The sequence below is a fragment of the Nonomuraea sp. B19D2 genome (assembly GCF_040137845.1).
Lineage (GTDB): Bacteria > Actinomycetota > Actinomycetes > Streptosporangiales > Streptosporangiaceae > Nonomuraea.
The window spans coordinates 112350-167391 of record NZ_JBEFAK010000002.1 but is presented as its reverse complement, the minus strand read 5'-3'; the positions used below and the strand labels follow the sequence as shown (position 1 = coordinate 167391).

Genomic DNA, 55042 nt, shown 5'->3' with positions numbered 1-55042 from the left:
CGCAGGCCGCATGCCGGGCGTCGGCGCCCTCGTCGAAGGCCGCGGGCGGCCCGGCGAGCACGGCGATCACCACGAGCAGCGGCGTGCGCGCGTCCGGCGCGAGGCCGTGGGCCTGCGCCGCCGCCAGCTCCCTGCCCCGCGTCGGCACGCAGCCCGCCAGCAGCGTCTCCAGCAGGTCACGGCTCTCGCGTACCGCCTCGGCGGCCGCGTACTGCTGGAACTCCATGTACGCGTTCGCCGTGTGCGTGCTGGCGAAGTCCGAGTACCGCATCAGCGGCGCCACCAGCGACAGGGCCGCCTCGCGACCGGCGTACGTGTGCCCGGCCCGCTCGACCACCGCCTCCCAGAAGACCCGCTGCCCGACCCTGAACGCGTTGATGTAGTCGGCCAGCGGCACCCCCGCCCTGGCCCGGCGCATGGCCGGCCGGCGGGTGAACGAGATGTCCCCGTGTGTGACCGTGCGCTCTTCCAGCAGCACGGCCAGCTTGGCGCGGTAGTGCCTGACCACGTGCTCCCGCACGTCGGCGTGGAAGTCCGGCCCCTGCGCCGAGTAGACCGGGATCTCCCGCAGTATCGCGGCGAGCGCGGCATCGGCCAGTGCGTCGACGTCGGTGAGCAGCTCGGAGAGAATCCGCGCGCGTTCCACGCGGACGGCTTCCACGGTGTACGAACCAGTGGACATGCCCGGGATGATCCATGGCCATAGCCGGGAGGTCAACGGGTCGTGACCGGTCCGAGACCCACCCTGTGCTCAGCGGACAACTCGCCTGGAACATCTTGGGTCACCGTGCCCAATGCGGCCTGTGACCGGCCGATCCTACGCTGAGCCCACCTTCAGAACATTGTTCTCCAGGAGGCCGGATGCTGGAGGTAGACGATCTTACCGTCCGCTTCGGCGGCATCACGGCGCTGGACGGCGTGGGCTTCGAGGTGGCGCGCGGGGAGATGGTGGGACTCATCGGGCCGAACGGAGCCGGCAAGACCACCCTGTTCAACTGCCTCACCCGGCGGTACGAGGCCGACTCGGGGACGATCGTGTACGAGGGCAGGGACCTGACGGCCGTGGCGCCGTACGCGATCGCGGAGTTGGGCATCGCCAGGACGTTCCAGAACCTGGGCCTCTTCCCCCGGCTGCCGGTACGCGACAACGTGCTGGTCGGCGCGCACCACAGGGGCCGCGCCGGCTTCCTCACCGCGGGACTGCGGCTGCCCGGCGTGCGCCGCGAGGAGCGCGCGCTGCGCGCGGACGCCGACGCCGTGATCGAGCGCCTGGGCCTGACCGGCGTGGCCGACCATCCGGCGACCGGACTGCCGTTCGGGACGCTCAAACGGGTCGAGCTGGCCCGCGCGCTCGTCGGGCGGCCCCGGCTGCTGCTGCTTGACGAGCCGGTGAACGGGCTGAACGCGGCGGAGGTCGAGGAGTTCGCGGGCACGCTGGGCGCGATCCGGTCCGAGTACGACCTGACGGTGATCGTGGTCGAGCACCACATGGGCTTCGTCATGGGGATCTGCGAGCGGATCGTGTGCCTCGACTTCGGCCGCAAGATCGCCGAAGGGCCGCCTGGCGAGGTGCAGCGCGACCCCGGCGTCATCGAGGCGTACCTGGGGACGGCGGTATGACACTCGTCGTCGAGGACCTGGTGGCCGGGTACGGGGACGCCCGCGTGCTGCACGGCGTGAGCCTGACCGTCCGCGAGGGGGAGATCTGCGCGATTCTCGGGCCGAACGGCGCGGGCAAGACGACGCTGCTGCGTGCCCTGTCCGGCATGGTGCGGGCACGCGGCCGGGTCTCGCTCGACGGCACGGACCTGGCGGGCCGCTCGCCCGACGCGCTCGCCCGGCAGGGCGTGGCCCACGTGCCGGAGGGGCGGGGCACGTTCATGCCGCTGACCGTCGAGGAGAACCTCCGGCTCGGCGCCTTCGTCCGGCGCGGCCGTGCCGAAGTGGAAGAGGACCTCGAACGAGTCCACACGTACTTCCCGGTGCTGAAGAGCCGGCTCAAGCAGGCCGCCGGCAGCCTCAGCGGCGGCGAGCAGCAGATGCTGGCCATCGGCCGGGCCCTCATGCTGCGGCCCCGGCTGCTCCTGCTCGACGAGCCGTCGCTCGGCCTGGCCCCGCTCGTCACCCGGGAGCTGTTCCGCATCGTCCAGGCCGTCAACGCAGAGGAGCGCACCACCGTGGTCGTCGTCGAGCAGAACGCCCATCTCGCGCTCGGCATCGCCCAGCAGGCGCACGTGCTGGAGACCGGGCGGATCGTCCTGTCGGGCACGGCCGAGCAGATCAGGGCCGATGAGCAGGTCGCGCAGTCGTACCTGGGATACCGGGTGTAGCCGATGGGCGGATTCCTGCAGCAGCTCGTCGAGGGGCTCGGCGCGGGCGCCATCTACGCCAGCCTGGCGCTGGCCCTCGTGCTGATCTACCAGTTCACCGGCATCGTGAACTTCGCCCAGGGCGAGCTGGCCATGTTCGCCACGTACGTCGCCTGGCAGTGCGTGGCCGCCGGGCTGCCGTTCTGGCTGGCGCTGGTGCTCACGCTGGTGGTGTCGTTCGCGGGCGGGATGCTCATCGAACGGGTGATCATCCGTCCGGTCGAGGGCGCCCCCGAGCTGACGCTGGTCATCGTCACCGTCGGGCTGTTCATCTTCGTCAACGCCGCCGCCGGGTGGATCTGGACGTTCCTGATCAAGGACTTCCCCAACCCGTTCCCCGGCGGCGGGCTGGAGGCGGCCGGGATCAGCGTGAGCTTCTCGACGCTCGGGGTGCTCGCCGTGGTGGCGGTCGTCATGGGTCTCCTGTACCTGCTCTTCCAGCACACCAAGATCGGGCTGGGGATGCGGGCGGTGGCGAGCAACCCCGAGTCGGCGCGGCTGGTCGGGATCCGGGTGGGCTGGACGCTCGCGCTCGGCTGGGGACTGGCGGCCACCGTGGGCGCGGTGTCAGGGGTGCTGGTGGCGCCGCTGCTGTTCCTGGAGCCGAACATGATGGGCGGCGTCCTCATCTACGCGTTCGCGGCGGCCACCCTCGGCGGCTTCGACAGCCCGGTGGGCGCCGTCGTGGGCGGGCTGATCGTCGGAGTGGCGGAGACGCTGGCCGGTGCCTACGTCGGGTTCATCGGGTCCGACCTCAAGGTGGGGGTGCCGCTGGTGATCATCCTGGGTGTGCTCCTGCTGCGGCCCCGGGGCCTGTTCGGGCGAGCGGTGGTGGAGCGGTCATGACGCCCACCGCGATCTCCAAAGGCGCACCCGGCACGGCGCTGCGTACGACGCGCCTGCGGTGGGCGGGTGCGGCGGTGCTCCTGGTGGCAGCCTGCTACGCGCCGTTCCAGCTCGCCCCCTTCCACGTCTTCCAGCTCACGATGGTGCTGGTCTACGCGGTGGCGCTGCTCGGGCTGAACCTCCTCGTCGGCCACGCGGGCCAGATCTCGCTCGGGCACGGCGCGTTCTTCGCCGTCGGCGCGTACGCGACCGCGATCCTCCTCGACCGCTGGGCGCTCCCGTACCCGCTGACCCTCCCCGTCGCGGCCGGGGCGGCGTTCGTGTTGGGCCTGGCGTTCGGCCTGCCGGCCATGCGGCTGCGCGGCCTCTACCTGGCGCTCGTCACGCTCGCCGTGGCCATCTTCCTGGTGCCGCTGCTCAAGCGCTTCGAGGCGGTCACCGGCGGCTCCATGGGGCTGACGCTGGCCAAGCCCGCGCCGCCCGGCTGGAGCGGCCTGGCCGAGGACCAGTGGCTGTACTTCCTCACCCTGCTCGTCGCCGTCGCGGCGTTCCTGGTGGCGGGCAGCCTGCTGCGCTCGCGGGTGGGCCGGGCGCTGCACGCCGTCAGGGACGACGAGGCCGCGGCCGAGGTCATGGGCGTGCGGCTGTCGTCCTACAAGACCCTCGCGTTCGCGTGGAGCGCGATGTTCGCCGGCGCGGCGGGCTGCCTCTACACGTGGGTGATCGGGTTCGTGTCGCCGGACTCGTTCACCGTCAACCTGTCGATCACCCTGCTGGCCGGACTGGTCGTCGGCGGGCTCGGCTCGCTGTCCGGCCCCGTGCTGGGCGGGCTGTTCGTGATGTTCGTGCCGGGCATCGCGCAGGACATCAACGACGCCGCTCCCGGCGTCGTCTTCGGCCTGCTGATCATCGCGGTGATGTACGTGGCCCCGACGGGTCTCGCCGGGCTGGCCGGGCGCTTGGTCAAGAAAGTTCCCCGGAAGGAGTAAGAGCGATGCGTGTATCTGCGATCGGGGCTGCTGCGGTGCTTCTCCTGGTCGCCGCCTGCGGGGGGCGGGACAGCGGCGGCGGCGCGGGCACTGCGGCGTCGGGCGAGTGCCAGGGACAGCAGACGACCGGCATCACCGACAAGACCATCAAGCTGGGCGGCATCTACCCGCTGTCCGGCCCCGCCTCCGCCTACGGGGACATCCCCAAGGGCATCAAGGCGTACTTCGACTACATCAACGCGGAGAAGGGCGGCATCGGCGGGCGCAAGGTCGAGTTCGTCGTGCGCGACGACGGCTACCAGCCGCCCAAGGCCGTCGAGGAGGCGCGCAGGCTGGTGGAGCAGGAGCAGGTGTTCGCCCTGTTCCAGACGCTCGGCACGCCCTCGACCACCGCCACCTGGGACTACACGAACCAGCGCAAGGTCCCGCAGATCTTCGTCGCCACCGGCGCCTCCAAGTGGGGCACCGACACCGCGCACCCGTGGACGATCGGCTGGCAGCCCAACTACGTCTCCGAGGCCCGCGTCTACGCCCAGTACCTCAAGAAGGAGAAGCCCCAGGCCAAGGTCGCCGTCCTCTACCAGAACGACGACTTCGGCAAGGACCTGCTCGGCGGGTTCAAGCGGGCCGTCGAGGGCACCGGCATCACGATCGTGGCCGAGCAGAGCTACGAGGTGACCGACCCCAGCATCGACCCCCAGATGCGCAACCTCGCCGAGTCGAAGGCCGAGGTGTTCCTCGACATCACCACGCCCAAGTTCGGCTCGCAGGCGCTGGCCGCCGACGCCAGGAACACGGCCTGGAACCCGCTGCACATCGTCAACAACGTCTCCGCCTCGATCACCGTGCTCAAGCCGGTCGGCTTCGCGAACGTGCAGGGCGTCGTCTCGGCCACGTACTACAAGGACCCCAACGACCCGACCTGGCAGAACGACCAGGAGATGACGCTTTACCGGCAGAAGATGCAGCAGTATGCGCCCGGCGCCGACCCGAACATCCCCTACCACGCCTTCGGCTGGGCGGTGGCGAGCAGCTTCCACAAGGCCATGGAGGCGGCCAAGTGCCCGACCCGCGAGGGGCTGCGCGACTCCGTACGCGACCTCAAAGGCGTCAAGATCGACATGCTGCTGCCCGGCGTGACACTCGACACCGGCCAGGCGGACGGCTTCCCGATCGAGTCGATGCAGCTCATGACGTTCAAGGGCGAGCGCTGGGAGCTCTTCGGCGACGTCATCGACACGCGGAAGGAGTTCGGCCCCCTCACGGGGTGATGGGCCTCACCGCGTGACGGTGCCCGCCCTGAGCAGCCAGTCGACCGCCTCCGAGATGGCCTCGAGCGGCGCGTATCGGGGCCGGTGCCCCAGGAGCCGCTCGGCCTTCTCCATGCTGCAGTGGGGGCTGTAGGCGATGTGGTCGTACGTGATCTGCGCGTCCTCCTCCGACACCGTCTCCCGCCACCGCTCGAACGGCAGGAAGGTCAGCCGCGCCTCCCGCCCGAACCAGCCCGCCACCGCCTCGGCGTAGCCGCGCAGCGTCAGGGCGGTGGTGGCGACGGAGTGGAAGCTCTCGCCCACGGCGACGGACGGGTTGACCATGGCGTCCACGAACAGCCGGGCCACGTCGTCGGCGTGCACGTGCTGGACGGTCTCCATGCCGAAGTTCGGCAGCGCCAGCTCGGCGCCGTCGGCCAGCGTCTGGAACACGGCGGGGTTGACGTTGCCCGCCGGGTTGACCGGCACCCAGCCAGGCCCGGTGATGTGTCCCGGGTGGATGATCGTGGCGGGGAATCCGTCGCGATGCGCGCGTTCGAGGAGGTGGGCCTCGATGGCGGCCTTCTGCTTGCCGTACTCGCCGATCGGGCGCTTGGGCATGTCCTCGGTCGTCGGCACCCGGGCGCTGGGCCCGTGCGTCCAGATCGTCCCGCAGTGCAGGAAGTGCCGGACCCGCCCGGTCAGCGCCGCCGCCAGGTCGCGGGCGCTGGACTCCGTGAAGCAGATGAGATCGATGACGACGTCCGCCTCCAGGTCGGCGATCCGCCGCCCGAACGTGCCGTCGGCGTCCTCCGCCTCGCGGTCGGCGGTGATGGCGGTGACCCGCTGCCAGGCCCCGTGCGGGCTGTAGGGCTCCCGCTTGCCCCTGCTCACGGCGACGACGTCGTGTCCGGCGTCGACCAGCCGGGGGATTAGATATGTGCCGATATGACCGCTGGCGCCAATCACCGCTACTCGCATGCGCCCAGCTTGACGTGCTCCTCCATATAAGTAAATGTGGAGGGTTCCTGTGCTGCTTACGCAGCAGCTCGCGGCGCGGGTGCGGGCGAGGCTGTGGGACAGGATGCTTGACGCTTCACAGGCCCCGGTATCCCGGAGTCTCCACGTCCTGTGACCGCCCGTCCGGCGGCAGAGTTGTACCGATGAAGCTGGTTTCGGGCGGCGTTGGTATCGGCGTTGCCGGTCCATCCGCACGCCAGGTTCTTGCACGCGAACCGCGATTGCGTTTCGCGTGATCCTGCAGTGGTGGTGTGGCAGCGGTGGCACTCTTGGCTGGTGCCGTGCGGGCGGACCTTGGCGAGCAGACCGCCATGGTCGGCGTTCTTGTAGGTCAGCAACTCGACCGTCCGGCCCCACGCCTGGTCCGCGATCGAGCGGTTCAGGCCCCGCTTTTGGGCGACGTTGATCCCCGGCTCCTGCACGGTCCCGCGCACCGAGGCCATCATGGCGGTGATGTTCAGGTCTTCGACCACGATCGCGCTGAATCGCCGCGCGAGGTCGGTCGTGCTCTGATGCTGCCAGTCGACGGCTCGGCGCTTGGCTGTCGCGCGGAGCCGGGCGATCTGGTCGTAGGTGCGGCGTTCCCGGTTGGATACCGGGTCGCCTTTCTTGCGGGTGGCACGCTGACGGGCGCTTTTGCGCTCCAGACGCAACAGCCGCTCGTTCTCCCCCTCGGTGAGCCACGGGCCGTGCCGAAGGTGTTGACCGTTGGACAGGGCCAGGGGGACCGTGATGCCCCGGTCGATGCCGACCTTCGGCCCGGTGTGCGGGACGGGGGCGGATACGAGCAGCTCGGTGCGGAAGACGATGGTCCACCCGTGGGCGTCTTTCACCAGGCGAGCCCCGGTGATTCTGCCGGATGGTCCGCCCTTGGTGAGGCCGGGCAGGTCTTTTGTCCACCGGAACTTCACCCGCCCGACCTTGGGCAGGTTCACCGCGCCCCATCTGCGGTTGATCCGGCTGATCTGCAGGTCGCGGGCCTGGGGGACGTCCACGGCCATCCGGGATCGGACCCGGCTTTTGAACGTCGGGCGTTTGGCCGGGTGGCCGGGGTTGAAGAAGTTCGCCCACGCCTGCCGGTAGGTCTTCAGCACGGCTTGCGCGGCCTGAGCGGCCAACTGCCCCATCCACTGGATCTCGTGGCGGGCCGCTCGGATCGCCGCGTCGCATTCCTTTGGTGACGGGAACCGGCCCTGCCGGAAGGCGAAGTACTCGTGCAGCAGGTTCCACAGGGCGCGCGCGGTGTGAGCTTGACCGTCCAAAGCGGCCGCCTGGGCCGGGCTGAGGGCGAGTCGCGCCACGTGCGCACGAGCCCGTTTCACCTTCTCCACACGCTGATCATATCTTTTGGTTTATGTCACCGCGATGGAATCCGGACCCCGATGTGAGAAGGGGACGATATGTCGTCTCTAACCTCCATGCCCATTTGGTGTTCGTGACAAAGTACCGGCGTGGGGCCTTGACCGACGAAATGCTGGTCCGCTGTGAGGAAGTCATGCGCGGGGTGTGCGCCGACTTCGAGGTCGAGCTGCGCGAGTTCAACGGCGAGCATGACCACGTCCACCTGTTGGTCCACTACCCGCCCAAGGTCGCGCTGTCCAAACTCGTCAACTCGCTGAAGGGGGTCTCGGCTCGGATGCTTCGTAAGGAATACAGCACATACGTCCGCAAATACCTCTGCGGCGGACATTTCTGGTCTGGTTCCTACTTCGCCGGGTCGGTCGGCGGGGAGCCGCTCACCGTGCTCAAGCAGTACATCGAGCAGCAGAAACGACCCGTGTGAGTGAAGCTGCCGACGAATCCGAAAGATCAGGGCATGCGCACGCCCTAGCAGGCACTCCCACGCGGGCATTCACCCCCGGTGTGAACGCCGGAGCACAAGCCCACATTCTGGTAGACCCGCCGCTTTGCCGGTCAACCATCCCGATACGCTGCTGAACGTCCCATTTCGGAGGTTGGTCAGTGTCGGGGGTTGTCGCGGCGTTCGCCGCCCTGGTGTCCGTTGCCGTGACCGGCTACCTGATCGGGATGGGGGGCCTGCTGCGGGCCAGCGACGAGCTGGTGCTGTCACGCCTGGCCTTCTTCGTGGCCACCCCGGCGCTGATGTTCGCCACTGTGTCGAAGGCGGACCTCCACATCCTCTTCTCGTCGGTGCTGCTGACCGAGGTGGTCGCGGTGGTGTGTGTCCAGCTCGTCTACGTGCTGGTGGCGCGGCTGGTCTGGCGGCGCGACCGCCGCGAGGCGACCATCGGCGCGCTCGCCTCGTCATACGTCAACGCGGGCAACCTCGGCGTGCCCATCTCGATCTACGTGCTGGGCAACGGCGCGCTGGTCGCCCCGATCCTGCTCTTCCAGCTGCTCGTCCTCACCCCGGTCTCCTTCCTCATCCTCGACAAGGGGGCACGGTCGGCGCGGGCGGCCCTGCTCCTCCCGTTCCGCAACCCGCTCACGGTCGCCTCGCTCCTCGGGCTCGCGTTCGCGATCAGCGGCATCTCCCTGCCCGCCCCGGTCATGCGCCCGGTCGAGCTGCTCGGCGGCGCGGCCGTGCCCGTGGCGCTGCTGGCGTACGGCCTCAGCCTGTACGGCTCCCAGCGCACCCCCACGACCCCCGAGACGAACGGCGTCGGCAAGGACATCTTCCTCGCGGTCGCGTTGAAGGCCTTCGTCCAGCCGGCCATCGCCTACCTGGCCGCCCGGCTCGCCCTCGGCCTCGACGGCAGCGACCTCCTGGCCGCCACCCTGTTCGCCGCCCTGCCGACGGCGCAGAACATCTACGTGTACGCGGTGAACTACGACACGGGCCGCCGCCTGGCCCGCAGCGCGGTGCTGCTGACCACGGGCCTGTCCATCCCGATCATGACCACGATCGGCGCGGTCCTCGGGTGATTACCATGAGGGTGTGTTTCGTTCCGTGTGGGACGAGCCCCGTCCCCCCGACCCTCCGTAACGCGTCTGGCGGGACTGGGCGCTCGTAGGGGTGCTCGTGCCGGTCGCGGTGCTCGAAGGGGTCCTGCGGCCGGAGCTGCCGTGGCGGGCCGTCGCGGTGGCCATGACGGTCGGGCTGGTGCCCACGCTGCTGTGGCGCCGCACCAGGCCGCTGCTGATGCTCGCGACCGCCTTCGTCACCACGAGCCTGGCTCCGCTGCTCACGGGCGGCGTGCGGCCGGAGACGTACACGATGGTGTTCCTGCTGCTCGTGGTGTGCGCGCTGTTCAGGTGGGGGTCGGGACGCGAGGCCGCGACCGGGCTGGCGATCATGCTGGTCTCGGTCGGCATCTCGGTCGCCTGCTACGGGCTCGCCCGCGCCGACGCCGTCGCCGCGTTCGCCGTCATGTTCTCGGCCATCGCCCTGGGCCTCGCGGTCCGGTACCGGGCCAGGGCGCGGATGCGCGAGCTCGAGCAGGTCAAGCTGCTCGAGCGCGAGCAGCTGGCCCGCGACCTGCACGACACCGTGGCTCACCACGTGTCGGCCATGGCGATCCGCGCGCAGGCGGGCCTGGCGACGGCGGCCTCGCAACCGGAGGCCGCCACCGACGCGCTCCGCGTGATCGAGGCGGAGGCGTCGCGTACGCTCGCCGAGATGCGCGCCATGGTCCGCCTCCTGCGCCGTGACGAGCCGGCGGAGCTGTCGCCGGGGCGGCAGCTCGCCGATCTGCAACAGCTCGCCGGTCACGCCCGCGTCGGCCCCTCCGTCGACGTGGAGCTCTTCGGCGACCTCGACGGCCTGCCGCCGTCGGTCGGGGCCGCGATCTTCCGCATCGCGCAGGAGTCGGTCACCAACGCCCGGCGGCACGCCCGCCACGCCACCCGCATCGCGATCCAGGTCGCCGCCGACGACACGTCGGTGCGCCTGCGCGTGAGCGACGACGGCGAGGCCAGCTCCGTACGCTCGATATCGTCGCCCGGCTACGGGCTCATCGGCATGATCGAACGCGCGGGCCTGCTCGGCGGCACCTGCGAGGCAGGACCGAACCCCGACGGGGGCTGGACCGTGACCGCCGTGCTGCCCCGCACCGGGACGGCGACATGACCGCCGGGGGCGAGGGCATCAGGGTGATCGTCGCCGACGACCAGGAGATCGCCCGCACCGGGCTCAGGATGATCCTCGACGCGCAGCCCGGCATCGAGGTCGTCGGCGAGGCCGCCGACGGGCGGCGCGCCGTGGAGCTGGCGCGGCGCCTGCGGCCTGACGTGTGCCTGTTCGACATCCGCATGCCCGGCCTCGACGGCATCGAGGCCACCCGCCGCCTGGCCGGTCCCGGCGTCGCCGAACCCCTCGCCGTCGTCGTCATCACCACCTTCGACCTCGACGAGTACGTCTACGCCGCGCTCAGAGCGGGCGCCCGGGGCTTCCTGCTCAAGGACGCCGGCCCCGACCTGCTCTCCCAGGCCGTCCGCGCCGCCGCCAACGGCGACGCCCTCATCGCCCCGAACATCACGGCCCGGCTGCTGCAGACCTTCGCCTACTCCGGGCGCGCCACGCCGCCGGCGCAGCCCCGCGAGGCGCTGACCGGCCGGGAGGAGGAGATCCTGGCCACCGTGGCGCGCGGGCGGACCAACAACGAGATCGCCGACGAGCTGCACATCTCCCTCAGCACCGTCAAGAGCCACATCGCGAGCCTCATGCTCAAGCTCGGCGTCCGCAACCGCGTCGAGATCGCCATGTGGGCGTACGAGACCAAGCGGGTCAAGCTCTGATCGGGCCGATCGGCCAGGGACGACGTCGTACTTTCGGCTGTAGAGGACGCGTGGCGGGCTTGGCGACACTGGTCGCGAGTCCCCCCACAAGGAGAAAGCGATGAAGGCGTTCGTCCTACCCTCGTACGGCTCACCCCTCGTCCTGACGGACCTCGACCAGCCAGTTCCCGGCGACGACGAAGTGCTGGTCCGGGTGCGCGCCACCTCCGTTCAGCCCTACGACTGGCACTTCCTCCGCGGTGAGCCGTACATCGCCCGCCTGATGGGCGGCGGCCCGGGGCTGCGGCTGCCGCGGTTCCGCGTCCTGGGCGCCGACGTGGCCGGGCACGTGGAGGCGGTCGGCAAGGACGTGACCGAGTTCCGCCCCGGCGACGAGGTGTACGCGATGCCCAAGCAGGGCGGCTTCGCCGAGTACGTGTGCGTGCCGGAGAGCGAGCTGGCGCCCAAGCCGAAGAACGTGTCGTTCGAGGAGGCGGCGGCGGTGCCGATGGCGGCCTGCACCGCCCTGCTGGCCCTGCGCGACGACGGCCGCGTCCAGCCGGGAGACCGCGTCCTCGTCAACGGGGCCTCCGGAGGCGTGGGCACGTTCGCCGTGCAGCTCGCCAGGGCGTTCGGCGCGCACGTCACCGGCGTGTGCAGCGCCAGGAACGTGGGCCTGGTCCGGTCGCTCGGCGCGGACGAGGTCATCGACTACACCAAAGAGGACTTCACCCGAAACGGGCGGCGCTACGAGCTGCTGCTGGACATCGCGGGCAGCCGCTCCGGCTCCGCCTGCCGCCGGGTGCTGACCCGCAAGGCGACCCACGTCCTCGTCGGCGGCCCGCCCGGCCGCTGGTTCCAGCCTGCGAGCCACGTCTTCGCCACGCTCGCGGCAGGGTCGTTCGTGTCCCAGCGGATGGTCGTGACGCAGGTGGTGCACTGCACGGAGACCAGGCGGAACCTCATGACGCTGACCGAGCTGATCGAGGGCGGCGAGATCCACCCGGTGATCGACCGGATCTACCCGTTCGCCGATCTTCCGGCGGCCGTCGGCTACCAGGAGGAGGGCCACGCATCGGGGAAGGTCGTGATCTCCATCTGAAACCATGCCCGAATGGACACATCACGTCTCACGGCCTACAGCGACGTCGCCACCTCCCTGGCCCTTCGCGGTGACGTCGAGCTGGGCGAGCTGGTCGAGCAGGCCGACCCGCTGGGCTCCGGCATCGGCGGCCGGTCCGCGCTGTTGGCGGTGGCCGGGACGCGGGTGTTCGTGAAACGGGTGCCCCTCACGGACCGGGAGCTCCTGCCGGAGAACGTCAGGTCCACCGCCAATGTCTTCGGCCTCCCGGCCTTCTTCAACTACGGCATCGGCAGTCCTGGCTTCGGGGCGTGGCGGGAGCTGGCGACGCACATCATGACCACGAACTGGGTGATCGCCGGGCAGTACCCCGGCTTCCCCCTGATGTACCACTGGCGGGTCCTGCCCGACACCCCGCCGTCCCTGCCCGAGATCATGTCCGATGTCGAGCAGACCATTGCCTACTGGGGAGGAGGCCAGGAGGTACGCGAACGCATCGAGGCGCTCCAGCGGTCCTCGGCGAGCCTCGTGCTGTTCCTGGAGTACTTCCCGCACAATCTGAGCGATTGGCTGGGAACGCAGCTGCGGGCCGGCGACGAGGCCGCGAACGCCGCCTGCGAGCTGGTGGAGCGGGAGCTGGAGGCGGGCGTCTCCTTCATGAACGCCAACGACCTGCTGCACTTCGACGCGCACTTCCTCAACCTCCTCACCGACGGACGGCGCATCTACTTCGCCGACTTCGGGCTCGCGATCTCGTCCCGCTTCGACCTGTCGCCGGATCAGGCCGACTTCTTCCACCGGCACCGCACGTACGACCGCTGCCACACGCGCACGCACTTCGTGCACTGGCTGGCGTCCGCCCTGTACGGCCGCAAGTGGGGCGATCACGACGACCTGGTGCGCGCATGGGCCGGGGGAGAGCCGCCAGCCGGAGTGCCGGAGGCGGCCGCGGCGATCCTGACCCGTCACAGCGCGCTCGCCCTGGTGATGGACAATTTCTACCGCAGGCTCCAGAAGGAGAGCAGACGGACGCCGTATCCGCAGGAGGAGATCGATCGACTCCCCGCCTGAGCCTCAGGCCGGGCAGACCGCTTGTGGCGGGTCACTGGAGACCGACCTCCCCGATTGTTACCGTTGTCGCCTCAACGACGATCATCAAGGGGTAGCCATGACCGAGTCCTCGGTGATGCCGCCGCACATGCGGCGGGTGGGGTTCGACCCGGCACCTGAGCTGGCGGCGGTCCGGGACGAGGCGGGGATCGTGCGCATCACGAGTGCGTTCGGCCTGGACGCCTGGCTCGTGACCCGGTACGCGGACGTACGCGAGGTCCTGGGCGACGCCGAGCGGTTCAAGATCGCAGAGCAGACGGTCGCGCGGCTGCCGGGAGCGCCGGAGATGACCCCGGAGCAGCTCGCCAAGGCGCAGGCGGGCAACCTGCTCGGCGCGGACCCGCCCAAGCACACACGCCTGCGCAAGATGCTGACCCCCGAGTTCACCATCCGCAGGATGCAGCGGCTGGAGCCGCGGATCAGGCGCATCGTGGACGACCACCTGGACGCCATGGAGGCCGCCGGGGCGCCCGCCGACCTGGTGCAGTCGTTCGCGCTGCCGATCCCGTCGCTGGTCATCTGCGAGCTGCTCGGCGTTCCGTACGAGGACCGCGCGGGTTTCCAGCACCGCACCAGCAGGATGCTCGACATGTCGGTGCCGGGCGAGGAGCGGCTGGCGCTGCAGTTCGAGTCGCGGGCGTACATGGAGGACCTGGTCCGCCGCATCCAGCAGGACCCGGGCGACGAGCTGCTCGGCATGCTGGTACGCGAGCACGGCGACGACCTGACCACGGACGAGCTCGTCGGGATCGGCGCCCTGCTGCTGTTCGCCGGTCACGAGACCACCTCCAACATGCTCGCCCTCGGCACCCTGGCTCTCCTCCGCCACCCCGAACAGCTCGAACTCCTCAGGAAGGAGCCCGAGCGCATCGACGCCGCGGTGGAGGAGCTGCTGCGCTGGCTGAGCATCGTCAACTCGGGCACGACCAAGGTCACGACCACGGAGGTCCAGCTCGGCGGCCGTACCATCCCGCCCGGCGAGCTGATCGTCTGCGCCCTGCCCGCGGCCAACCGCGACCCGGCGCTGCTGCCCGACGCGGACACGTTCGACGTCTCCCGCGGCGCTCCCGGCCACGTCGCCTTCGGCCACGGCATCCACCACTGCCTGGGCGCCCCGCTGGCCCGCATGGAGCTGCGCATCGCCTTCCCCGCGCTGCTCCAGCGCTTCCCGGGGCTGCGCGAGGCCGGCGCCGCGGACTTCCGCTCCTCCCACATCGTCTACGGCCTGAGCTCCCTGGAGGTCGCCTGGTAGCCGTTGATGGGAATTGTCGGTCCCGGCGGATAGCGTGCAAGGGTCATGCCTATCGACGTCGCGGCACACGAGCTGATCGGCAGGGAGCATCCCGCCGCGCTGATGCGTGCCGAGATCGACCGGGTGATCGGCAGCCACGGCGGCCTGGTGCTGGTCACCGGCGAGGCGGGCATCGGCAAGACCACGCTGGTCACGAGCGCGGCGGGTGCGGCCAGGCGGCAGGGCGCGCTGGTGGTCGGGGGCGCGTGCTGGGATTCGGACAATGCCCCCGGCTTCTGGCCGTGGGTCCAGGTCATCCGGGCTCTGCGGCGCGCCGCGGAGCCCGGGGAGTGGGCCGCGGCGGAGGAGTCGGCCGACGGCAGGCTGGCCGCCCTGCTCGGCGAGGGCAGGAGCCGCGCGGCGGCCCTCGACGCCTTCCGGGTCTACGACGCGGTCACCTCCGCTCTGGTCTCGCTGTCGCAGCGGCGCCCGGTGGTGGTCGTCATCGACGACCTCCACGAGGCCGACCCGGCCTCGCTCCGGCTGCTGGAGTTCGCGGCGCAGCAGACCTGGTTCGAGCGGCTGCTGCTGATCGGCACCTATCGCGACGCCGAGGTGGAGTCCGTCGACCACCCGCTGCGCGATCTCCTGTCGCCGCTCGTCGCGCGGGCCACCACCATCACGCTCACCGGGCTCGACCAGGCGGGCGTCGGCGCGCTCATGACCCGCACGGCCGGCCACGAGCCGCCGCCCGAGCTGGTCGCGGAGGTCCATCTGCGCACGGGCGGAAACCCGTTCTTCGTCGAGCAGACCGCCAGGTTGTGGCGCAGCGGCGGCTCGGCCGGCGCCATCGCGCCGGGCGTGCGCGACGCGCTGCTGCGCCGGTTGTCGCTGCTGCCGCGGCAGGTGTCCGAGCTGCTGCCCGCCGCGGCGGTGCTCGGGCGGGAGTTCCACCGGCAGGTGCTCGCCGCGATCGTCGCGGCGCCCGTCGCGCACGTCGACCGGCTGCTGGACGTGGCCGTGGCGGCCAAGCTCGTGGTGGCCAAGGGCGGCGGCGTGTTCGCATTCGCCCACGACCTGGTGCGCGAGACCCTCTACGACTCGCTGGACGACCCGCTCGAGCTGCACGGCGCCATCGTCCGCGCCCTCGACCGCTCGCCCGGCCTGGCGGGCAAGGTGCTGCCTGGCGACCTGGCCGGGCACGCCTACCTCGCCCGCGACCGCCTGGACCCTGATCGGGTGATCGACCTCCTGCTGGCCGCCTCCCGCGACGCGAAGGGCCGGCTGGCGGACGAGGAGCAGCTGGGCCACCTGCGCAGGGCGTGCGACCTGAGCGGCGGCGTCGACCGGCGCAGGCAGGCCGTGATCGCTCTCGACCTGGGCAGGGACCTGCACCACGTCGGCGAGCAGGACGCGGCGAGGGAGGCGTTCGAGCTGGCCGCCGCCATCGCCGGCGAGCTCGACGACCCCGAGCTGCCCGCCCGTGTCGCGCTGACGTTCCACTCCTACTACGGCCTCGACGAGGCCCTCGACCGGTTGCGACAGGCCCACGGCAGGCTGGTCGGCGGCTCGGCGCCCGACGAGCGGCTGGCGCTCGAGCTCGTGCTCCACCTCGCCAACCTGGCCAGGCGGGGAGGTGACGACGACGCGCTGGCGTTCAGCCTGTGGACGCACCACGAGATCATCTGGGGGCCTGGCACGGCGGAGGAGCGGTTGGCGCTGACCGGCGAGCTGCTCGACGTGGCCAGGCGCACGTCCGACTGGGAGCTCGCCCACTTCGCCGCCGCGCTGCGCTGGGTCGCCATGATCGAGCAGGGCGACGCCCGCTACTTCGACGCCTTCCACGACTACGCCGCCAGGGGGCGGCGCAGCGGCCGGCGCCACCTCGACCTGTCAACGTCGGTGGATGTGAGCATCATCGCCGCACTCACCGGCCGCTTCGCCGAGGCGGAGTCGGCGCTGTCGGGCATCCACGTGGACTCGGTGCACGATCATTTCCTGTTCATGATCACGCACCATCGGTGGGCGATGATGTCGCTGCAGGGCAGGATCGAGGCGGCCGAAGAGCTGCTCCGCGAGCTCAGGGAGACCACCCACCCGTGCGTGCCGGTGCTGGAGGCGCTCACCGCCCTGCAGGTCGGCGACCTCGACACCGCACTACGCCATTTCGCCGCCGGGGAGCCGCGCGAGCGCATGGCACAGCCGCTGTGGCTGCGGTTCCAGGCGGAGGTGGCGGCGGCCACGCAGGACCCGGAGCTGTGTGCGCGGGCCCGCGCCGCGCTGGCCCCGCATCGGGGCCGGTGGGTGGTGTCGTTCTACGGCTGGGACATCAGCGGACCTTATGATCTCTGGCTCGCCCTGCTCGACGCCGCCGAGGGGCGCTGGGCGCAGGCCGTCGAGGGGTTCACGGCCGCCTACCGCTCCGCCGACCTGATGCGGGCGCGGCCGTGGTCGGTGATCGCCCGCACGCACCTGGCCGAGACGCTGCTCTCCCGTGGCGGGCCGGGCGACGCCGAGGCGGGGGAGGGGCTGCTCGCCGGTGTGCGCAGGGAGGCGGGCGAGCTGGGCATGCGCCACGTCCTGGAGTCCGTACGCCCGGCGCGTCCCGAGCCGGTCGCCCCCCGGACGGGCAGAGGCGGCACCGCGGAGTTCAGGAGGGACGGGAAGGTCTGGTCGCTGGCGTTCGCGGGCCGCACCGCGCACATGCCCGACGCCAAGGGCCTGCGCGACCTCCACACGTTGCTGAGCCGTCCCGGTGACGACGTGCCCGCCGTGCTCCTGCTCGACCCCGAGGGCGGCGAGGTCGTGGTCGCGGCCCGGCGGATGGGCGGCGACGACGTGCTCGACGAGGAGGCCAAGAGCCGCTACCGGCGCCGGCTGGCCCGGCTCGACGACGAGATCGACCGGGCCGCCGAGCTGGGGGACGATCGGCGGGCGGCCGAGTTCGACCGGGAGCGGGCGGCGTTGCTGGAGGAGCTGCGGGCCGCGGCGGGGCTCGGCGGGCGCACCCGCCGCCTGGGCGACGAGGCGGAGCGCGCCCGCAAGACCGTCACGGCCAGGATCCGCGACGTGCTGGGCAAGCTCGACCGAGCCCATCCCGAGCTGGCCGCCCATCTCCGCGCCGCCGTCTCCACCGGCTCCACCTGCCGCTACCAACCTGACCGCCCCGTCACCTGGCGCCTTTGAGCAGACATGATCGCCGAGTTGCGGGTCCGCTGCGGGGATACGGAACTCTCGCATGTGCGCCAGCGTATGAGCATGTCACTGTGGGTACATGGCCCACTCACGCTAGGGGAGGAGGACACGTCGGCATGATCCCTGGATGCGGCAATTGCGACTGCAACGACGTCATGTACGAAGGAACGCCGTCGCACTGGACGGCGTTGCGCGTCGAGTGACCGAAGGCCCCAGCAGCCCCGCTCTCTGCATCTCGGAGGGCGGGGCTGTGCCGCATGGACTCCGGGACAACTGGGCTACTTCCGGTTGTACAGGCGCATGGTGAGGGTGCCGAACACGACGATCAGCACCAGCGCCGACCCCAGCACCCACATGAGCTCCGCGCCGTCAGGCGCGCCCGCCATGAGCGACCGCACGGAAGCCACCAGGTGCGTGATCGGGTTGGCGTTCACGAAGATCTGCAGCCACCCCGGCATGGTCGAGGGATCCACATAGACGTTGCTCAGGAAGGTCAACGGGAACAGCACCAGCATGCTGAACCCCATCACCGACTTCTCGCTCCGCAGCAGCAGCCCGAACATCGTCCACACCCACGAGAACGCGAACGAGAACCCCAGCAGCACCAGGATCCCGGCCACCGCACCGGCGACCCCGCCCTGCGGCCGGAAGCCCAGCACCAGACCGACCGCCAGGATGACCGTCGAGGCCAGCGTGTACCGCAGGACGTCGCCGAGCAGGTAGCCGACCATGGTCGAAGGACGCCAGATGGGCAGGGTGCGGAAGCGGTCGAAGACGCCCTTCTCGATGTCCTTGTTGACCTCCACGCCGGTGTACATCGTGATCATCACGACGCTCGTCACCATGATGCCCGGCAGCAGGAACTGCAGGTACTCGGTCGGCGACCCCGCCAGCGCGCCGCCGAAGAGGTACGTGAACATCAGCGTCATCATCAGCGGGAACGCCGTCACGTCGAACAGCTGCTCCGGCACGTGCTTGATCTTCAACATGGCCCGCCAGCCGAACGTGACCGACGCCGACCAGGCGCTGGGCCGTGGCGGCTTGACCCCCGGAGCGAGCACCGTGCCGAGCATCTCGGCCGCCGGCGCGTACGTGGTCTCAGTGGTGGTGCTCATGCTGCCTCCTCGGTCGCGGGGCGGTCGGTCAGTGCCAGGAAGACCTCGTCCAGGCTTGGCTGGCCGAGTGAGAAGTCGTCGACGACGATGCCGGCCTCGGCCAGCCGCCCGAGGGCGCGGGCGGCCTGCGCCGCCTCCCCGCCGTCGCCGGTGACGCGGGCCGTGAGCGCCACCGGGTCCGCCTCCAGGTAGACGGGCGCGTCCAGCGTCTCGGCGAGCAGGCGCTCGGCCTCGCCGCGGGTGGCCGGGTCGCGCAGCCGTACGTGGACGGAACCGGAGCCGATTGACGACTTCAGCTCGCCAGGAGTGCCCTCGGCGATGACCTTGCCGTGGTCGATGACCGCGATGCGGCTCGCGAGCCGGTCGGCCTCCTCCAGGTATTGCGTGGTCAGCAGCACCGTCGTGCCGTGGGCCACGACGACGCGCACGATGTCCCAGACCTGGTTGCGGCTGCGCGGGTCGAGGCCGGTCGTGGGCTCGTCGAGGAAGAGCAGGTCGGGCGTGTTGAGGATGCTGGCCGCGATGTCGAGCCGCCGGCGCATCCCGCCCGAGTACGTCTTGACCTGCCGCCCCGCGGCCTCCGTCAGCCCGAACGCCTCCAGCAGCTCCGCCGCCCGCTCCTTCGCGGCCGGCTTGCGGTGGCCGAGGAGGCGGCCGAGCAGGATCAGGTTCTCGGCGCCGGTCATCTCCTCGTCCACGGAGGCGTACTGGCCGGTCAGGCTGACCCGGCTGCGTACGGTGTCCGCCTCGCGCACGACGTCGTGCCCGAACACGGTCGCCTCGCCTCCGTCGGGCCGCAGCAGTGTGGCCAGCATCCGTACGGCGGTGGTCTTGCCCGCGCCGTTGGGGCCGAGCACGCCGTACACGGCGCCGGTCGGGACGGCGAGGTCGAGGCCGTCCACGGCACGGGTATCGCCGAAGACCTTGACCAGGCCTGAGGTCTGTATCGCTAGATCTGGCATTGCGGTCCTTTCATGAGACGTACGGCTGCGCGTGCCGGGCGGCGCGCAGCGCCCGGCCCCACCAGGTGAGCTGGTCGAGCATGGCCCCGACGGCCCGCAGGCGGTCGTCGGTGTCGCGCGGCCGCCCGCGCTCGTCGACGTCCTCGCCGAGCAGGTCGAGCCCGACCCAGTCACGCATGGTCACGGAGTGCAGGGCGCAGAAGACGGTACGGAGCTGCTCGACCGCGTACATGCCGGCCGATCCCGACCCGTACGCCACGAACCCGATGGGTTTGGCCTGCCACTCGTCGTAGGCGAAGTCGATCGCCTGCTTGAGTGAGGCGGGGAAGCTGCGGTTGTACTCGGGGGTGACCACGACGAACGCCTCCGCGCCGCCGACGGATCCGGCGAAGCTGCACATGTCCGGCGTCGCCTCATCCGGGTAGCACCGGGGGAAGGCGTAGCCGGCCAGGTCGAGCACCTCGATCGCGAGGTCGCGGCGGCGGCGGGCCCGCTCGGCGAACCACGCGCCCACCGAGTCGCCGACGCGGCCGACCCGGGTGCTGCCGATGATCAGCGCGACCCGCAACGGATCCATGGTGCGCCCCCTTCCTGCGCCGTCACCTTTCAGGCGCTAGAAGGGCTGCTAGATCGGATCTAGCAACGCTCCCATGAGGGTCATCCGGCGGGTCTGATCGTGTAGCCGACGCCGCGCACGGTGTGGATCATCGGCTCGCGCTGCGCGTCGATCTTGCGCCGGAGGTACGAGATGTACAGCTCGACCACGTTGCTCTGACCGCCGAAGTCGTACGCCCACACCCGGTCGAGTATCTGTGCCTTGCTCAGCACCCGCCCCGGATTGTGCATGAGGAACCGGAGCAGCTCGAACTCCGTGGGTGTGAGCCTGATGTCCTTGCCGGCCCGCCGTACCTGGCGGGTCTCCTGGTCCAGCGTGAGGTCCCCGACCACCAGCCCGGCGTCGGGCCGCTGCTGCGCCGCGCCCGAGCGGCGCAGCAGGCCGCGCAGCCTGAGGACGACCTCCTCCAGGCTGAACGGCTTCGTGACGTAGTCGTCGGCGCCCGCCCGCAGGCCGACGAGCCGGTCCTGGAGCGAGTCCAGGGCCGCTAGGAACAGGATCGGCACCCCCGGCAGCACCGCGCGCAGCCTGGGCAGGAGCCGGATCCCGTCCATGTCGGGCAGCATGACGTCCAGGACGATCGCGTCGGGGCGGAACCCACGGGCCGCGCGGATGGCCTCGGAGCCGTTGAGCGCACTGCGGACGTCCCAGGACTCCTGGCGCATGACCATGGAAAGGAGCTCGGTCAGCGACGGCTCGTCATCCACCACGAGGATGTTGACCGGGCTGGTCGGGTACATGTTCGTGACGATGACGTGCGTTTATGAAAGTTTGATGATTTCTGCTTGTGAATCGCCTGTGAGCTCAGCTCGAGCCCGCTGCCTCCGCTTATCCAATACACAAGTGGCTTAAAGGCGTTTCTCAGATTGAGTCGGCAGGTTGTTCGGCGTGGGGGCTGACCTCCGCGGCTGAATTCAAAAGTTCGGCCGGGTCGTCCCGGATTGGATTATTGACTGATGCGTTTCGCCAAGCCTTTCGTCGTGACCCTTGCCAGCGCCGCCGTGCTCGCCCTGCCCCTGTCGGGCGCCGCCCTCGCTGACGCCAGGCAGCCGCAGCCCGCGGCGACGGCCGAGGCCCCGCAGCCGACGTACTCGAACCCCGCCGTGCCCCAGGACCAGCTGGCCATGGGACGCGATGCTGTTCGTGCGGCCTCGCTCAAGGTGTCCGTTGACCCGGGCCGTGTGCGCGCCGGTGGCTCCTACGAGGTGACGATCGCCGCGAAGGGCCTGCACTCGCGCACGGCCATCGTGATCAGCCCTGAGGGCAGGAGATACCGCGTCGCGCTCTCCGGCGGCAGCGCCACCAAGACCCTGACCGTGCCGCCGAAGGCCAGGCCCGGCAGCGAGACGGTGACCGTCAAGGTCGGCAACAAGGTCGCCACCGCCGCGTTCGAGGTGGTCGGCGCCAGGAAGCACCAGCGCGACGACCGCCGCCACGAGGCGAAGTAGCAGGTGGGGCGGGACCCCCTACGGCGTCGAGGATTCACATCGGCAAAAGCCCTCAAATACGTCATATGCGACATAAAGCCGCCGGCAGTTCTTCGATTTCCGTGGCTGGTCATTCTTTTCCAGGGGAATTAGGATTACTCCCGGGGTTGATGCTGGGTGATGGACAGTGAAGGGCGGATCGCCCGCGAACTGTGTGCGGCGCTCGGTCCCGCCGGTAGCCCGGCCGAGGTCGGTGCGGCGATTTCGCGGATCGTCGGACGCCGGGTGGCGCACGACGCGCTCCGGCTGGTCGGCCTGAATCCGGCGATCGGCATCGGCCTGGGAGCGTTCAGCTTCTGGCACGAATACCAGCCCACGCTGATCAGCGCCCTGGTGCTCAACCGATATCTGCACGGCGACCCATGCCCGCTGCCGGTCCTCGCCCGGCAGAGCGTGCCGGTGTGCGTCGTGGGAGCGGGTGCCGGAGACGGCCGGCGCAACGCGCTGGTTCGGCGGGTGCTGGCCGCCCACGGAGCGGGCAGCGAACTGCGCCTGCTGATTCGGGACCGCCATGGGGTGTGGGGTCTGCTCGGCCTGCTCCGTGCCGAGGGCGGCAGGCCCTTCGGCGAGAATGACATCCACCGGGCCCAGCAGCTCGCCCCTGCGCTGCTGGCGGCGTTGCGCGGATATGTGACGGCCGGCCCGCTGACCCCCACCGTTCCGGCGCTGCCGACCGGAGTCATCACGATCGCCCCTGATCACACGGTCCGGTCGATCTCGCCCCAGGCGCGGGAGTGGACGCGGCAAATGTGGCCGGCTGCCGGGAGCGGGGTGCCGGACTGGATCGCCAACGCGTTCTGGGTCGGTCTGTCCTTGCAGGTGCGGGCACATACTCGCGATCCGCACGCCTGGACGCCGCTGATCTGCGCGCCGGCGGCGAACTTCGGGCGCTGGGTGTTGATCCACGGCCAGCCGCTGGATGAGAGCGGCGAGAGTGACGTCGCCATTCTCATCCAGGCGGCCGGCGGCAAACTGCTGCTGCCGTCATTTTCTGATTGGTACGGCATCACCGCCGGCGAACGCCGAGTCATCGAGTGCCTGTATGCCGGGGCGGCGGCGAAACAGATTGCCCGAGACCTGGACCTCTCCCTCTACACCGTCAACGACCACTTGAAATCGGTGTACCGGAAGACCCGGGCGCAGAGCCGGGACGAACTCATCGCGGCGATCGCCGGCTGACCGGCCTTTCTCGCCCTACCAGCCGGCGAGCTGTTCCAGGAGCCAGTCGACCAGCACCTGGGAGACGCCGCCGTGCGCGGAGTTGCCCGTGTCGCAGCAGAAGACGTCCAGGAACGTCTCGTCCTTCCGCAGGTCGCGCAGGTCCTTGTAGAGGTCGGCCTGCCACCGCAACGGGTCCCTGGCCAGGGCGATCGCGCTGATCGCCGGGACGAAGCAGCTCCTGCGGAACCGCTCCTGGATCGGCAGCCCGATCTCGTCGGCCACCCTGCCCCAGAAGTCCAGCGTGCCGCCCGGCGCCCCGTCGAACGCGGGCACGCGCGACGTGGCGCTCGACCACACGGGCACGCCGAACTTGATCGTGCCGACGTTCTGCAGCTCGCCCAGGTCCGGCTGGATCCAGGCCGTGAGCTGCAGCGGGTCATGGTGCAGGTCGAACACCGGCGTGCCCGGCGGCAGGTCGGGCCCCATGCCGTCGCCGGCCCCGTTGGCCAGACCCAGCTTGTACGGCCGCATCGGGAACCAGCCGACCCTGCGCAGGTCGTCCAGGAAGTCCGTACGCAGCCGGCTGGCGGTGGTCACCGGACCCGAGTAGTCCTCGCTCTCGACCCAGCCCCACAGGAGCTGCTGCGCGGCCGGGCTGCGGATCAGCTCGGCCTGGCCGGGACCGCCGGGCTGTGGCAGCAGCGACTCGTGCAGGTAGGCGAGCTGCTGCAGCACCAGCGGGATCCAGGCGCCGAGGTGCGGCGTGTCGTAGGAGAAGTATTTGTCGGTCTGGTGGTCGACGCCCTCGCTCTCCAGGCGTGCCAGCGCGTACCTGGTGATCATGCCGCCCAGGCTGACGCCGCCGACGACCAGCGGGAGGTCGCCACGCCGCTCCTGGATGGCACGCCGCACGCAGGTGGCCGCCACGGCGGCGTTGGCCTGGATGTACGTCTGCCGCTCGTCGAAACCGAGCAGGATGACGTCGATGCCCATTGTCCTGAGCCGGTCCAGGAAACCGGGAGCGCCCGCGTTGAAGTGGCTCCACAGCGCGTCGAGGTCGCTCGGCCCGTAGTCGAAGCCGTCAGCGAAGATCAGCGGCCGGGTCAGCGCGGCGTGCCCCTGCGCCAGGTAGACCGCGGCCCGGCCGGTGGCCGTGCGCCCCTCATGCGGCTGGTCGCCCACCAGGTCCCAGATGCGGTCGGGCCTGGGCGCGCTGACCGCGCTGGGCCGCGGGGCCGCGAACCAGACCCCCTGCTGCCCGAGCGCGTCCGCCACCCGCTCGACCTGCTCCTCCGTCAGGCTGCCCCTGACCGAATCGGCTCTGGTCTCGACGTCGATTCTCGGTTCCTGCGCCATGCTCGATCCTCTCGCTAGGTTCCGAGGCCTCACTGGGGCCACTCACCCACCTTATGGTCACTGTCAGCAATTGACCGAGTACTGTAAGTGGGTGGCGCGTCCTCCCAAAGACCGCCCAAATGCGCAGGTCACGCCGCTGATGGCCGGAGATCGACGGTGAGCGTGCCCGCCTCGTGCCGGACCTCGGTGCCGAGGTCGGCGCAGGCGTTGGCGAAGCGGTGGCGGATCCAGCCGGACTCCGCCTCGTCCGCCACCCTGGTACGGCAGTAGTCGAGCGCGATGGGCACGACGCTCAGCCGTACCGGACCGTGCTCGTCCAGGGTGACCAGGAAAATCAGCCCGAGGTCGTTGCGCAGCTCGGGATCCACGATGTAGTCGTCGATGAAGTCGCCCAGGTCGTACAGGACCGGCCCGGCCACCCCGTGGAAGACGTGCGCGGAGTGTCCGGCCACCAGGGTCGCTCCCGCGCCCACCAGCGCCTTGGCCGAGCGGCGGACGTGGGTGACGGGTGCGGCGGTCATGTTCGGGCCCCAGTGGACGCAGACGAGGACGGCGTCGCCGTTCATGCTCCTGATCGTGTTCGTGAGCCGGTCCGGCACCCCGGTGCCCAGGTCGGCGTACGCGACCCCAGGCCTGCGCTCGGTGGCCGCGAAATCGGCGGGATGGTCGGTGACGCCCAGCACGGAAAGGCGCAGGCCCCCGGCCTCCAGCACGGCGGGCTCCCACGCCTGGGCCAGGTCGGCGCCCGCCCCCACGGTCCGGATCCCGACCGCCGCCAGGTGGTCGAGGGTGTCCAGGAGGGCGTCCTGGCCGTAGTCGAGCGCGTGGTTGTTGGCCAGCGTGACCGCGTGCACGCCCAGCTCCGCCAGCATGGCCGCGGCCTGCGGCGGGGCGCGGAAGTGGAACGGCTTGCGCATCGGGTCCCACTGCCGGCCGCGGTCCGACAGGCAGCACTCCAGGTTGAGCAGGACGAGGTCGGCCCGGGCGAGCACCGCGCGCACACCCGCGTCGAAGAAGTGGGCCGGATCCGCGGTCAGCTTGAGCCGCTCGGCCACGCCGCGCCCGAGCATCGTGTCACCGGCCAGCGCCAGCGTGACCGTCATCGCGGGCTCCCCCGATGCCGTCGCGTTCCCTTCGGTCATATTCGTCCAGCTTCCCTGCCGGATGGCTTCGACACCCGCTCCTGCCTGCGGCGGAACCGTTCGTGGGAGGAGTTTGCGGGTATTGGCGCGGGTAGTGACGGGATGAATATGGAGGAGGGGGACGAGGGTGTCCCTCGCGCCACGGGGGTGAAAAGCAGTGGCCTTGCCGATAAGGCGTAATCGCGGAGCGACGCAGACGGGTGTGCCCTGGCAGAGACGGGCGTGGGATCCGTTCACGGAGTTCCAGCAACTGTGGGATCAGATGGGGCGGCTGTTCGAGCAGGGCGCCGAGACCGACGTCGCCGCCTGGCGGCCGATGGCGGAGACCGAGGAGACCCCGGACGCCTACGTCGTCCGCGCCGAGCTTCCCGGCATCAAGCGGGAGGACATCAACGTCGAGGTCAACGACAGCGAGCTCTGCGTGTCCGGGGAGATCAACGAGGAGGAGAAGGGCAACATGCTGCGGCGGCGCGCCGGCCGGTTCGTCTACCGGACGATCCTGCCGAGCGACGCCGACACCGAGCACATCGGCGGCGAGCTGGCCGACGGCATTCTGACCGTGCGCGTTCCGAAGACCGAGAAGGGCCGCGCCCGCCGCATCGAGATCAAGGGCTGACACGGGGGAGGCGCATGGCCGGCACGCAGGCCTTCTGGATCGGCGCCGCGCGGGGGCACGACGGCGAGGACCAGGGCAGCGCGCAGGAGCGCTACGGCGAAGAGCTGCGCAAATGGAGGCACGCGTTCGAGGCTGTGGACGGTGAACCGGCCGCGGGCGGCATCACGCTGGACCCGCTGCACTTCGCGCTGGGCGCGTGGGAGGTGGCCACGCGCCCGGTGGCGGAGCACGCTTACGTACGCCGCCATCCGCGGGTGCTGGATGCGACCTGCCACCGGCCCGAGGAGGCCGCGGGGCTGCTCGCCGTGGTCGAGCTCGCGGCCCCGCCCCAGGTCCGGCTGCCCGCCGGGTGGTCGAGCTGGCAGCGTCAGGAGCCGACGTACGTGCCGCCGCCGTACGAGCGGCCGACCGCGCTCAGCACGCTGGAGCTCCGCGTGCCCCTGCCGGTGGACCGCCTGCCCACGCCCACCCACGCGCGGGCCGAGGGCCTGCCGAACCTCGACGACGCCCAGGCCTCGCTCGAAGCGCTCCTGGCCGAGCTGAACGCCGTGGTCAACCCGTTCCTGCGCGAGCTGGACGAAGCCGACCCGGCGAGGTGATGCGGGATGAAGAGGCAAGACGAGGATCCTGAGGACGAGTTCTTCGCTCCGGTGCTGCGCGAGCCGCCGCCTCCCGACGAGGTGAGCCGCTCCGGCGTGGTGAGTGACACCGGCGTGCCCGACGTGCACGGAGGCGGCCACGGGGAGTGGCCGAAGTCTCCGCCGCCCTCCAGCTGGCTCGGCGTGCGCCTGCTGGCCGCCGCGCTCGCGCTGCTCGCCGGGGTGGTCCTGACCGTGCTTGCCCTGCTGGCCGGACGCCCGCCCCTGGCCATCCCGCCCGCCGTCGTGGCGCTGGCGGCGGCCGTGTACCTCGTGGGGTTCAGCGTGCGGCGCACCCGCTCCGACGGCGGTCCGCCGACCTTCGGGTGAGTGGGGCGGTTATCTGGGTAAGCGCCCTGCTGAGGTCCAGTCCGGGGCAGAGGAGCGGAGATGTCTCTCATCGATTGCGAATGCGTTCGCCACCTGCTGCAGTCGGAGCATCCCGACGCCACGCTGGTGTACGTCCGTGGCGAGTGCGTGGTGCTGCCCGCGGACGAGATAGACGATGCGCACAAGCCGCTGGTCATCGCGCGCCGCGACGAGATCGCGGCCCGGGTGCCCGAGGGCGACCTGTCCGACCAGGCCCTGGAGGACCTGGCGATCCGGCTGGACAACGTCGCCCGCGATCTGGGCGACTGACAGTACCGCGCTGGTCAGACCGTGATGACTCGATTGTTATCTGGTAGTGGAACCTACCTGTCAGAAAGCGCGTTGCACAGATCGTGGGGAAGGGATGGTTAGGGCCAGGGATAGCTCTGGCCGGGGTGGGGGCTGCCGGATGGGGGCACTTCCTGCGGCGATCGTTACCCGTTGAGCTGCCGATCCTGATCAACCTCGGGCTGCTGCTTGCGCTCGGGCTGCTGGCGTGGCTGGTGGCCGACGTGGTCCGGCTGGCGCGCGTGACGGCGCGCGCGGAGGGCGACGATCCCTGGCTGGTCGAGGCGCAGGTCACCGTGCGCGTGCGGGCCGTCGCCGTGGCCTTCGTCGCCGTGCCGCTGGCCCTGTACGGGGCTGGACGGGTGCAGCGGACGTTCGCCGGCGGGCTTCCCGAGCAGGGTGAGCTCCTCTTCGGCACCGGCCTCGTGGCCGCCGCGGCCGGGATCGTCCTGATCGCGGTGGTCGTACCCGACTTCACGGTCAAGCCCTTCGCGGGCCTGGGCACGGGGCTGGCCGCCGCGGCGGCGGTGCTGGCCGCGATGTCGCTGGCCGGCGCGACGCTGCCGGTCGAGGCCGTCACCGCGGGCGGGGGAGCCTCTCCTGAGGCGGCCGTGGCCGGGTCGGTGAGCAGGCTCGCCTGGCGGTGGAAGGTGCCGGATGGCACCCCCGCCAAGCAGGTGGCGGTCGCGGGCGGCAACGCGCTGGTGCGGATCGGCGACGGCGTCGTGGCGCTGGACGCCCGGACGGGCCGCGAGCGGTGGCACTACCGCAGGCCCGCCGCGGCGGCCACCGGCTTGGCGGCCGCCCCTGACGGCAGCGTCATGGTGCTCACCTTCGGCCAGGCGACGGGGACGGAGCGGACCAGGGGGCGCACGGTGGTGCTGGACGCCCGCACCGGCGAAGTGCGCGCCGAGCACGCCGGGCGGCCCTTCGCGGACACCGATCCGGCCTCGCACGGCCTCGTCGGCGTCTCCCGCGACGGCACGATGATCGGAAGGGACCTGGCGGATCCCGCCAGGCATGTCTGGGAGCGTCCCGTACGGAAGGGCTGCCACGTGGACCGCCGGCTGGCGAAACCGTACGCGGTGCTGCGTGAAATCGTCGCGGTGGTGTCCGACTGCGGTGAGGAGACCGTGGTGACCGGCCTCGACCCCGCCGACGGCACCGAGGTGTGGCAGTACGAGAGCGACAAGTCGGGCTACGTGGAGATCATCCCCTCCTACGACCTCAGCGCCGTGCGGCTGCGGATCGCGGGCGAGGCCGGTGAGCAGGATGTCGTGCTGGACCAGCGGACGGGGAAGGCGGTCAAGGACGCCGCCGGGAGCGAGACCATGCTGGACCGCTTCACCGCCCACGGCCACGTGCTCACGCCCGCGTACGAGGGCGGGCGCGCGGAGTATCGCCGGGAGCCGTACCGCGGCGGCGGGGCGCGCAGTGCCCCTACGCCGGACCAGGGCGATCGTCCCGGCTGGAGAAGGGGCTTCCTCCCGCTGAAGGACAGCATGGTCGTGGCGGAGGTGACGGCGACCGTCCAGACCTCGACGACGGTCACCGCGCACGTCGTGCCCTGGGGCGCGGCGGGCGGCACGGACATCCCGTTCGACATGGACTTCGACGGGCGCGAGGGCCGGTTCACACTCCTCCCGGCCGCCGGGGCCGTCGTGGTCGCCTTCAGCCCGAGCGCCACGATCGTCGGCCTGACCTGACCGAGTAACGTGTACATCCTTGTTCGAGGAGAGGAGCCACGCTTGTTCGGTGCCGATGTGCACGCCTATCTCAGGTCGGCGGCGGGGGATCGGGCTGTCCGGTCCGGGCCGTTCGTGATCCGGTTCGACGAGCATGACGACGCGCTCCCGTTCAACTACGCCATCCCCGACGACGACGCCGCGCCGACAGCCGATGAGATCGCCGCGCTGGTCGCGGCCTTCCGCGGGCGGGCCAGGACGCCCCGGCTCGAGTACGTGCCGCAGGCGGCCCCGAAGGTGGCGGACGCCCTGCTCGCGGCCGGGTTCACCGTGGAGGGCCGCTACCCGCTGCTGGTCTGCCCGCCGGACGAGGTGGTGGACACACCGGTGGACGTACGGGTCGGGCTCGTCACCGACGACGCCGGCCTCTGGCAGGTCGCGCGCGTGATGAACGAGGCGTTCGGGGCGCCGGAGGCCACCGGGCACGACGTCGCGCGGCTCCGGCGGATCCTCGACGGCGGCGGCCTGGTCGCCGCCGCCGTGGACGGCGAGGAAGTCGTCGGCGCCGGTCAGCTCGGCCGTCCGCACCGAGGGGTCGCCGAGGTGGCGGGCATCGCGGTACGGGTCTCGCACCGGCGGCGCGGCATCGCGGGGGCGGTCACGGCGCTCCTGACCCGCGAGGGCGCGGCTGCCGGGATCACCGCCCCGTTCCTCACGCCCGCCGACGACGGCGCCGCGCGCGTCTACGCCCGCGTCGGCTACCGCAAGGTGGGCGAGGTCCTCCACATCTCCCTCCGCTGAGGCCGTGTGCCCCGGTCGGCGGACGTCCCGCTGAGGTGGGGTGTGCTGCAGATGCCGGTGCTCACTCGGCCGGTGGGATCAGGACGAGCTGGGCGAGGCGGTCCGGGTCGGAGAGGATGTCGAGGGCGGCGATCCTGCCATCCGTGACGAAGAAGCTCAGCACCGACCGCACCTCCCCGTTCTGCCTGCCGACGAGCCCGACAACGCCGTTCACCAGCACCGGCTCCGCCGCGTAGACGGTGCTGAACCGCTTGAAGTTGGCCATCTGACCGGCCACGGCCGCCGCGCCGGTGATCGTCCACATGCCGCCCTTCGCCACGGCGCCCGCGTCCACGCGCACCACCACGTCGGGGTCGAGGATGGAGAGGAGCGCCTCGAAGTCGCCGCCGCGAGCGGCGGCCAGGAAGGCGTCCACGACCTGGCGCTGCCGGCTCGGGTCGGGGTCCGGCAGCGGCACCGTACCCCGCACGCGCTGGCGCGCCCGGCTGGCGAGCTTCTTGGCCGTGGACGGAGTGCGGTCCACGATCGTGGCGATCTGCTCGAACGGCACCGCGAACATGTCGTGCAGCACGAACGCCAGCCGTTCCGCGGGACTCAGCGACTCCAGCACCACGAGCAGCGCCAGCCCCACCGCGTCGGCGACCAGCGCCTGCTGCTCGGGGTCGCCCCCGTCCTCGGGGCTGATGACCGGGTCCGGCAGCCGCTGCTCCAGCAGGTCCTCCCGCCGCGAGGTGCGCGCGCGGAGCATGTCCAGGCAGACCCGGCCGACGACCGTGGTCAGCCAGCCGCCCAGATTGTCGATCTCACGCGAGTCCGTACGGCTGAGCCGCAACCACGACTCCTGAACGGCGTCGTCGGCCTCGGCGAGCGAGCCGAGCATCCGGTACGCCACCGCCTTGAGATGGCTGCGGTGTTCTTCGAACCGGCTGGCCAGGAAGTCGTCGGTGTTCACGGTCACATCCTCGATCGGGGCTCCTACCCCACTGACGAAACAGACCCGTCAATGGTGACCGAAAGGCGGACGTCACCTTCTCGCCCCTCGCGTCGTCATAGACCCGAACCACAACTGAGAGGGAGACGATGACACTCAACGATCTGCGGAACGCCGTACAGGGTGAGGTGCTGCTGCCGGGCGACGGCGAGTTCGAGGGCGCCGCCAGGGCGTGGAACCTGACGGTCGCCCAGCCGGTGGCCGCCGTGGTCACGGCCGCGGACGCCGACGACGTGGCCGCCCTGGTGCGGTACGCCCGCAAGGCCGGGCTCAGCGTGGCGGCACAGCCCAACGGCCACGGCGCCTCCGGCGACACCGACGGTGTGATCCTCCTGCGTACCGGCAGGCTCGACGGCGTGGAGGTGGACCCAGGGCAGCGCGTGGCCAGGGCCGGCGCGGGTGTGCGGTGGACGCAGGTGCAGCAGGCGGCCGGGCCGCACGGCCTGACCGGACTGGCCGGCAGCATGCCGGGCATCAACGTGGTCGGCTACACGCTGGGCGGCGGGCTGTCCTGGTTCGGCAGGAAATATGGATGGGCGTCGGACTCCGTGCGTGCCTTCGACGTCGTGGACGCCGACGGCGAGCGGTCACGGGTCACCGCCGGTTCCGATCCGGACCTGTTCTGGGCGCTGCGCGGCGGCGGGGGCGACTTCGCGCTGGTGACGGCGGTCGAGTTCGACCTGCATCCGGCCCCGGCCCTGTACGGGGGGCGCGTGATGTGGCCGGGCACCCGTGCGGCGGAGGTGTTCGAGGCGTTCCAGCGCATCACCGAGACGGCGCCGAGAGAGCTGTCGGTCTGGTTCCACCGGTTCCAGTTCCCCGACGCGCCGCCCATGGTCGCCGTGGACGCCGCCTACCTGGGCGACGGTGCGGACGGCAAGGCACTGCTGGCCGATCTAAACAAGGTGGACGGCGCGATCGCCGACAAGCGGGCCGAGCTGCCGGTCGCGAACCTGGGCGACATCACCGCCGAGCCGACCGACCCGGCTCCGGCGATGTCGCGGGCCGAGCTGCTCGGCGAGCTCGACGAGCGGGTCCTGCTCGGCACGCCGGTGGAGCCGCTGATCAACATCCAGGTGCGGCACCTGGGCGGCGCGCTGGCCGAGGCGCGGCCCGGCGCCGGTGCCCGGGGGGCGGTCGCGGAGCCGTACCTGCTGTATCTGCTCGGCCTGGGGCTGCCGCAGCTCAGGGACGCGGTCGCCGCCAAGCGGGACGAGCTGTCGGCGGAGCTCGGTGCCGTCGGGCGCAAGCCGTACACGTTCCTGACCCCGGGGGAGCGGGCGGCGCACGCCTTCGACGAGCCGACCCTGACCCGGCTGCGTGAGCTGAAGCAAGCCCGCGACCCGCAGGGCGTGTTCCGCGCGAACTTCCCGGTCAGCGCATGATTCGCGGGACCGTCGCGGACGGGTTCGAGGAGGTCCCCCGGAGCGGGATCGCGTTCGGTTACACCCGGCGCCGCTTCGCCTTCGGCTGGTCGTTCCCCGAGCACGACCGGCTGGCGGCGGCGGTCCACCGCGCGGCCACGTGAAAGGCCGAGCGCCGGGAGCCGCCGAGGCTCCCGGCGCTCGGCGGGCTGCTACTTCTTCTCCTGCATGGTCACGGTCACCGTGCTGGTCTTCCCGTCCCGCTGGTATGTGACCTCCACCTGCTGGCCCACCTTGAACCCGCGGACCTGCCCGACGACCGTGTCACCGCCCTGAACGGGCGTTTCGCCGATCTTGGTGATCAGGTCGCCCTGCTTCAACCCGGCCTTCTCCGCCGGGCTGCCCGCGGTCACCTGGCGGATCAGCGCGCCGGGCACGTCGCCGGTGGCGTCGGTGACGCTCACCCCGAGGAACGCGTGGCTCACCTTCCCCTTGCTGATGAGCTGCTCGGAGACCTGCTTGGCGGTGTTCACCGGGATCGCGAAGCCGAGGTTGACCCCGTCGGCGGCGACCGCGCTGTTGATGCCGACCAGCTCGCCGGCCGCGTTGACCAGGGCGCCGCCCGAGTTGCCGGGGTTGATCGCCGCGTCCGTCTGGATCATGCCGCCGAGCGTGGTCGTCTCGGCCGACTGTCCCTGCCGGCCCCAGCCCGGCGGGAGCTGCTGGTCCTGGCCGCCGCCGGCGGTCACCGTACGGTCGAGCGCGCTGATGATGCCCGACGTCACCGTCCCGTCCAGCCCGAGCGGGCTGCCGATGGCCAGTACGTCGTCCCCCACCTTGAGCTGGTCACTGTCGCCCAGCGTGGCCTTGGCCAGCCCTGACACGTCCGCCGCCCTGATGACGGCGAGGTCGGTCGCCGGGTCGGTGCCGACCACGCTCGCCTTGGCGGTCTTGCCGTCGCTGAACTTCACCGTCAACTGGTCGCCCTGCCCGGCCACGACGTGGTTGTTGGTCAGGATCAGCCCGTCCTCCGACAGCACCACGCCGGACCCCTCGGCGTTCTGCCCCTGGATCATCACCACCGACGGCTGCACCTTCTCCGCCACCTGCGCGACCGTGAGCTGGCCCGAGGCCGTGCGGAACACCGGGCTGGCCACGTTCGTGGTGATGGTCGGCGCCGGGCGCGCGCCCTCCGCCACGTACGCGCCCACGGCACCGCCCCCGAGCGCCGCCGCCGTCAAGGCCGTCACGGCGGCCAGCGCGAGCCCGGCGATCGCCTTGCGGCTGAGCACGAACCCCGCCCGCCCGTCCCCACGAGGGGGCGGCGGGAGCACCGGCGCCGGACGGGTGAAGCTCCCGGCTGTGGGCGGCTTGTCACCGAACTGGGTCCAGCCGCCGGCGTTGTCCTCGCGAGGCGCGTTCGCGTCCATGTCATCTCCTAGAGTCCCGATGACACAAGAGTGGCGAAGGGCGAGTAAGTCCTGATTAAGCCGTAGATCCCCTCGCCCGGCGCGCCCTGACACCGGCCTTATCGCCGCAGGCAGCGCCGACCCGCGCCGGTCGGATGTGTTTTCCAGCAGCGAACTTGCGCACATCAGACTCTCATGCGTACAGTGTTCGCATTAGGGAGCGACGTACGCACATACACCGTGGAAGGTTCCGATGTACACAAGTTCACGCCGCTGGCTGATCCTGGTGGTGCTATGCCTCAGCACGCTCGTGCTGGTGGTCGACAACATGGTGCTGTCCGTGGCGATCCCGCCGCTGACCGCCGACCTGGGCGCGAGCGCGCAGGACGTCCAGTGGATCCTGGACTCGTACATCCTGGTCTTCGCCGGGCTGCTGCTGACGGCGGGCAGCCTGTCCGACCGGTACGGCAGGCGCAGGGTGATGGTCATCGGCCTGGCGCTGTTCGGCGTGGCCTCGCTGGCGGCCGCCTACGCCGCCGATCCGGCGCTGCTGATCGCCGCCCGTACGGTGATGGGCGTCGGCGGCGCGCTGATCATGCCGAGCACCTTGTCCATCCTGATCACCGTGTTCGACGAGCAGGAGCGGCGCAAGGCGATGGCCGCCTGGAGCGCGGTGGCCATGGTCGGCCTGGTCGGCGGGCCGGTGCTGGGCGGAGCGCTGATCGCGTGGTTCTGGTGGGGTGCGGTCTTCCTGATCAACGTGCCGATCGCGGCGCTGGCGATCGTCGCCTCTCTGGTGCTCATGCCCGAGTCCAAGGGCCGGCAGACCAGGCCCGACCCGCTCGGCGCGGTCCTGTCGGTGGCCGGCATGTCGGCCCTGGTCTGGACGATCATCGAGCTGCCGCACGGCCTGTCCGTGCCGGCGCTGGCCGTGGCCGTCGTCTCGCTCGCCGGGTTCGTGGTCTGGGAGCTGCGTACGCCGCACCCGATGGTCCCGCTCCGCCTGTTCCGCAACCGCACCTTCAGCGGCGGCAGCTTCTCGCTCACCCTGGTCCAGGTCGGCAACGGCGGGCTGCTGCTGGTGCTCACCCAGTACCTGCAGTTCGTGCTCGGCTACACACCCACCCAGTCGGGCCTGGCCTTCATCCCGATGGCCGTCGCCTCGCTGGCCTGCAACACCCTGGGCGCCGCCCTCGGCTCGAAGGTCGGCAACCGGACGCTGATCGTCACCGGCTTCGCCGCGAGCGCCGCCGGATTCGGGCTGCTGAGCACCATGGACCCGTCGAGCGGCCTCGTCACCGCGGCCGTGGCGCTGCTTCTGATGGGCGCGGGCGGCGGCCTGGCCATGCCGGCGGCGGTCTCCGCCCTCATGGGGACGATCCCGGCCGAGCACGCCGGCGTCGGCTCGGCGCTGAACGACACCATCCAGCAGGCCGGTGCGGCGCTGGGCATCGCCGTCCTGGGCAGCGTGCTGGCGAGTTCCTACACCACGGCCATGCCCGCGACCGCGCCGGACGCGGCCCGGCTCTCGATCGGGAGCGCGCTCGGCCTCGGCGACGCCGGGATCGCGCAGGCCGCCCGCGAAGCCTTCACCGCGGCCATGTCCGCCGCCTTCCTCATCAGCGCCGCCGGCGTGGTGGCGGCCGCCGTACTGGCGCTGCTGGTGATGCCCAAGAAGACCGCCCTTTCCTAAGACGCCTGAGACACCTGAGAGCAAGGAGAAAGATCGTGAACACGAACTGGAACGCCACGGGCGACTGGGGAGCGCTGAACTCGGCCGGGCGGAGCTTCTACCCCGAGCGCTGGCAGCACCGGCTCGACGAGCTGCGCGCCGCCCACCACGTGCCGGGCGCGACCCTGGCCGTGCTGACCGGCGGGAAGGTCTACGAGCTGGCCAGCGGCGTGCTGCACCGGGGCACGGGCGTGGCGGTGACTCCCGACTCGGTGTTCCTGTCCGGCTCGATCGCCAAGGTCTACACCGCGACGCTGGTGATGCAGCTGGTCGGGGAGGGAAAGCTGGACCTCGACACGCGGGTGGTGGACGTGCTGCCCGAGTTCGCCACTCCCGACGAGGCGGCGACCAAGGTGATCACCGTGCGCCAGCTGCTCAGCCACACCGGCGGGGTCACCAACGACTTCAACCACGACTCCGGCCGGGGAGACGACTGCCTGGCCGAGTACGTGAAGGCCGCCCGCGACGTGGCCCTGGACTGCCCGCCGGGGATCGCGGTCTCCTACGGCGGCCTCGGCTACGTCGTGCTGGCCCGCCTCGTCGAGGTGCTGACCGGCAAGACCTGGGACCAGGCGCTGAAGGACATGATCTGCACCCCGCTCGGGCTGGCGCGCTCGGTGACGTTGCCGGAGGAGGCGCTGCGGTTCCAGGTGGCGATGAGCCACCTGGGCGAGCCGGGCCAGGACCCCGACCCGGCGCCGGTCTGGGACATGATGCCGCGCTCGGCGGGCCCGGCCGGCCGGATCATCACCTCGTCCGGCGACCTCGTCCGCTTCGCCCAGATGCACCTGGCCGGTGGCCTGGCCCCCGACGGCACGCGCGTCGTGCCCGCCGACGCGGTCGCCGCCATGCAGCGGCGCGAGGTGGACGTGCCGGACAAGTGGACCGTCAGCGCGGACGGCTGGGGCCTGGGCTGGACCCTGTACGACTGGAATGGTGTCTTCGGCTATGGCCATGACGGCGCCGCCATCGGCCAGTACGCCTACCTGCGCGTCATTCCGGAAGCAGGCGTGGCCGTCGCGCTGATGACCAACGGGGGCGGGGCCAGGCAGCTGTACGCCGCCCTGTTCCGCGAACTCCTCGGCGAGCTGGCCGGGGTACGCATGCCGGAGCCGTTCGGCCCGCCGGCCGATCCGCCCGCGGTGGACATGACGCCGTACGTGGGCACGTATAAGCGCGAGGGCGTCGTCATCACCGTCTCACCCGACCGGATCCGGTACGAGTTCGTCGACGGCATGAAGGACCTGTCGCCGCCGCTGGAGTCGGAGCTGACCGCGGTCTCGGAGACGGTGTTCGCCGCCTCGGGCGCCGGCACGTCCTTCAGCGAGGACTACATGCCTGTGGTCTTCTCGACCCTGCCCGGCGGAACTCCGGTGTGCTACGTCGGCATGCGCGCCACGCCGAAAGTGTCCGGTTGAGGTTGTCGATCCTGACCCGCTGGGTCTCGCCGGGCGGCGAGACCCGGCGGGTCAGTCTTCGGTGCAGGCGGTCTCGTCGATGGAAGTGTTGATCCGGGACAGCAGGCGCTGCAGGGTGCTGATCTCCTCGCTGTCGAGGTCGGCGAAGAGCGCGGACTCCACGGCGGCGATGGCGTCGTGGATGCCGTTGACCATGACCTTGCCGCCGGCGGAGATCTCGACGATGTGGCGGCGGCGGTCGGCGGGGTCGCGGCGCCGCTCGGCCAGCCCGTTGCTCTCGAGGTCGTTGAGTATGGCGACCACCATGCTGGGATCGACGCCGAGGGTCTCCACGAGCGACTGCTGGCTCGTGGCGCCCTGATCGGACAGCAGCATGAGCACATGGCCGTGGGCAGGCTTGAGCCCGTGCTGGGCCAGCGCCTTCTTGATCCGCGTGTTGGCGATCTGGCCCGAGAGGGCGAGCGCCAAGCCGGGACGATCGACCATCACCCCCAAAACTCTAGCAGTACCTCAAATCATCCTCGGGAAACAATAGTTGAGAGTTCTCAACGATTTGCTAAGCTCCACGGTGCTGCATCGACGACTGTTGGGAGCCGACCATGTTCATTGCCTATGCCGTCATCGCGGTCCTGCTGGCGATCGCGCTCAGCGCGTCGGGATACGCCAAGCTCAGCCGCAGCGAGCGCATCGTGACCGGGCTCACCGGGCTGGGCGTGCCGCTGGGGCTGTTCCCGTTCCTGGCGGCGTGCGAGATCGCCGGCGCGGCAGGCGTGGTGATCGGGATCTGGTACGCGCCGCTCGGCATCGCGGCCGCCGTCGGCGTGGTGCTCTACTTCGTCGGCGCGCTGGGCACGCACCTGGTCAAGGGTGACTTCAAGGGCATGCCCAACGCGTTCATCATGTTCGTTCCGTCGGTGGCTGCGCTGGTCCTGCGGCTCGCCTCCCTCTGACGGTGAAGGGCGGGCGCCGGGGTGACGGCTGGTCAGGCAGGGACCAGGCGCACCAGGGAGTCGCGTAGCCGGGAGCGTTCGGTGCTCACGAAGCGGTGCAGGGTCCGGGAGCCGAAGGCGACCCGCTGAGCGCTGCGGCGGCGCTCGGAGTCGTACGCGCGCAGGGCCGACGGCAGGTCGGCCGCACCGTACCGGGCGATCGCCCGCGTGAGGGCCTCCGCGTCGAGGATGGCCGTGCACGCCCCTTGCCCGAGGTTGGGCGTCATGGCGTGGGCGGCATCACCGACCAGCGCCACTTTGCCGGCGCGAACGAACGTGGGCAGTGCGGGGAACAGATGCCGCATCTCGTACCGGATCCACGAGGCAGGATCCGTCTCGGCCAGGATTCGCGGGATCGGGTCGTGCCATCCGGCGAAATGGTCGCGCAGGTCAGCGGCTGTGGTCGCGGCCGGCACCGCGGCGTACCAGTTGGTGCGGCCCGGCTCGATCGGGGTCATGCCGAAGAAGCGCCCACGGCCCCAGGTCTCGCCGTAGAGGCCCGTCTCAAAGTCGGCGACGCCGATCCAGGTGACCGTGCCGACATGCCGGACGCCGCTACGTGTGCCGAACAGAGCGGTGCGCACGCCGCTGTTGATCCCGTCGGCGCCCACCATCAGGTCGTGCTCCTCGGCCAGGGCGGCCGCGTCCGAGACGTTCTCGTCGAAGACCACCGGCACGTCCAGCGCCGCCAGTAGCGCGTCCAGCAGGTACGGTCGCGAGATCAGCAGCTCCGGCCGTCCCGCCCTGCGCTCGATGCGCTCGAGCGGCAGACTCGCCATCACCTTCCCGTCCGGTGTGCGGATGCGCCCGTCGCGGTACGGCAGCGCCCGCACGCGAAAGGCGTCACCGACTCCGAGCCGGTCGAGCGCCGCCTGTGCGGTGGGGTGGATTCCGAACGCCGTGCCGTACCGCTCCAGCTCCGCCCGGCGTTCGAGGATCTTGACGTGCCAGCCGGCCCGGCGCAGGCCGATCGCCGTCGCCAGGCCGCCCACGCCCGCGCCCACCACAACCGCCGATCCCGACATGACGCCCTCCTCCATGAGTGATACCACAACTGTGGTACCATAATTGGGGTAAAATCGCATCTGTGGGAAATCAAGATCGTCGGAAACGGTTGCAGGACGCGGCCATCGAGGTTCTGGCCGAGCAGGGCGGGCGCGGGCTGACTCATCGGGCTGTGGACACCGCCGCGGGCGTTCCTCTGGGCACCACCAAGAACTACTTCCCGACCAGGCAGGCATTGCTGAGGGCGGTCGCCGAGCGCTGCGTGGAGCTCTACCGCGACGTCCCGAGGCCGGTGCCCGGCGACAGGCGGACGCTCGTGGCCATGATGAGCACGCTGCTCGCCGACGTCGCGGGCCCCGGGCGGCCACGTCTGCTCGCCTACCTTGAGCTCCAGGCCGAGGCGGCCCGCGCGCCCTGGCTGGCCGACATCGTGGACGCCATCGCGGAGGCCGACTTCATCGCCTTCGAGGAGGCGCAGCGGGCCGCCGGCCTGCCGGTCACGCCGGAGCGCGCCCGCACCGTCACCCTGGCCCTGCATGCGGCGATCCCGCACCTGCTCGCGGCCGGCCCGCGGACCCTGGCCGCCGCCGGCCTGGACGACCCGGTCGGTTTCGCCCGCGATCTGCTGGACTCCGTCTACGGCCGGCCGAGTGACGCCATGTCGTGAAAGTCTGGTGGCGCTTCGGGCAAGAAGGGGTGACCGTCGTTCACTCGACCCAGCGGAGACGCCTGCATGGCCGTTCCCCCCGATCTGACCGTTCCCCCCGATCCACGGGCCGGCTTCGAGCAGATCTTCAACGCGCACTTCACCGAGATCCACCGCTACATCGCCAGACGGCTGTCGGACGACACCGCTGACGATCTGGCCGCCGAGGTGTTCCTGGCGGCGTACCGAGGCGGGTACGACGCCTCCCGCGGCGGGGTGCGACCGTGGTTGTACGGCATCGCCACCCACCTCGTCGCGCGGCATCGCCGTACCGAGATCCGCAGGTGGAAGGCGCTCAGCCGGGCCGCCGAGCGCGCCGAGCACGACCCCGAGGACGCCGCGCTGTCCCGCGTGGCGGCGGGCGAGCTGACCGGGAGGCTCGCGGAGGCGCTGGCCGGGCTCAACCGCGGGGACCGCGACGTGGTCCTGCTGAGCGCGCTGGGCGAGCTCAGCCACGCCGAGGTCGCCGCGGCCCTCCAGATCCCGGTGGGCACGGTCGCGTCCCGGCTCAACCGGGCGCGCAAGAAGCTCCGCAAGGCGCTCGGCGAAGTCAACCCCCTGAAGGAGTCCCATGGATGAGCTCGACCTGCTGGCCAGATCGTTGCCCGACGCGCCGCCGCCCTCGGCCGAGGTGGTGGAGCGGGCCCGCTCCCGGCTCTCCGCCGCCCAGCTCTCCGCCGCCCAGCACGAGCTGACCCGGCCGTCCTTGAGGTTCCGGCCGGTACGGCGCCGCTTCCGGTGGGGCTGGACACTGGGGACAGCTGTGGTCACGATCGCAGTCGTCATGGCCGTCGTCACGCTGGTGTCGAACATGACCGCCGTACCCGTACCCCCGCCCGTGCTGGCGCCGGCCCGCGGCAATGACGCCCTGCGCCGGCTTGCGGACCAGGTCGCGAAGCTGCCGGACGACAGCGGCGCGTACTGGCGCAAGTCACTGGTGGACGACTATCTGGTCCGGGTGCGGGCGGGCGGCAAGACCTTCAACGCGCTGGGCACGCCGAGATCAGAGTTCTGGGAGCCTCATGACCCGAAGGATCCCGTCCAGACGCAGCACGAGGAGTCAGGACTGCGTCCGGCGACCCCCGAGGACGAGCGCGCGTGGCGGGCGGCCGGCTCACCCGCCAAGGTCCAGAGGGTGTGCACGCCCGGCACCCGAGCGGCCGACTGCCCGAAGGTGCCGATGGGCGCCAAGCGCGTGGACTGCCGGTACACGCGCGCGGTCGAGCCGGACGGCGTGCTCGGCGACCGGCGATTCGGCGACCTCACCATGGCGGAGCTCGCCGCCCTGCCCACCGACGACAGGGGGCTGCGGGATTGGGTGCGCGCCCATTGGGACCTGGGCAGGCCCGGCAAGCAGACGGACGACGAGGTGCTCCCCCGCTCCCGCCACCTGCTGGAAATGGCGATCAGGCCCGCGGCCAGGGCCGCCGTCCTGCGCCTGCTCGCCGACCTGCCGACGACCACCGTGCGGGGCCGGGCCGCCGACCCGCTGGGACGGCCTGGCCTGGAGGTGGACTTCATCAAGGGCGACCCGTCCTTCGCGGAGTTCGGCAAGGACGACGAGGTGACCGAGCACCATACGACCATCCTCGACCTGCGGACGGGCATGATCCTCGCGGACGTCACGGCGGCGGGGGAGAGCACCGAGGGGCTCCCCAAGGGGGCGGTCATGCGCTACACGGCATGGGCGCCGGGGTCCGGCTGGACCGACGACCGCCCCGAGCGGCCGCGCGGCTGCCGCGCCGTGCGTAGCATGCCCTAGTCGCGCATGATTGCCGATAGTTCGCGGGGTCTTGGGCCGGGCCGCCAGGGCGCTGGGACGGTGTCCGCGTAGGAGACCTCGCGTGCTCCCGCGAACGCGGCAAGCCCGGCGACCGCCTCGCCGACGGCCCCGGCGGACGACTCGTCGCCGGGGAAGCCCGGCTCCGGGAACAAACCCTCGATCTCCAGCACGCCCCGGCGGCGGTCCAGGCGCGGCACGAGCCGGCCGACCAGGCGCTCGCCGTGCAGGATCGGCATGATGTAGTAGCCGTAGCGCCGCTTGGCCTTGGGCACGTACATCTCCGTGCGGAACTCGAAGCCCCACAGCCGCTCGGTGCGGGCCCGGTCGCAGATGAGGTTGTCGAACGGCGACAGCAGCGTGGTGCGCGGCTGCCAGTCCCGCTCCAGCAGGCCCAGGGCGTCGCGGTGCACGTACCAGCGCTCCGGCCCGCCCTCGACCTCGGCGGGCACGACGCGGCCCGAGCTCTCCAGCTCCCGCAGGATCTCGGCGAGGCCCGGATAGCGGTCGCGGATGAAGTGGCGCTCGACGTCGGCGGCGCGGGCCACGCCGAGCGCCCGCAGGGCGTGCTCGGCCGCCAGCGACACCGCCTCCCGCCGTGGCAGCGGCGTGGCGCTGGCCCACTCGGGCAGCCGGCGCTCGGCCAGGTCCCAGTGGCGGGTGCGGCCGGCCCTGCCCGCGACCACGATGTGGCCCTGGAGCCACAGGAAGTCCAGCATGCGCTCGACACCGCGGCCGTTGGTCCACCCGCTGGACTGCCAGGCCACGCTCACGCGGTCGTCGAACGCCCCGGGTGGCAGCGGCCCCGCCGCACGTAACCGGTCGAGCACGTGTCGCCGCAGCTCGTCGTTGGCCGCCAGCCAGTCACGGACCCGCTGCGCGTAGGCCGACTCTCCCCGCGGGTAGCCGCGCATCATGACCTGGTGGATCGGATAGTCCTCCGCGAGCACGATGGAGGCGGCATGCGCCCAGTATTCGAAGAGCCACCGGTCCTTCCACAACAACGTGTCGAGGTCGGCGGGGTCGTACGTCCCGAGCCGGCTCCAGAGCACCAGCAGGTGGCTGCGGGCCACCACGTTGATCGGGTCGAGCTGCAGGCACCGCAACGTGCGCAGCACCTGCCGCAGCCCTTCGACGCCGCCGCCCGGCCGCGGCCCGGCCAGATGCTGACAGGTCACGGCCAGCCGGCGCGCGGTCTCCAGGCTGAGGGCCAGGGGGTTCGGCATGGCCAGCAGTGTAATCGAAAAAGAGTTCGACGGAGGTCTCACGCGAGCGCGCGGATCAGCGCGCCGATCGCGGCCGGGTAGGCGTGGGCCGGCGGCGTGGCGTATCCGACGACCAGCGACGGCGGGTGCCGATCGCTGCGCAGGTAGCGGCCCAGCGAATGAGCGTCGACCGAGGCCGCGCGCAACGCCTCCAGCGCGGCCTGCTCCGTGCGGCCCGACGGGAGTTCGAGCACGGCGTGCAGGCCCGCCTCGATGCCGCGGACGCGGGCACCGGGCAGGCCGGACCGCACGGCTGCGACCAGCGTGTCCCGGCGCAGCCGGTAACCGCGGCGCACGGTCCGCAGGTGGTGGTCGTAGTCGCCCATGTCGATCATGCGCGTGAGGGCCAGCTGGTCCAGCGGGCGGGTCTCCCGGGCTCGGCGTTTGGCCTCCGTCAGGGGCTCGAGCAGCAGGGGCGGGCAGGCGATCCAGCCCAGTCGTACGGCGGGGCCGAGGGTCTTGCTGGTCGAGCCGACGTACACGATGCGGGACGGGCGGCGGGACTGGAGCGCGGCGACCGGATGCCGGTCGTAGCGGAACTCGCCGTCGTAGTCGTCCTCGACGACCCACCCGAGGTTGTCGTCCGCCCACGCCAGCAGCTCCGACCGGCGTTCCGGCGTCATGCTCATCCCCAGCGGGAACTGGTGCGCCGGCGCGCAGACGGCCACCTCGGCGCCCGACGCGCGCAACGCGTCCACACGCAGGCCCGCGCGGTCGACGGGGATGTCGGCGACGCGCAGGCGGCCGGCGAGGAGGCGGACGTGGTCGTCCATGGCCGGGTCCTCCATGCCCGCCGTACGCACGCCCAGCTCGGCGAAGACCTCCGCCAGCAGGCCGAGCGCCTGCGTGTATCCCGAGCAGACGATCAGGCCGGCGGGGTCGATGCGGACGCCGCGGGTCCGGCCGAGATACGACGCCAGCGCCGTACGCAGCTCGATGCGCCCGCGTGGATCGCCGAAGCCGAACACCTCGGTCGGCGCCTGCCTGAGGACGTGCCGCATCGCGCGGGCCCACGCCTGGCGGGGGAACGCGTACGCGTCCGGGCGTCCGGGCCGCAGGTCGTGACGCGGCGAAGGTCGCACGGCGGCCTTCGCCGGGCCTTCCACGACGCGGGACTCCGCGGCGCCCTCCGCCACCCGGGTGCCCGAGCCCTGCCGCGCCGTCAGCCAGCCCTCGGCGACCAGCTGCTCGTACGCCTGCGTCACCGTCCCCCGCGAGAGCCCGAGCTGGGAGGCGAGATCCCGGCTCGACGGCAGCCGCGTCCCGGCCACGAGCCGCCCGTCGCGGATCGCGGTACGCAGCGCCTCCTCCACCGCCCCGCGGCGGGAACCCCAGCCGGGCAGGTCCAGCAGGAGCTCGGGCCCAAGTGACTCCGTCATCGAATTGGTCCAATTTCCAGGCCGGCAACTGGTCCATGGTAATGGGCTGATCGCCTCCTAGCCTGGCCGGGTGAATGTCGATCAACCTGGGCTTTCCCGCGGCCTGAGCCTGCTCATGGCGCTGGCGTGCGGACTGATCGTGGCCAACCTCTATTACGCGCAACCGCTGCTGCCGAACCTCGCCGTGGACTTCCGGGTCTCGTCGGACGTGGCGGGGCTCGCGGTGGTGTTCGCGCAGCTCGGATACGTGCTGGGCTTGGCCTTCCTGGTGCCGCTCGGCGACCGGGTGACCGGCCGCCCGCTGATCGTCTGCCTGCTGGCCGTGAACGCCGCCGCGCTCGTCGTCGCGGCCCTCGCCCCCGGCGTGTGGGCGCTGATGGCCGCGCTGACCGTGATCGGCGTGGCGGGCTCGGCGATCAGCCTGCTCATCCTGCTCGCGGCGAGCCTGGACAGGAGGAACGCGGGCGGGGCCGTCGTCGGCACGCTCATGACCGGGCTGCTCATCGGCATCCTGCTGGCCCGTACGGTCGCCGGGGCCGTCCAGGAGGTCGCCGGCTGGCGGGCGGTGTACGGCGGCTCCGCGGCACTGATCGCGCTGCTCGCGCTGGTGCTGCGGGCCCGGCTCCCGAGGCTGCCGGTCACCGCGACCATGAGCTACCCGATGCTGCTCGGCTCGATCGCCGGGCTGATCAGGTCGGAGGGGTTCCTGCGGCGGCGGATGGCGTTCGGCTTCCTGGCCTTCGCGTGCACGCAGCTGCTCTGGTCGGCGCTGCCGCTGCTGCTGTCACGCCCCCCGTACGGGTACGACCCCGGCGCGATCGGGCTGTTCGGGCTGCTCGGCGCCGCGGGGGCGCTGGTCGCGCACGGCGTCGGCCGGCTGCACGATCGCGGGCTGGCGCACCGGGCGACCGGCGCGCTGGTGCTGCTGACGGCGGCGTCCTGGACGCTCACCGGCACCGGCGCCGAGCTCGTGGCGCTGATGGCCGGCGTCGCGCTCTCCAGCGCCGCGGTGCAGGGCGTGCACGTGCTGAACCAGGCCCGCCTGCTGGCCTACCCGCCGGGGATCAGGTCCAGGGTGACCACGGCGTACATGACGTCCTACTTCCTCGGCGGAACCCTCGGCGGCGGCATCGCGGCGCCGATCTTCAACCGCGGCGGCTGGACAGGCGTCGCGGTCACCGGCGTGGTGCTGTGCGCGATCGGCGCTGCCCTGTGGTTCGCCGACCGTACGGCCGCTTCCGCCACCGTTCGCGTCTCGTAACGTAAGGAACCATCATGCATGTCTTCGTCGCCGGCGCCGCGGGCGCCATCGGTCGTTTCCTCGTCCCTGAGCTGATCGCGGCCGGTCACCGCGTCACGGGCACCTCACGTACCGAATCCGGCCTCGACCGGCTGCGCGCCCAGGGCGCCACCGCCGTACGGCTGGACGTCTTCGACGCCGAGGCGGTGGCCCGCGCCGTGGCCGACGCGTCCCCCGACGCGATCGTCCACCAGCTGACCGCGCTGAACGGCGGCACCTCCGCCGACAACAGCCGCATCCGCCGGATCGGCACCCGCAACCTGGTCGACGCCGCCAAGCGCGCCGGCGTGCTCCGCATCGTCGCGCAGTCCATCGCCTGGGCGTACGAGGCGGGCGACGGCCCCGCCAAGGAGGACACGCCCCTGGACGTGACCGCGCCGGCGCCGCGCTCGAACGTGATCGGCGGCATCCAGGCCCTGGAAGGCGCCGTCGCCGAGCTGGCGGAGCACGTCGTGCTCCGCTACGGCCTCTTCTACGGACCGGGCACGTGGTACCGGCCCGGCGGACTCGTGGCGGACGTTCTGCGTAACGGCGGCCCCACCGGCGACCCGGCCTCGGTCTTCCTCAGCGGCCTGGCCGCCGACGACGGGGTCACCTCTTTCGTGCACGTCGAGGACGCGGCCGCCGCCACCGTCGCGGCGCTCCGCTGGCCGAGCGGGACCGTCAACGTCGTGGACGACGAGCCCGCCCCCGCCCGCGAATGGCTGCCCGCGCTGGCCGCCGCCGTCGGCGCTCCGGCCCCCGCTCCCACCAGCGGGCGGGCCGGCTGGCAGCGCGGCGCCGACAACGCCCTCGCCCGCTCTCTCGGGTGGACGCCCCGGCACGCCACCTGGCGCACCGGGTTCACGGGCCAGGTTGTCCGAATCCGGCCGGTGAACGGGCCGCGGGTGACGTAGACCTGGGGCATGACCGCGTACTCCGCCGTCGTCACCACCGGCATCTACTGCCGGCCGGGATGCGGCGCCAAGCCGCTGGCCCGCAACACGCGCACGTATGGGCACCCGGCCGCCGCCGAGGCCGCCGGGTTCCGCGCGTGCCTGCGCTGCCGGCCCTACCGGGTGGCCGCGCCGATCGCGGCCGGCGCGCCCGAGCTGGTGTGCCGGGCGTGGCAGTTGATCATCGACGGCGTGCTGGACGACGGCACCGAGGCGGCGCTGGCGGCGCGGATGGGTATGTCGCCGCGGCACCTGCGCCGGCTGTTCGTCCAGCATCTGGGGGCGACCCCGGACCAGCTGGCCCGTTCGCGGCGGGCGCACTTCGCCCGGCGCCTCCTGGACGACACCGATCTGACGGTGCTGGACGTGGCCTTCGCCTCGGGGTTCGGGAGCCTGCGGCAGTTCAACCGGATCATGCGCGAGGTGTTCCACGCCTCGCCGACCGACCTGCGCGACCGGCGGCGGCGCGCCGACCGGCTGGTCGCCGACGGCGGGCTGGTGCTGCGGCTGCCGTTCGTGCCGGGTTACGACTGGGCCGCCGTGCGGGACTTCCTCGGCGTGCGGGCCGTGCCGGGGGTCGAGGAGGTGGACGGCGACACCTACCGCCGCACGATCACCGTGGAGGGCGCGCCGGGCGTGCTGGAGGTGTCGCCGGGCGGCGGCGGGCACCTGCTGCTCCGTGCCCACCTGCCGTACTGGGAGGGGTTGATCCACGTGGTGGGGCAGGTGGGGCGGATGCTCGGCGTGGACACCGACCACACGGCGGGGGTGGCGGCGCTGTCGGCCGATCCGGTGCTCGGCCCGCTGGTGCGGGCGCGTCCCGGGCTGGCCGTGCCGACGGCGTGGAGTGCTCTGGAGGCCGCCGTCCGGGCGGTGCTCGGGCGCGGCAGGACTCCGCGGGAGGCGGCGGACCGGCTCGGGGCGATCGTGACCAGCCTGGGGACGAGGGTGCCCGGGCTGCCTGGCGGCCTCACGCACACCTTTCCCGAGGCCGCCGCGATCATCCAGGCCGACGTCACGGAGGAGGAAGCGGCCCTGATCGGGGCGCTGGCGGCCGACGTCGGCCGCGAACACGGGGCGGTCGGCCAGGGGCACGGTGCGCTCGGCCACGGCACCGGCCCGGACGCGCCGGTCACCCTGCCCTACGCCGATCGCGACCTGAGCCACGACCTGGCCTTCCGGCTCGGGAACCGCGAGGCGTTCCCGCTCGGCGACGCGTCCCTCCGTGCCGCGCTGGCAGACCTCGGGTTCGACCCCGCCACCTGCGAGAAGCGGTGGCGGTCACTGGCGGCGGTCCATCTGATGGCCCACGGTGACGCGAGCTTGACCGGCAGCGGCAGCGCCGTCCGCCACAGACATCGAACAGGGTGACCAGCACGTCGAGCAGCGTCGATGAGCGCTACTGACCGCGCTGTCGGCTCTTCACCCCCACCCGGCGGGAGTCGCTCAGCAACGGTGGCCCAGGTGACCTGGTCTCAGCGCACCGCATAGCTCCCGAACGCCGGCTCCATGAGATCGAACACCTCGCGCGCGGACTCTGCCACGATCTCGGCGATCCGCGCGTTGTCCAGCCCCTCCAAGGTGAGCTCCATGATCTGACCGAGCAGGACCCGGTAGGGGGCGGCGAGCTGTGCCGCCACCACCCGGGGCACCATTGCCTGGTCGCCCGTCTCCGCGGCCAGCACCCGAGCCAGGGTCTCCTCCCGCTGCTCCAGCAGCTCGCGCAGGCGCGCCACGAGCGTCGGCGACTCCACGATCATCCGCGCGAACCCGTCACGGGTGAACCCGAGCATCGCATCCTGCCGTTCGGCCGCTTCCATGAAGACCCTCCTGAGCGCGGCGAGGGCGGACTCGCCCGGCGACCTGCCGGCCACGATCTCGGCCAGCGTGGCCACGAACTCCTCGTGGTGGTCGAAGGCCAGATCCTCCTTGCGTGGGAAGTAGTTCGTGACGGTCTTCTTGGCGACCCGCGCGGCCTCGGCAATCTCGGCGATCGTCGTCTCCTCGAAGCCATGTTCGATGAACAGGCGGGTGGCCTGGTCGGAGATCTCCTGACGGGTCTCTCGCTTCTTCAGCTCCCGCAGGCCCAAGATTTTTACGTCGGACATAAAATTCCTCTTGACGGTTGCATGCCTTGGGCATAATCTTACCACCATAGTAAGTTTCATCCACCTGAAAGGCCTTGACGTGCGAGAGCCGATCCAGATCAAACTGCCCGCCTCCATCACCGCCGCCACCGCTCGTCGTGACAACCCGAGGTCGGCGTGCCGCCACGTCACACCGGCCCGTGACCTGAACCCCACGGCGCAGCCGTATCTCACCCGCCGCCCCAGCGCCGCCCCCAGGCGCGGCGCGTACTGACCTCAACGCCACCAACCACGTCACCTGCCAGGAGCTGAACTGGCCTTCATCCGCACCGCCGCCACCCGCCGCTCGTCCGCTCACCCGCAGGAGGTGCCCATGGCAGCAGTCGCCACCACCACGACCGCGACCACCGACCCGGTCAAGGACTACCTCAAGCAAATCGGCAAGATCCGGCTGCTCGACGCCCACCAGGAGGTGGCGCTCGGCGAGCGCATCGAGGCCGGCCTGTTCGCCCAGGAGCGCCTCGACCGCGAGTGCCACATCCTGTCCTCGCAGGACCGCGCCGACCTGGAGTGGATCGCTGCCGACGGCCGCCTGGCCAAGGACCAGATGATCGAGGCCAACCTGCGCCTGGTTGTCTCGATCGCCAAACGCCAGACCGGACGCGGCCTGCCCATGCTCGACCTGATCCAGGAGGGCAACATGGGGCTGATGCGGGCGGTGGAGAAGTTCGACCACAAGCTGGGGTTGAAGTTCTCCACCTACGCCACCTGGTGGATCAAGCAGGCCATCGGCCGGGCGCTGGCCGACCAGTCCCGCACAATCCGCATCCCGGTCCACATGACCGAGCTGATCAACAAGGTGAACCGGGCGCGGCGCGAGCTGTTCCAGTCACTCGGCCGTGAGCCCTCAGACGAGGAGATCGGTCTCCGTGCGGAGCTTACCGCCGAGAAGGTCAGGGAGATCCGCGGCTACGCACGGGAGCCGATCTCCCTGAGCCTTCAACTCGGCGACGAGGGCGACACCGAGCTCGGCGACCTCATCGAGGACGTCGAAGCCGGCGACCCTACGGATGTCATCGGCCACGACCTGCTGCGCGAACAGCTCCTGGAGGTCCTGGGCGGCCTCACCGAGCGGGAGGCGGGCGTCATCGCGCTGCGGTACGGCCTGGCGGACGGCGAGCCCAAGACTCTCGACGAGATCGGCAAGGTCTACGGCGTCACCAGGGAGCGCATCCGGCAGATCGAGGCCAAGACGATGAGCAAGCTGCGTCACCCGAGCCGCGCCATGCCCCTGCGGGACTACCTCAACTGATCCGAGTCCTGGGAACGTGGTGTTCAATGCTGTTGCGTTCAGTGCCGCGGGCGTGAGGCGATCCCTTTCTCGAAGATCGTGATGTCGGTGAGGATGCTGTAGGGTCTGCGCGGTCGCGGGATGCTGTCCGGTGTCCGGGCCGTACTTGCTGGTGGGGGTTCTTGCGGGAGCGGTCGTAGCCGATCAGCGGGAGTTCTGATCAGCGCACGCTCTCGCCGGTGGCGCTGAGGTCGCGGCGGAAGGACTCCGGCGCCTTGTAGACCGCGAACATCGTGATCAGGGCGCCGATCATGACGTACGCGGCGACCAGCGGCCAGCGGGAGCCGTCCTTGCCGGCCAGCGCCGTGGCGATGAACGGGGTCAGGCCGCCCGCGAAGATGGAGGCGATCTCGCGGCCCGCCGCGGCACCCGTGTAGCGGCGCTCGGCGGGGAACAGCTCGGCGAAGAACGCCGGCTGGATGGCGTTGATGGCGTTGTGCCCGAAGTTGAGCACCAGCACGTACCCGAGCACGATCAGCACCATCGACCCGCTGTGCAGCAGGGCGAAGAACGGGAAGGCCATGACGAACACCACGACGGCGCCGAAGAAGTAGATCGGCCGCCGCCCGACCCGGTCGGAGATCGCGGCGAACACGCCGTGGCTGACGAAGGAGAGCACGGCGGCGATGAGGATCGCGTTGTTCAGCTGGGTCTTCTCCAGCCCGAGCGCGCTGGTGCCGTAGGACAGCGCGAAAACCGTGAGCAGGAAGTACGGCGTGGACTCGGCGAACCGCAGGCCGATGATCAGCAACAGGTTGCGCCAGTCGTCCACGAAGATCGTGCGGATCGGCCCGCGCTTGGGGCGCTCGGGCTCCGCCGCGGCCGTCTCGCTCTCCTTGTCCGCGGCCACGGCTTCGGTGAAGACGGGGGTCTCCTTCAGGCTGCGCCGCATCCAGAACGTCACGACGAGCACCACGGCCGACAGCAGGAACGGGATCCGCCACCCCCAGCTCAGCAGCTGATCTTCGGGAAGCGTGTAGATGTAGGCGAAGATCCCGGTGATGAGGATCTGCGCGGAGAAGCCGCCGGTGTTGGGCCAGGCGCTGAAGAATCCGCGCCGGTTCGGCGGCGCCGACTCCAGCACGATGATCATGGAGCCGCCCCACTCGCCGCCGACCGCGAACCCCTGCAGCAACCGCAGCGCCACCAGCAGGACGGGAGCCCAGATCCCGATCGTGCCGAACCCCGGCAGCAGCCCGATGAGGATGGTGCTGAGTCCCATCACGACGAGCGTGACCATCAGGGTGGACTTGCGGCCGTGCCGGTCGCCCCGGCTGCCGAAGAACAGCCCGCCCAGCGGCCTGGCCAGGAAGCCGACGGCGAACGTGCCGAAGGCGGAGAGCGTGGCCACGAAGCCGCTGGCGTCGGGGAAGAACACCTTGGGGAAGACGACGGCGGCGGCCGTCCCGTAGACGAGGAAGTCGTAGTACTCCAGCGTGTTGCCGAGGAAGCTGGAGGCCGTGACCTTCCAGGTGTAGCGGAGATCTGTCTTCGGAAGGGTCGCGACCATGGCGCCTCCCTTTCTGCTGGCGGCTTGCTGAGTTTCCGCAGTGGTTCAGTTGTCGCACACTATTACTTGGATGACGGTTAACCGTCAACGGTTATCCGTTAACGTTGACCGTGTGCAGTCGAGCGGGATAGTCTCCGGACGGGCGGAGACTCAGGAGAGGAGAGCTGGTGTCGATCACCAATCCGTTGCGCAACCCACCGCTCGGAGATCAGCTGCTCGTCCAGCTCCGCTCGCTCATCGTGCGTGGCGAGCTGAGTGTGGACACGCATCTGGTCGAGGGCCGGATCGCGGAGCGCTTCGGGGTGAGCCGCGGGCCGGTCCGTGACGCGCTCCGCCAGCTGGAGATCGAGGGGCTGGTGGAGACGCGCAAGCGTGGCGTTTTCGTCCGCGGCCTGTCTGACCAGGACCTTCGCGAGCTCTACTCGCTCCGTGGCGCACTCGAGAGCCTGGCCATCAAGGAGGCCGTCGCGCGCCTCGACGCCGACTGGACCCCGATCGACGAGGCGGTCGAGCAGATGCGGGCCGCGGCCGCGGACTCCGACGCCGCCAAGTTCGCCGCCGCCGACCTCGACTTCCACAGCGGCTTCTACACAATCGGCGACAACCGCTGGCTCACCGCCACCTGGGAGCTGCACCGGCCGTTGTTCGCGGCAGTGCTGGAGATCACCAACACCGATCGCGACCTGGTGCCCGTCGCGCAGGACCACGCCGACCTCAGGGACATCGTCCGCTCGGGCGACGTCGACGCCGCGCTGGCCGCACTCACCGCCCACCTCGACGGATCCTGCGCCCGGATCCGCGCGACGCTGATCGAGCGGGAGCGCGCCCAGCCCGCCCTCTGACCTGCCCCCCACCTCCTGTCCAGGGTCCGCCCCGGGTCCCGTCCGCCTGCCCTCAATGACGTACCGAGGCATTGCCGTGCCTCACCATCACCGACGAACCGAGGCCCCGCCATGCCAGAAAACACAGCCCTGCCGGAAATCACTGCCATGCCGGAAAACACCCGGCCCCGTGGCGAGATCCTCGCCGCCGTCCCGACCTTCTTCGACGAGGCGGGCGAGCTCGACCACGCCACCACCAAAGCGCACTTCACCGATCTCGCGAGCCGTGTCGACGGCGTCTTCGTGTGCGGCACCACCGGCGAGTTCCCCGCACTCGACCGCGCGGAGCGCCGGGCCGTCGCCGAGATCGCGCTGGCCGTGTTCGGTCCCGAGCGGGTCGTGGTGCACGTCGGCGCCGCGGCCACCAGGGAGGCGGTGGCGCTGGCCCGCGACGCCGTGGCGCTCGGGGCACGCAGGCTGGCCGCGCTGACCCCGTACTACCTGCCTGCCGACAACGGCGCCGTGCTCAGGCACTTCGCCGCGGTGACGGAGGCGGCGGGCCCCGCCGCCGTCTACGGCTACCTCTTCAGCGAGCGCTCCGGCGTGGTCGTCGAGCCCGCCGACTTCGCCGCGATGGCCGGCGAGACCGGGCTGGCCGGGGCCAAGCTGAGCGGCCTGGCGGCCGAGCGGTTCGCGGAGTACCGCGCGGCGCTGCCGGCCTCCGCCCAGGTGTGGTCCGGCTCGGACACCAAGCTCGCCGAGGTCGTCCGCGGCGGTGGCGCCGGGGTCGTCTCCGGGCTGTCCTCGGCGTTCCCCGAGCCGTTCGCGCTGCTCGCCGACGCCGTGGCGAGCGGGGACGCCGACGCGGAACGTTCCGCCCAGGCGCGGGTGGACGAGGTGCTGGCCGCGCTGGGCGGCACCGTGGAGGGCATCAAGCTGGCGCTGAGCCACCTCGGACGCGGTACGGGCGCGCTCCGCATGCCCGCCCCCGAGATCGGCCCCGACATGCGTCAGCACATCGCGCGGCTGGCCGGGACGGTCCTGGCGTCCTGAGCGCGATGATGATCCACCGGGAGTTCGTGACCGTTGACGATCCCCGCTGGACGCAGTGTCACGCGTCCACGCTCGCGGTGGTGGACGGCACTCCGGTCGTCGCCTGGTTCGCCGGCACCAGGGAGGGCACGCCCGACAATCGCCTCCGCATCGCCCGGGGCCGGGAGACACACACCCTGGATACCGGCAGGAACGTCGCGCACTGGAACCCGGTGCTCGCACTAGGCCCCGACGGCGCACTCTGGCTGTTCTGCAAGGCGGGCGAGCGCATCTCCGAGTGGGTCACGCTGGTCACCCGCTCGCACGACGCCGGCGCCACGTGGGAGCCGGTGCGCGAGCTCGTCCCGGGAGATCGGTCCGGCGGCCGGGGACCGGTCAGGAACCCGCCGCTGCTCGCTCCCGGAGGCCGGCGCTGGCTGGCGCCCGGCTCGACGGAGCGGTGGGGTGAGCCGCCCCGCTGGGACCCGTTCGTGGACGTCTCCGACGACGGCGGGCTGAGCTGGACGTGCGTCCCGATCCCCGTCGACCACGGCACGACGGACCCTGGCCCCTGACCCCGGCCACCCACCCGGATCCCCGCCCGTGACGGCGGTTCGCTCGGCTGTGGCGTAGATCTTGCCGCCGGGAAATATCCGATGTGCCGCGGACGACATGGCAAGATTGAGCGGGCGGACTGTGGCAAGTTGCCGATTGAGGAGCATGCATGTCGACTGCTCGCGATAGGGGTGACCTGGCCGAGATGCCCGGGAAGGAAGCCGTCCGATCCGGGCCGACCGCGCTGCGCATCCTGGTCGGGGCGCAGCTGCGCCGGTTCAGGGAGGCCAGCGGGATCTCTCGCGAGGACGCCGGATATGCCATCCGAGGCTCCCACTCCAAGATCAGCCGCATGGAGGGCGGGCGCACGAGCTTCAAGATGCGCGACGTCGCCGACCTGCTCTCCCTGTACGGCGTGGCCGACACGGCCGAGCGCGAGGCCCTGCTCGCCCTGGCCAAGCAGGCCAACGAGCCCACCTGGTGGCACGACTACCGCGACGTGGTCCCCGACTGGTTCGAGGACTACCTCGGGCTCGAGCAGGACGCCGCGCTGATCCGCACCTACGAGGTGCAGTTCGTGCCCGGCCTCCTGCAGACCGAGGAGTACGCCCGCGCGATCTTCAGCCTGGGCAACAAGGGCGACTCCGCCGAGCGGATCGAGCGCCGCGTCGAGGTGCGGATGCGCCGCCAGCGGATCCTCGCCCCGCCCATGTCGCACAAGCTCTGGGTGGTCCTGGACGAGGCGGCGCTGCGCCACCGCGTCGGCAGCCCGGAGATCATGCGTGACCAGCTGGAGCACCTCGACCGGATGGCCGCACAGCCCAACATCACCGTGCAGGTGGTCCCGTTCACCTCCGGCTGGGCCGTCGGCGGCGTCGGCCCCGTCACCATCCTGCGCTTCCCCCAGGCCGAGCTGCGCGACGTGGTCTACCTCGAGCAGCTGGCCGGCGCGCAATACCTGGCCAAGGAGTCCGAGGTGCTGCCGTACCAGAGGCTGATGGACGAGCTCGGGGTGCATGCCTCGCCCGCCCCCGACACCCCGGCCATCCTGCGTCAGATCATCGGCACGCTCTGACCGTCACGGTTTGCGGGCCACGGCGCAGAACGCGTCGACCTCCGGGGGCAGCCCGAACGCCTCGGACTCCAGCCCCCAGAGGGAGACGGACACGACGCCGGGATCCACGAGCTCCAGCCCGTCGAAGAAGCGGGTGATCTCCGCGGGGGTGCGCAGCCGGTACTCGTACACCTCGCCCTTGTCGCGGAGCCGCTCGGCCGCCGCCGCCGCGTCGGGCTTGACGATGTTCGTGCCGTCCTCGAACACCAGGTAGCTGCCCGAGGGCAGTGCGTCCATCAGGCGCCGGACCAGCGCGTACGCCTGGTCGTCGTCGAAGACCGTGCCCATCACGCCC

56 protein-coding genes (2 of these 56 only partly in view) are annotated in these 55042 nt (G+C 71.2%); 38 read left to right on the top strand and 18 right to left on the bottom strand.

The features are described from left to right. Positions 1-682 carry the 5' portion of a PucR family transcriptional regulator gene (locus tag ABN273_RS04450; RefSeq protein WP_349447330.1) on the bottom strand. Its footprint begins 671 nt before the window's first position, so the window shows 682 of its 1353 coding nt (coding positions 1-682); the start codon lies at positions 680-682; its stop codon lies beyond the left edge, outside the window. A gap of 179 nt (positions 683-861) precedes the next feature. Between ABN273_RS04450 and ABN273_RS04445 the strand changes: the two genes are divergently transcribed. Genes ABN273_RS04445 through ABN273_RS04425 form a run of 5 tightly spaced genes read left to right on the top strand, consistent with a single transcriptional unit; the run spans position 862 to position 5475 of the window. After that, positions 862-1620, top strand: coding sequence for an ABC transporter ATP-binding protein (locus tag ABN273_RS04445; protein ID WP_349447329.1), 759 nt, complete (start codon positions 862-864; stop codon positions 1618-1620). Next, the gene (locus ABN273_RS04440) at positions 1617-2330 is read left to right on the top strand and encodes an ABC transporter ATP-binding protein (protein WP_349447328.1); all 714 of its coding nucleotides are present in this window, start codon (positions 1617-1619) and stop codon (positions 2328-2330) included. The genes ABN273_RS04445 and ABN273_RS04440 overlap by 4 nt, the downstream gene beginning before the upstream one ends. Positions 2331-2333: 3 nt before the next feature. Continuing rightward, positions 2334-3215, top strand: a complete 882-nt coding sequence (locus ABN273_RS04435) for a branched-chain amino acid ABC transporter permease (protein WP_349447327.1) — start codon at positions 2334-2336, stop codon at positions 3213-3215. Continuing rightward, the gene (locus ABN273_RS04430; RefSeq protein ID WP_349447326.1) at positions 3212-4204 is read left to right on the top strand and encodes a branched-chain amino acid ABC transporter permease; all 993 of its coding nucleotides are present in this window, start codon (positions 3212-3214) and stop codon (positions 4202-4204) included. The genes ABN273_RS04435 and ABN273_RS04430 overlap by 4 nt, the downstream gene beginning before the upstream one ends. Before the next feature lie 5 nt (positions 4205-4209). After that, complete coding sequence (locus ABN273_RS04425) at positions 4210-5475, top strand: ABC transporter substrate-binding protein (RefSeq protein ID WP_349447325.1); 1266 nt, start codon at positions 4210-4212, stop codon at positions 5473-5475. 6 nt (positions 5476-5481) lie between these two features. Here the strand turns inward: ABN273_RS04425 and ABN273_RS04420 are convergent, their stop codons facing one another. Further along, positions 5482-6435 carry an NAD-dependent epimerase/dehydratase family protein gene (locus ABN273_RS04420; protein ID WP_349447324.1) on the bottom strand — a complete coding sequence of 318 codons (954 nt, stop codon included), beginning with the start codon at positions 6433-6435 and terminating at the stop codon, positions 5482-5484. A 56-nt stretch (positions 6436-6491) separates the two neighbouring features. Next, entirely contained in the window at positions 6492-7805 is a 1314-nt protein-coding gene (locus tag ABN273_RS04415; protein ID WP_349447323.1) for an RNA-guided endonuclease InsQ/TnpB family protein, read from the bottom strand. Positions 7806-7828: 23 nt separating this feature from the next. Here ABN273_RS04415 and tnpA point away from each other — a divergent pair, with 23 nt between their 5' ends. The 8 genes from tnpA to ABN273_RS04375 all read left to right on the top strand — a co-directional run bounded on the left by tnpA (position 7829) and on the right by ABN273_RS04375 (position 17759). Next, the gene (gene tnpA / locus ABN273_RS04410) at positions 7829-8257 is read left to right on the top strand and encodes an IS200/IS605 family transposase (protein WP_349447322.1); all 429 of its coding nucleotides are present in this window, start codon (positions 7829-7831) and stop codon (positions 8255-8257) included. Positions 8258-8436: 179 nt separating this feature from the next. Then, positions 8437-9360, top strand: a complete 924-nt coding sequence (locus tag ABN273_RS04405) for an AEC family transporter (protein ID WP_349447321.1) — start codon at positions 8437-8439, stop codon at positions 9358-9360. Positions 9361-9457: 97 nt separating this feature from the next. Continuing rightward, entirely contained in the window at positions 9458-10504 is a 1047-nt protein-coding gene (locus ABN273_RS04400) for a sensor histidine kinase (RefSeq protein ID WP_349447320.1), read from the top strand. Further along, positions 10501-11172 (top strand): response regulator, encoded by a 672-nt coding sequence (locus tag ABN273_RS04395; RefSeq protein WP_349447319.1) that lies wholly within the window; start codon positions 10501-10503, stop codon positions 11170-11172. Before ABN273_RS04400 ends, ABN273_RS04395 begins: the two co-directional genes overlap by 4 nt. A 100-nt stretch (positions 11173-11272) precedes the next feature. Next, positions 11273-12253: an NAD(P)-dependent alcohol dehydrogenase gene (locus ABN273_RS04390; protein ID WP_349447318.1), complete on the top strand. Its 981-nt coding sequence runs from the start codon at positions 11273-11275 to the stop codon at positions 12251-12253. A gap of 12 nt (positions 12254-12265) precedes the next feature. Continuing rightward, a complete protein-coding gene (locus ABN273_RS04385) occupies positions 12266-13303 on the top strand; it encodes a protein kinase family protein (protein ID WP_349447317.1) in 1038 nt (345 codons plus the stop codon). Positions 13304-13400: 97 nt separating this feature from the next. Next, positions 13401-14594 carry a cytochrome P450 gene (locus tag ABN273_RS04380; RefSeq protein WP_349447316.1) on the top strand — a complete coding sequence of 398 codons (1194 nt, stop codon included), beginning with the start codon at positions 13401-13403 and terminating at the stop codon, positions 14592-14594. A gap of 45 nt (positions 14595-14639) precedes the next feature. Further along, a complete protein-coding gene (locus ABN273_RS04375; RefSeq protein WP_349447315.1) occupies positions 14640-17759 on the top strand; it encodes an ATP-binding protein in 3120 nt (1039 codons plus the stop codon). Positions 17760-18046: 287 nt separating this feature from the next. On the opposite strand, the gene ABN273_RS04370 is transcribed toward ABN273_RS04375, so the two are convergent. From ABN273_RS04370 to ABN273_RS04355, 4 genes are all read right to left on the bottom strand, one after another. Continuing rightward, a complete protein-coding gene (locus ABN273_RS04370) occupies positions 18047-18883 on the bottom strand; it encodes an ABC transporter permease (protein ID WP_349447314.1) in 837 nt (278 codons plus the stop codon). Beyond that, a complete protein-coding gene (locus ABN273_RS04365) occupies positions 18880-19845 on the bottom strand; it encodes an ATP-binding cassette domain-containing protein (protein ID WP_349447313.1) in 966 nt (321 codons plus the stop codon). Before ABN273_RS04365 ends, ABN273_RS04370 begins: the two co-directional genes overlap by 4 nt. A gap of 10 nt (positions 19846-19855) precedes the next feature. Continuing rightward, positions 19856-20422 carry an NADPH-dependent FMN reductase gene (locus ABN273_RS04360; protein WP_349447312.1) on the bottom strand — a complete coding sequence of 189 codons (567 nt, stop codon included), beginning with the start codon at positions 20420-20422 and terminating at the stop codon, positions 19856-19858. Positions 20423-20502: 80 nt separating this feature from the next. Further along, positions 20503-21201 carry a response regulator transcription factor gene (locus ABN273_RS04355; protein ID WP_349447311.1) on the bottom strand — a complete coding sequence of 233 codons (699 nt, stop codon included), beginning with the start codon at positions 21199-21201 and terminating at the stop codon, positions 20503-20505. 216 nt (positions 21202-21417) lie between these two features. Here ABN273_RS04355 and ABN273_RS04350 point away from each other — a divergent pair, with 216 nt between their 5' ends. Further along, the gene (locus ABN273_RS04350; RefSeq protein WP_349447310.1) at positions 21418-21909 is read left to right on the top strand and encodes a hypothetical protein; all 492 of its coding nucleotides are present in this window, start codon (positions 21418-21420) and stop codon (positions 21907-21909) included. Positions 21910-22068: 159 nt separating this feature from the next. Beyond that, a complete protein-coding gene (locus ABN273_RS04345; RefSeq protein WP_349447709.1) occupies positions 22069-23127 on the top strand; it encodes a helix-turn-helix transcriptional regulator in 1059 nt (352 codons plus the stop codon). A gap of 15 nt (positions 23128-23142) precedes the next feature. Here ABN273_RS04345 and ABN273_RS04340 read toward each other — a convergent pair whose 3' ends face one another. Next, the gene (locus ABN273_RS04340) at positions 23143-24465 is read right to left on the bottom strand and encodes a lipase family protein (protein WP_349447309.1); all 1323 of its coding nucleotides are present in this window, start codon (positions 24463-24465) and stop codon (positions 23143-23145) included. A 128-nt stretch (positions 24466-24593) separates the two neighbouring features. Next, positions 24594-25607, bottom strand: coding sequence for a CapA family protein (locus ABN273_RS04335; protein WP_349447308.1), 1014 nt, complete (start codon positions 25605-25607; stop codon positions 24594-24596). Between the two features lie 202 nt (positions 25608-25809). Between ABN273_RS04335 and ABN273_RS04330 the strand changes: the two genes are divergently transcribed. From ABN273_RS04330 to ABN273_RS04305, 6 genes are all read left to right on the top strand, one after another. Beyond that, positions 25810-26223 (top strand): Hsp20/alpha crystallin family protein, encoded by a 414-nt coding sequence (locus tag ABN273_RS04330; RefSeq protein ID WP_349447307.1) that lies wholly within the window; start codon positions 25810-25812, stop codon positions 26221-26223. Between the two features lie 14 nt (positions 26224-26237). Further along, positions 26238-26822, top strand: coding sequence for a hypothetical protein (locus tag ABN273_RS04325; RefSeq protein WP_349447306.1), 585 nt, complete (start codon positions 26238-26240; stop codon positions 26820-26822). A 6-nt stretch (positions 26823-26828) separates the two neighbouring features. Then, complete coding sequence (locus tag ABN273_RS04320; RefSeq protein ID WP_349447305.1) at positions 26829-27191, top strand: hypothetical protein; 363 nt, start codon at positions 26829-26831, stop codon at positions 27189-27191. A gap of 60 nt (positions 27192-27251) precedes the next feature. Then, positions 27252-27500, top strand: a complete 249-nt coding sequence (locus tag ABN273_RS04315; RefSeq protein ID WP_349447304.1) for a hypothetical protein — start codon at positions 27252-27254, stop codon at positions 27498-27500. A 125-nt stretch (positions 27501-27625) separates the two neighbouring features. Continuing rightward, positions 27626-29224, top strand: coding sequence for an outer membrane protein assembly factor BamB family protein (locus tag ABN273_RS04310; protein WP_349447303.1), 1599 nt, complete (start codon positions 27626-27628; stop codon positions 29222-29224). 42 nt (positions 29225-29266) lie between these two features. Continuing rightward, entirely contained in the window at positions 29267-30004 is a 738-nt protein-coding gene (locus ABN273_RS04305) for a GNAT family N-acetyltransferase (RefSeq protein WP_349447302.1), read from the top strand. Between the two features lie 61 nt (positions 30005-30065). Here the strand turns inward: ABN273_RS04305 and ABN273_RS04300 are convergent, their stop codons facing one another. After that, a complete protein-coding gene (locus ABN273_RS04300) occupies positions 30066-30956 on the bottom strand; it encodes a sigma-70 family RNA polymerase sigma factor (RefSeq protein WP_349447301.1) in 891 nt (296 codons plus the stop codon). A gap of 128 nt (positions 30957-31084) precedes the next feature. Here ABN273_RS04300 and ABN273_RS04295 point away from each other — a divergent pair, with 128 nt between their 5' ends. Both ABN273_RS04295 and ABN273_RS04290 read left to right on the top strand, forming a co-directional pair. Continuing rightward, entirely contained in the window at positions 31085-32380 is a 1296-nt protein-coding gene (locus ABN273_RS04295; protein ID WP_349447300.1) for an FAD-binding oxidoreductase, read from the top strand. After that, entirely contained in the window at positions 32377-32523 is a 147-nt protein-coding gene (locus tag ABN273_RS04290) for a hypothetical protein (protein WP_349447299.1), read from the top strand. Before ABN273_RS04295 ends, ABN273_RS04290 begins: the two co-directional genes overlap by 4 nt. 48 nt (positions 32524-32571) lie before the next feature. On the opposite strand, the gene ABN273_RS04285 is transcribed toward ABN273_RS04290, so the two are convergent. Beyond that, positions 32572-33789 carry a S1C family serine protease gene (locus ABN273_RS04285; RefSeq protein WP_349447298.1) on the bottom strand — a complete coding sequence of 406 codons (1218 nt, stop codon included), beginning with the start codon at positions 33787-33789 and terminating at the stop codon, positions 32572-32574. A 232-nt stretch (positions 33790-34021) separates the two neighbouring features. On the opposite strand from ABN273_RS04285, the gene ABN273_RS04280 reads away from it, so the two are divergent. Continuing rightward, complete coding sequence (locus ABN273_RS04280) at positions 34022-35461, top strand: MFS transporter (protein ID WP_349447297.1); 1440 nt, start codon at positions 34022-34024, stop codon at positions 35459-35461. Between the two features lie 35 nt (positions 35462-35496). Continuing rightward, entirely contained in the window at positions 35497-36918 is a 1422-nt protein-coding gene (locus tag ABN273_RS04275) for a serine hydrolase domain-containing protein (RefSeq protein ID WP_349447296.1), read from the top strand. 51 nt (positions 36919-36969) lie between these two features. Here the strand turns inward: ABN273_RS04275 and ABN273_RS04270 are convergent, their stop codons facing one another. After that, positions 36970-37404 carry a MarR family winged helix-turn-helix transcriptional regulator gene (locus tag ABN273_RS04270; protein WP_349447708.1) on the bottom strand — a complete coding sequence of 145 codons (435 nt, stop codon included), beginning with the start codon at positions 37402-37404 and terminating at the stop codon, positions 36970-36972. A gap of 113 nt (positions 37405-37517) precedes the next feature. Here ABN273_RS04270 and ABN273_RS04265 point away from each other — a divergent pair, with 113 nt between their 5' ends. Further along, complete coding sequence (locus ABN273_RS04265; RefSeq protein ID WP_349447295.1) at positions 37518-37868, top strand: DoxX family protein; 351 nt, start codon at positions 37518-37520, stop codon at positions 37866-37868. A 32-nt stretch (positions 37869-37900) separates the two neighbouring features. Here the strand turns inward: ABN273_RS04265 and ABN273_RS04260 are convergent, their stop codons facing one another. Then, positions 37901-38932, bottom strand: a complete 1032-nt coding sequence (locus ABN273_RS04260) for an FAD-dependent oxidoreductase (RefSeq protein WP_349447294.1) — start codon at positions 38930-38932, stop codon at positions 37901-37903. Between the two features lie 62 nt (positions 38933-38994). Between ABN273_RS04260 and ABN273_RS04255 the strand changes: the two genes are divergently transcribed. The 3 genes from ABN273_RS04255 (at position 38995) to ABN273_RS04245 (ending at position 41380) form a co-directional block, all read left to right on the top strand. Next, complete coding sequence (locus ABN273_RS04255; RefSeq protein ID WP_349447293.1) at positions 38995-39579, top strand: TetR/AcrR family transcriptional regulator; 585 nt, start codon at positions 38995-38997, stop codon at positions 39577-39579. A 66-nt stretch (positions 39580-39645) separates the two neighbouring features. Continuing rightward, positions 39646-40197: an RNA polymerase sigma factor gene (locus ABN273_RS04250; protein WP_349447292.1), complete on the top strand. Its 552-nt coding sequence runs from the start codon at positions 39646-39648 to the stop codon at positions 40195-40197. Next, on the top strand, positions 40190-41380 hold the full coding sequence (locus ABN273_RS04245; protein ID WP_349447291.1) for a hypothetical protein: 1191 nt from the start codon (positions 40190-40192) through the stop codon (positions 41378-41380). The genes ABN273_RS04250 and ABN273_RS04245 overlap by 8 nt, the downstream gene beginning before the upstream one ends. Here ABN273_RS04245 and ABN273_RS04240 read toward each other — a convergent pair. Both ABN273_RS04240 and pdxR read right to left on the bottom strand, forming a co-directional pair. Further along, entirely contained in the window at positions 41377-42624 is a 1248-nt protein-coding gene (locus ABN273_RS04240) for a winged helix-turn-helix domain-containing protein (RefSeq protein ID WP_349447290.1), read from the bottom strand. The genes ABN273_RS04245 and ABN273_RS04240 overlap by 4 nt on opposite strands. Before the next feature lie 38 nt (positions 42625-42662). Then, a complete protein-coding gene (gene pdxR / locus ABN273_RS04235; RefSeq protein ID WP_349447289.1) occupies positions 42663-44042 on the bottom strand; it encodes a MocR-like pyridoxine biosynthesis transcription factor PdxR in 1380 nt (459 codons plus the stop codon). Between the two features lie 70 nt (positions 44043-44112). Between pdxR and ABN273_RS04230 the strand changes: the two genes are divergently transcribed. Genes ABN273_RS04230 through ABN273_RS04220 form a run of 3 tightly spaced genes read left to right on the top strand, consistent with a single transcriptional unit; the run spans position 44113 to position 47648 of the window. Next, a complete protein-coding gene (locus ABN273_RS04230; protein ID WP_349447288.1) occupies positions 44113-45303 on the top strand; it encodes an MFS transporter in 1191 nt (396 codons plus the stop codon). Positions 45304-45317: 14 nt separating this feature from the next. Continuing rightward, positions 45318-46238, top strand: a complete 921-nt coding sequence (locus tag ABN273_RS04225; protein ID WP_349447287.1) for an NAD-dependent epimerase/dehydratase family protein — start codon at positions 45318-45320, stop codon at positions 46236-46238. 9 nt (positions 46239-46247) lie between these two features. After that, complete coding sequence (locus ABN273_RS04220) at positions 46248-47648, top strand: AlkA N-terminal domain-containing protein (RefSeq protein WP_349447286.1); 1401 nt, start codon at positions 46248-46250, stop codon at positions 47646-47648. A gap of 104 nt (positions 47649-47752) precedes the next feature. Here ABN273_RS04220 and ABN273_RS04215 read toward each other — a convergent pair whose 3' ends face one another. Further along, positions 47753-48385 (bottom strand): TetR/AcrR family transcriptional regulator, encoded by a 633-nt coding sequence (locus ABN273_RS04215; protein ID WP_349447285.1) that lies wholly within the window; start codon positions 48383-48385, stop codon positions 47753-47755. Between the two features lie 79 nt (positions 48386-48464). Between ABN273_RS04215 and ABN273_RS04210 the strand changes: the two genes are divergently transcribed. Together ABN273_RS04210 and ABN273_RS04205 are read left to right on the top strand one after the other, a co-directional pair. Continuing rightward, positions 48465-48638 (top strand): hypothetical protein, encoded by a 174-nt coding sequence (locus tag ABN273_RS04210; RefSeq protein ID WP_349447284.1) that lies wholly within the window; start codon positions 48465-48467, stop codon positions 48636-48638. Positions 48639-48737: 99 nt separating this feature from the next. Beyond that, positions 48738-49676: an RNA polymerase sigma factor gene (locus ABN273_RS04205; protein WP_349447283.1), complete on the top strand. Its 939-nt coding sequence runs from the start codon at positions 48738-48740 to the stop codon at positions 49674-49676. 199 nt (positions 49677-49875) lie between these two features. On the opposite strand, the gene ABN273_RS04200 is transcribed toward ABN273_RS04205, so the two are convergent. After that, entirely contained in the window at positions 49876-51225 is a 1350-nt protein-coding gene (locus tag ABN273_RS04200) for an MFS transporter (RefSeq protein ID WP_349447282.1), read from the bottom strand. Between the two features lie 167 nt (positions 51226-51392). Here ABN273_RS04200 and ABN273_RS04195 point away from each other — a divergent pair, with 167 nt between their 5' ends. From ABN273_RS04195 to ABN273_RS04180, 4 genes are all read left to right on the top strand, one after another. Next, positions 51393-52067 (top strand): GntR family transcriptional regulator, encoded by a 675-nt coding sequence (locus ABN273_RS04195; protein WP_349447281.1) that lies wholly within the window; start codon positions 51393-51395, stop codon positions 52065-52067. Between the two features lie 147 nt (positions 52068-52214). Then, positions 52215-53099, top strand: coding sequence for a dihydrodipicolinate synthase family protein (locus ABN273_RS04190; RefSeq protein WP_349447280.1), 885 nt, complete (start codon positions 52215-52217; stop codon positions 53097-53099). Between the two features lie 5 nt (positions 53100-53104). Then, the gene (locus ABN273_RS04185) at positions 53105-53653 is read left to right on the top strand and encodes an exo-alpha-sialidase (protein WP_349447279.1); all 549 of its coding nucleotides are present in this window, start codon (positions 53105-53107) and stop codon (positions 53651-53653) included. A 149-nt stretch (positions 53654-53802) separates the two neighbouring features. Continuing rightward, a complete protein-coding gene (locus ABN273_RS04180; RefSeq protein ID WP_349447278.1) occupies positions 53803-54708 on the top strand; it encodes a Sco1979 family transcriptional regulator in 906 nt (301 codons plus the stop codon). 3 nt (positions 54709-54711) lie between these two features. Here ABN273_RS04180 and ABN273_RS04175 read toward each other — a convergent pair whose 3' ends face one another. After that, positions 54712-55042: the final stretch of an SAM-dependent methyltransferase gene (locus ABN273_RS04175; RefSeq protein ID WP_349447277.1), read on the bottom strand. It continues 488 nt past the right edge of the window; 331 of the gene's 819 nt are visible here — the last part of the coding sequence; the start codon falls outside the window, past its right edge — the gene reads right to left on this strand; its stop codon occupies positions 54712-54714.

Bases quoted from the DNA above. Each gene is read 5' to 3' on its own strand.
- ABN273_RS04185 (WP_349447279.1), top strand. From the start codon at position 53,105: ATGATGATCCACCGGGAGTTCGTGACCGTTGACGATCCCCGCTGGACG.
- ABN273_RS04395 (WP_349447319.1), top strand. From the start codon at position 10,501: ATGACCGCCGGGGGCGAGGGCATCAGGGTGATCGTCGCCGACGACCAG.
- ABN273_RS04345 (WP_349447709.1), top strand. From the start codon at position 22,069: ATGGACAGTGAAGGGCGGATCGCCCGCGAACTGTGTGCGGCGCTCGGT.
- ABN273_RS04280 (WP_349447297.1), top strand. From the start codon at position 34,022: ATGTACACAAGTTCACGCCGCTGGCTGATCCTGGTGGTGCTATGCCTC.
- ABN273_RS04390 (WP_349447318.1), top strand. From the start codon at position 11,273: ATGAAGGCGTTCGTCCTACCCTCGTACGGCTCACCCCTCGTCCTGACG.
- ABN273_RS04370 (WP_349447314.1), bottom strand. From the start codon at position 18,883: ATGAGCACCACCACTGAGACCACGTACGCGCCGGCGGCCGAGATGCTC.
- ABN273_RS04355 (WP_349447311.1), bottom strand. From the start codon at position 21,201: ATGTACCCGACCAGCCCGGTCAACATCCTCGTGGTGGATGACGAGCCG.
- ABN273_RS04435 (WP_349447327.1), top strand. From the start codon at position 2,334: ATGGGCGGATTCCTGCAGCAGCTCGTCGAGGGGCTCGGCGCGGGCGCC.
- ABN273_RS04385 (WP_349447317.1), top strand. From the start codon at position 12,266: ATGGACACATCACGTCTCACGGCCTACAGCGACGTCGCCACCTCCCTG.
- ABN273_RS04240 (WP_349447290.1), bottom strand. From the start codon at position 42,624: ATGCCGAACCCCCTGGCCCTCAGCCTGGAGACCGCGCGCCGGCTGGCC.
- ABN273_RS04245 (WP_349447291.1), top strand. From the start codon at position 40,190: ATGGATGAGCTCGACCTGCTGGCCAGATCGTTGCCCGACGCGCCGCCG.
- ABN273_RS04445 (WP_349447329.1), top strand. From the start codon at position 862: ATGCTGGAGGTAGACGATCTTACCGTCCGCTTCGGCGGCATCACGGCG.
- ABN273_RS04215 (WP_349447285.1), bottom strand. From the start codon at position 48,385: ATGTCCGACGTAAAAATCTTGGGCCTGCGGGAGCTGAAGAAGCGAGAG.
- ABN273_RS04265 (WP_349447295.1), top strand. From the start codon at position 37,518: ATGTTCATTGCCTATGCCGTCATCGCGGTCCTGCTGGCGATCGCGCTC.
- ABN273_RS04325 (WP_349447306.1), top strand. From the start codon at position 26,238: ATGGCCGGCACGCAGGCCTTCTGGATCGGCGCCGCGCGGGGGCACGAC.
- ABN273_RS04365 (WP_349447313.1), bottom strand. From the start codon at position 19,845: ATGCCAGATCTAGCGATACAGACCTCAGGCCTGGTCAAGGTCTTCGGC.
- ABN273_RS04375 (WP_349447315.1), top strand. From the start codon at position 14,640: ATGCCTATCGACGTCGCGGCACACGAGCTGATCGGCAGGGAGCATCCC.
- ABN273_RS04180 (WP_349447278.1), top strand. From the start codon at position 53,803: ATGTCGACTGCTCGCGATAGGGGTGACCTGGCCGAGATGCCCGGGAAG.
- ABN273_RS04420 (WP_349447324.1), bottom strand. From the start codon at position 6,435: ATGCGAGTAGCGGTGATTGGCGCCAGCGGTCATATCGGCACATATCTA.
- ABN273_RS04350 (WP_349447310.1), top strand. From the start codon at position 21,418: ATGCGTTTCGCCAAGCCTTTCGTCGTGACCCTTGCCAGCGCCGCCGTG.
- ABN273_RS04315 (WP_349447304.1), top strand. From the start codon at position 27,252: ATGTCTCTCATCGATTGCGAATGCGTTCGCCACCTGCTGCAGTCGGAG.
- ABN273_RS04360 (WP_349447312.1), bottom strand. From the start codon at position 20,422: ATGGATCCGTTGCGGGTCGCGCTGATCATCGGCAGCACCCGGGTCGGC.
- ABN273_RS04440 (WP_349447328.1), top strand. From the start codon at position 1,617: ATGACACTCGTCGTCGAGGACCTGGTGGCCGGGTACGGGGACGCCCGC.
- ABN273_RS04340 (WP_349447309.1), bottom strand. From the start codon at position 24,465: ATGGCGCAGGAACCGAGAATCGACGTCGAGACCAGAGCCGATTCGGTC.
- ABN273_RS04320 (WP_349447305.1), top strand. From the start codon at position 26,829: ATGAAGAGGCAAGACGAGGATCCTGAGGACGAGTTCTTCGCTCCGGTG.
- ABN273_RS04295 (WP_349447300.1), top strand. From the start codon at position 31,085: ATGACACTCAACGATCTGCGGAACGCCGTACAGGGTGAGGTGCTGCTG.
- pdxR (WP_349447289.1), bottom strand. From the start codon at position 44,042: ATGACGGAGTCACTTGGGCCCGAGCTCCTGCTGGACCTGCCCGGCTGG.
- ABN273_RS04430 (WP_349447326.1), top strand. From the start codon at position 3,212: ATGACGCCCACCGCGATCTCCAAAGGCGCACCCGGCACGGCGCTGCGT.
- tnpA (WP_349447322.1), top strand. From the start codon at position 7,829: ATGTCACCGCGATGGAATCCGGACCCCGATGTGAGAAGGGGACGATAT.
- ABN273_RS04225 (WP_349447287.1), top strand. From the start codon at position 45,318: ATGCATGTCTTCGTCGCCGGCGCCGCGGGCGCCATCGGTCGTTTCCTC.
- ABN273_RS04205 (WP_349447283.1), top strand. From the start codon at position 48,738: ATGGCAGCAGTCGCCACCACCACGACCGCGACCACCGACCCGGTCAAG.
- ABN273_RS04290 (WP_349447299.1), top strand. From the start codon at position 32,377: ATGATTCGCGGGACCGTCGCGGACGGGTTCGAGGAGGTCCCCCGGAGC.
- ABN273_RS04220 (WP_349447286.1), top strand. From the start codon at position 46,248: ATGACCGCGTACTCCGCCGTCGTCACCACCGGCATCTACTGCCGGCCG.
- ABN273_RS04270 (WP_349447708.1), bottom strand. From the start codon at position 37,404: ATGGTCGATCGTCCCGGCTTGGCGCTCGCCCTCTCGGGCCAGATCGCC.
- ABN273_RS04260 (WP_349447294.1), bottom strand. From the start codon at position 38,932: ATGTCGGGATCGGCGGTTGTGGTGGGCGCGGGCGTGGGCGGCCTGGCG.
- ABN273_RS04335 (WP_349447308.1), bottom strand. From the start codon at position 25,607: ATGACCGAAGGGAACGCGACGGCATCGGGGGAGCCCGCGATGACGGTC.
- ABN273_RS04380 (WP_349447316.1), top strand. From the start codon at position 13,401: ATGACCGAGTCCTCGGTGATGCCGCCGCACATGCGGCGGGTGGGGTTC.
- ABN273_RS04190 (WP_349447280.1), top strand. From the start codon at position 52,215: ATGCCGGAAAACACCCGGCCCCGTGGCGAGATCCTCGCCGCCGTCCCG.
- ABN273_RS04250 (WP_349447292.1), top strand. From the start codon at position 39,646: ATGGCCGTTCCCCCCGATCTGACCGTTCCCCCCGATCCACGGGCCGGC.
- ABN273_RS04425 (WP_349447325.1), top strand. From the start codon at position 4,210: ATGCGTGTATCTGCGATCGGGGCTGCTGCGGTGCTTCTCCTGGTCGCC.
- ABN273_RS04200 (WP_349447282.1), bottom strand. From the start codon at position 51,225: ATGGTCGCGACCCTTCCGAAGACAGATCTCCGCTACACCTGGAAGGTC.
- ABN273_RS04285 (WP_349447298.1), bottom strand. From the start codon at position 33,789: ATGGACGCGAACGCGCCTCGCGAGGACAACGCCGGCGGCTGGACCCAG.